Source organism: Kribbella sp. NPDC004536 (genome assembly GCF_042873835.1).
Classification (GTDB): domain Bacteria; phylum Actinomycetota; class Actinomycetes; order Propionibacteriales; family Kribbellaceae; genus Kribbella.
The window spans coordinates 1-55731 of sequence record NZ_JBIALY010000004.1; the positions used below are offsets into that span (position 1 = coordinate 1).

The 55731-nt window shown below is 68.1% G+C and carries 55 protein-coding genes and 1 rRNA gene (1 of these 56 only partly in view); 26 read left to right on the forward strand and 30 right to left on the reverse strand.

Features of this window, described 5'->3' with window-relative positions; genetic code table 11:
• From ACFYRU_RS33210 to ACFYRU_RS33225, 4 genes are all read right to left on the reverse strand, one after another.
• Positions 1-76: ribosomal RNA gene (locus ACFYRU_RS33210) — 16S ribosomal RNA — on the reverse strand; the annotation flags it as partial.
• 1150 nt (positions 77-1226) lie between these two features.
• Positions 1227-1454 carry a hypothetical protein gene (locus ACFYRU_RS33215; RefSeq protein ID WP_387666093.1) on the reverse strand — a complete coding sequence of 76 codons (228 nt, stop codon included), beginning with the start codon at positions 1452-1454 and terminating at the stop codon, positions 1227-1229.
• 70 nt (positions 1455-1524) lie between these two features.
• Positions 1525-1728, reverse strand: a complete 204-nt coding sequence (locus ACFYRU_RS33220) for a KTSC domain-containing protein (protein ID WP_387666095.1) — start codon at positions 1726-1728, stop codon at positions 1525-1527.
• 51 nt (positions 1729-1779) lie between these two features.
• Entirely contained in the window at positions 1780-2133 is a 354-nt protein-coding gene (locus ACFYRU_RS33225) for a multiprotein-bridging factor 1 family protein (protein WP_387666097.1), read from the reverse strand.
• Positions 2134-2273: 140 nt separating this feature from the next.
• On the opposite strand from ACFYRU_RS33225, the gene ACFYRU_RS33230 reads away from it, so the two are divergent.
• Complete coding sequence (locus ACFYRU_RS33230; protein WP_387666100.1) at positions 2274-2567, forward strand: hypothetical protein; 294 nt, start codon at positions 2274-2276, stop codon at positions 2565-2567.
• 77 nt (positions 2568-2644) lie between these two features.
• On the opposite strand, the gene ACFYRU_RS33235 is transcribed toward ACFYRU_RS33230, so the two are convergent.
• Complete coding sequence (locus tag ACFYRU_RS33235) at positions 2645-3649, reverse strand: hypothetical protein (RefSeq protein ID WP_387666103.1); 1005 nt, start codon at positions 3647-3649, stop codon at positions 2645-2647.
• A 189-nt stretch (positions 3650-3838) separates the two neighbouring features.
• On the reverse strand, positions 3839-4468 hold the full coding sequence (locus ACFYRU_RS33240) for a hypothetical protein (protein WP_387666106.1): 630 nt from the start codon (positions 4466-4468) through the stop codon (positions 3839-3841).
• Between the two features lie 190 nt (positions 4469-4658).
• Here ACFYRU_RS33240 and ACFYRU_RS33245 point away from each other — a divergent pair, with 190 nt between their 5' ends.
• Positions 4659-5483, forward strand: coding sequence for an aldo/keto reductase (locus ACFYRU_RS33245; protein ID WP_387666108.1), 825 nt, complete (start codon positions 4659-4661; stop codon positions 5481-5483).
• A gap of 65 nt (positions 5484-5548) precedes the next feature.
• On the opposite strand, the gene ACFYRU_RS33250 is transcribed toward ACFYRU_RS33245, so the two are convergent.
• Both ACFYRU_RS33250 and nrdR read right to left on the reverse strand, forming a co-directional pair.
• On the reverse strand, positions 5549-8458 hold the full coding sequence (locus ACFYRU_RS33250) for a vitamin B12-dependent ribonucleotide reductase (RefSeq protein WP_387666110.1): 2910 nt from the start codon (positions 8456-8458) through the stop codon (positions 5549-5551).
• Between the two features lie 94 nt (positions 8459-8552).
• The gene (gene nrdR, locus ACFYRU_RS33255; RefSeq protein ID WP_387666112.1) at positions 8553-9032 is read right to left on the reverse strand and encodes a transcriptional regulator NrdR; all 480 of its coding nucleotides are present in this window, start codon (positions 9030-9032) and stop codon (positions 8553-8555) included.
• A 343-nt stretch (positions 9033-9375) separates the two neighbouring features.
• On the opposite strand from nrdR, the gene ACFYRU_RS33260 reads away from it, so the two are divergent.
• Together ACFYRU_RS33260 and ACFYRU_RS33265 are read left to right on the forward strand one after the other, a co-directional pair.
• Positions 9376-9690, forward strand: coding sequence for a metal-sensitive transcriptional regulator (locus tag ACFYRU_RS33260; protein ID WP_387666115.1), 315 nt, complete (start codon positions 9376-9378; stop codon positions 9688-9690).
• The gene (locus tag ACFYRU_RS33265) at positions 9687-10640 is read left to right on the forward strand and encodes a nucleoside hydrolase (RefSeq protein WP_387666117.1); all 954 of its coding nucleotides are present in this window, start codon (positions 9687-9689) and stop codon (positions 10638-10640) included. The genes ACFYRU_RS33260 and ACFYRU_RS33265 overlap by 4 nt, the downstream gene beginning before the upstream one ends.
• Here the strand turns inward: ACFYRU_RS33265 and ACFYRU_RS33270 are convergent.
• Positions 10633-11208 (reverse strand): TetR/AcrR family transcriptional regulator, encoded by a 576-nt coding sequence (locus tag ACFYRU_RS33270; RefSeq protein WP_387666120.1) that lies wholly within the window; start codon positions 11206-11208, stop codon positions 10633-10635. The two genes, ACFYRU_RS33265 and ACFYRU_RS33270, sit on opposite strands and share 8 nt — an antisense overlap.
• Positions 11209-11282: 74 nt before the next feature.
• Here ACFYRU_RS33270 and ACFYRU_RS33275 point away from each other — a divergent pair, with 74 nt between their 5' ends.
• A complete protein-coding gene (locus ACFYRU_RS33275; RefSeq protein ID WP_387666123.1) occupies positions 11283-11852 on the forward strand; it encodes a GNAT family N-acetyltransferase in 570 nt (189 codons plus the stop codon).
• 248 nt (positions 11853-12100) lie between these two features.
• Here the strand turns inward: ACFYRU_RS33275 and ACFYRU_RS33280 are convergent, their stop codons facing one another.
• Complete coding sequence (locus tag ACFYRU_RS33280) at positions 12101-12622, reverse strand: LysM peptidoglycan-binding domain-containing protein (RefSeq protein WP_387666126.1); 522 nt, start codon at positions 12620-12622, stop codon at positions 12101-12103.
• A gap of 366 nt (positions 12623-12988) precedes the next feature.
• Between ACFYRU_RS33280 and lexA the strand changes: the two genes are divergently transcribed.
• Together lexA and ACFYRU_RS33290 are read left to right on the forward strand one after the other, a co-directional pair.
• A complete protein-coding gene (gene lexA / locus ACFYRU_RS33285; RefSeq protein WP_387666128.1) occupies positions 12989-13762 on the forward strand; it encodes a transcriptional repressor LexA in 774 nt (257 codons plus the stop codon).
• 48 nt (positions 13763-13810) lie between these two features.
• Positions 13811-14320, forward strand: coding sequence for a glutathione peroxidase (locus ACFYRU_RS33290; protein ID WP_387666131.1), 510 nt, complete (start codon positions 13811-13813; stop codon positions 14318-14320).
• Between the two features lie 108 nt (positions 14321-14428).
• Here the strand turns inward: ACFYRU_RS33290 and ligD are convergent, their stop codons facing one another.
• The 5 genes from ligD to macS form a co-directional block, all read right to left on the reverse strand.
• Positions 14429-15403: a non-homologous end-joining DNA ligase gene (gene ligD, locus ACFYRU_RS33295; protein WP_387666133.1), complete on the reverse strand. Its 975-nt coding sequence runs from the start codon at positions 15401-15403 to the stop codon at positions 14429-14431.
• A 7-nt stretch (positions 15404-15410) separates the two neighbouring features.
• Complete coding sequence (locus ACFYRU_RS33300; RefSeq protein WP_387666135.1) at positions 15411-17408, reverse strand: ATP-dependent DNA helicase; 1998 nt, start codon at positions 17406-17408, stop codon at positions 15411-15413.
• A 55-nt stretch (positions 17409-17463) separates the two neighbouring features.
• Entirely contained in the window at positions 17464-19764 is a 2301-nt protein-coding gene (gene secD / locus ACFYRU_RS33305) for a protein translocase subunit SecD (protein WP_387666137.1), read from the reverse strand.
• 960 nt (positions 19765-20724) lie between these two features.
• Complete coding sequence (locus ACFYRU_RS33310) at positions 20725-21357, reverse strand: response regulator (protein ID WP_387666140.1); 633 nt, start codon at positions 21355-21357, stop codon at positions 20725-20727.
• 28 nt (positions 21358-21385) lie between these two features.
• Positions 21386-22498 (reverse strand): MacS family sensor histidine kinase, encoded by a 1113-nt coding sequence (macS, locus tag ACFYRU_RS33315; protein WP_387666143.1) that lies wholly within the window; start codon positions 22496-22498, stop codon positions 21386-21388.
• Positions 22499-22685: 187 nt separating this feature from the next.
• Between macS and ACFYRU_RS33320 the strand changes: the two genes are divergently transcribed.
• A complete protein-coding gene (locus ACFYRU_RS33320) occupies positions 22686-25052 on the forward strand; it encodes an immune inhibitor A domain-containing protein (protein ID WP_387666145.1) in 2367 nt (788 codons plus the stop codon).
• A gap of 52 nt (positions 25053-25104) precedes the next feature.
• Here ACFYRU_RS33320 and hflX read toward each other — a convergent pair whose 3' ends face one another.
• Both hflX and dapF read right to left on the reverse strand, forming a co-directional pair.
• Positions 25105-26586, reverse strand: a complete 1482-nt coding sequence (gene hflX, locus ACFYRU_RS33325) for a GTPase HflX (RefSeq protein ID WP_387666147.1) — start codon at positions 26584-26586, stop codon at positions 25105-25107.
• Positions 26587-26658: 72 nt separating this feature from the next.
• Positions 26659-27501, reverse strand: a complete 843-nt coding sequence (gene dapF, locus ACFYRU_RS33330) for a diaminopimelate epimerase (RefSeq protein WP_387666150.1) — start codon at positions 27499-27501, stop codon at positions 26659-26661.
• Positions 27502-27637: 136 nt separating this feature from the next.
• Here dapF and ACFYRU_RS33335 point away from each other — a divergent pair, with 136 nt between their 5' ends.
• Positions 27638-27892, forward strand: a complete 255-nt coding sequence (locus tag ACFYRU_RS33335) for a hypothetical protein (protein ID WP_387666153.1) — start codon at positions 27638-27640, stop codon at positions 27890-27892.
• Here the strand turns inward: ACFYRU_RS33335 and ACFYRU_RS33340 are convergent.
• Genes ACFYRU_RS33340 through ACFYRU_RS33355 form a run of 4 tightly spaced genes read right to left on the reverse strand, consistent with a single transcriptional unit; the run spans position 27882 to position 31823 of the window.
• Positions 27882-29420: an amidohydrolase family protein gene (locus ACFYRU_RS33340; RefSeq protein WP_387666155.1), complete on the reverse strand. Its 1539-nt coding sequence runs from the start codon at positions 29418-29420 to the stop codon at positions 27882-27884. The genes ACFYRU_RS33335 and ACFYRU_RS33340 overlap by 11 nt on opposite strands.
• 4 nt (positions 29421-29424) lie before the next feature.
• Positions 29425-30549 (reverse strand): o-succinylbenzoate synthase, encoded by a 1125-nt coding sequence (menC, locus tag ACFYRU_RS33345; protein ID WP_387666158.1) that lies wholly within the window; start codon positions 30547-30549, stop codon positions 29425-29427.
• A complete protein-coding gene (locus ACFYRU_RS33350; RefSeq protein WP_387666160.1) occupies positions 30539-31174 on the reverse strand; it encodes a MurR/RpiR family transcriptional regulator in 636 nt (211 codons plus the stop codon). Before ACFYRU_RS33350 ends, menC begins: the two co-directional genes overlap by 11 nt.
• The gene (locus ACFYRU_RS33355) at positions 31167-31823 is read right to left on the reverse strand and encodes a GNAT family N-acetyltransferase (RefSeq protein WP_387666163.1); all 657 of its coding nucleotides are present in this window, start codon (positions 31821-31823) and stop codon (positions 31167-31169) included. Before ACFYRU_RS33355 ends, ACFYRU_RS33350 begins: the two co-directional genes overlap by 8 nt.
• Positions 31824-31892: 69 nt before the next feature.
• Here ACFYRU_RS33355 and ACFYRU_RS33360 point away from each other — a divergent pair, with 69 nt between their 5' ends.
• Positions 31893-32972: a M20 family metallopeptidase gene (locus tag ACFYRU_RS33360; protein ID WP_387666166.1), complete on the forward strand. Its 1080-nt coding sequence runs from the start codon at positions 31893-31895 to the stop codon at positions 32970-32972.
• On the opposite strand, the gene ggt is transcribed toward ACFYRU_RS33360, so the two are convergent.
• Genes ggt through miaA form a run of 4 tightly spaced genes read right to left on the reverse strand, consistent with a single transcriptional unit; the run spans position 32959 to position 36984 of the window.
• Entirely contained in the window at positions 32959-34764 is a 1806-nt protein-coding gene (gene ggt / locus ACFYRU_RS33365) for a gamma-glutamyltransferase (protein ID WP_387666169.1), read from the reverse strand. The genes ACFYRU_RS33360 and ggt overlap by 14 nt on opposite strands.
• Positions 34765-34809: 45 nt before the next feature.
• The gene (locus ACFYRU_RS33370) at positions 34810-35499 is read right to left on the reverse strand and encodes a hypothetical protein (RefSeq protein WP_387666172.1); all 690 of its coding nucleotides are present in this window, start codon (positions 35497-35499) and stop codon (positions 34810-34812) included.
• Between the two features lie 8 nt (positions 35500-35507).
• Complete coding sequence (locus tag ACFYRU_RS33375) at positions 35508-36014, reverse strand: SigE family RNA polymerase sigma factor (protein ID WP_387666174.1); 507 nt, start codon at positions 36012-36014, stop codon at positions 35508-35510.
• Positions 36001-36984, reverse strand: a complete 984-nt coding sequence (miaA, locus tag ACFYRU_RS33380) for a tRNA (adenosine(37)-N6)-dimethylallyltransferase MiaA (protein WP_387666176.1) — start codon at positions 36982-36984, stop codon at positions 36001-36003. The genes ACFYRU_RS33375 and miaA overlap by 14 nt, the downstream gene beginning before the upstream one ends.
• Positions 36985-37106: 122 nt before the next feature.
• Between miaA and ACFYRU_RS33385 the strand changes: the two genes are divergently transcribed.
• The 6 genes from ACFYRU_RS33385 (at position 37107) to ACFYRU_RS33410 (ending at position 41530) form a co-directional block, all read left to right on the forward strand.
• Positions 37107-37352, forward strand: coding sequence for a hypothetical protein (locus ACFYRU_RS33385; RefSeq protein WP_387666178.1), 246 nt, complete (start codon positions 37107-37109; stop codon positions 37350-37352).
• A gap of 121 nt (positions 37353-37473) precedes the next feature.
• On the forward strand, positions 37474-37713 hold the full coding sequence (locus ACFYRU_RS33390; protein WP_387666181.1) for an antitoxin: 240 nt from the start codon (positions 37474-37476) through the stop codon (positions 37711-37713).
• Positions 37714-37776: 63 nt separating this feature from the next.
• Positions 37777-38514: an MBL fold metallo-hydrolase gene (locus ACFYRU_RS33395; RefSeq protein ID WP_387666184.1), complete on the forward strand. Its 738-nt coding sequence runs from the start codon at positions 37777-37779 to the stop codon at positions 38512-38514.
• A 49-nt stretch (positions 38515-38563) separates the two neighbouring features.
• Positions 38564-39145, forward strand: coding sequence for a GNAT family N-acetyltransferase (locus tag ACFYRU_RS33400; RefSeq protein WP_387666186.1), 582 nt, complete (start codon positions 38564-38566; stop codon positions 39143-39145).
• A 45-nt stretch (positions 39146-39190) separates the two neighbouring features.
• Positions 39191-39643 carry an NUDIX domain-containing protein gene (locus ACFYRU_RS33405; RefSeq protein ID WP_387666188.1) on the forward strand — a complete coding sequence of 151 codons (453 nt, stop codon included), beginning with the start codon at positions 39191-39193 and terminating at the stop codon, positions 39641-39643.
• Between the two features lie 69 nt (positions 39644-39712).
• On the forward strand, positions 39713-41530 hold the full coding sequence (locus ACFYRU_RS33410; RefSeq protein ID WP_387666190.1) for a LamG-like jellyroll fold domain-containing protein: 1818 nt from the start codon (positions 39713-39715) through the stop codon (positions 41528-41530).
• A gap of 109 nt (positions 41531-41639) precedes the next feature.
• Here the strand turns inward: ACFYRU_RS33410 and ACFYRU_RS33415 are convergent, their stop codons facing one another.
• Both ACFYRU_RS33415 and miaB read right to left on the reverse strand, forming a co-directional pair.
• Positions 41640-42317, reverse strand: a complete 678-nt coding sequence (locus ACFYRU_RS33415; RefSeq protein WP_387666193.1) for a phosphotransferase — start codon at positions 42315-42317, stop codon at positions 41640-41642.
• Complete coding sequence (gene miaB / locus ACFYRU_RS33420; RefSeq protein WP_387666195.1) at positions 42314-43786, reverse strand: tRNA (N6-isopentenyl adenosine(37)-C2)-methylthiotransferase MiaB; 1473 nt, start codon at positions 43784-43786, stop codon at positions 42314-42316. The genes ACFYRU_RS33415 and miaB overlap by 4 nt, the downstream gene beginning before the upstream one ends.
• A gap of 101 nt (positions 43787-43887) precedes the next feature.
• Between miaB and ACFYRU_RS33425 the strand changes: the two genes are divergently transcribed.
• The 7 genes from ACFYRU_RS33425 to ACFYRU_RS33455 all read left to right on the forward strand — a co-directional run bounded on the left by ACFYRU_RS33425 (position 43888) and on the right by ACFYRU_RS33455 (position 49956).
• Positions 43888-45408, forward strand: coding sequence for an amidohydrolase family protein (locus ACFYRU_RS33425; protein ID WP_387666198.1), 1521 nt, complete (start codon positions 43888-43890; stop codon positions 45406-45408).
• A gap of 122 nt (positions 45409-45530) precedes the next feature.
• Positions 45531-46292 (forward strand): amino acid ABC transporter ATP-binding protein, encoded by a 762-nt coding sequence (locus ACFYRU_RS33430; RefSeq protein WP_387666200.1) that lies wholly within the window; start codon positions 45531-45533, stop codon positions 46290-46292.
• Between the two features lie 48 nt (positions 46293-46340).
• A complete protein-coding gene (locus ACFYRU_RS33435) occupies positions 46341-47180 on the forward strand; it encodes a glutamate ABC transporter substrate-binding protein (RefSeq protein WP_387666203.1) in 840 nt (279 codons plus the stop codon).
• A 77-nt stretch (positions 47181-47257) separates the two neighbouring features.
• Positions 47258-47947 carry an amino acid ABC transporter permease gene (locus ACFYRU_RS33440; protein ID WP_387666205.1) on the forward strand — a complete coding sequence of 230 codons (690 nt, stop codon included), beginning with the start codon at positions 47258-47260 and terminating at the stop codon, positions 47945-47947.
• Positions 47944-48846, forward strand: a complete 903-nt coding sequence (locus ACFYRU_RS33445; RefSeq protein ID WP_387666208.1) for an amino acid ABC transporter permease — start codon at positions 47944-47946, stop codon at positions 48844-48846. The genes ACFYRU_RS33440 and ACFYRU_RS33445 overlap by 4 nt, the downstream gene beginning before the upstream one ends.
• Positions 48847-49078: 232 nt before the next feature.
• On the forward strand, positions 49079-49507 hold the full coding sequence (locus ACFYRU_RS33450) for a hypothetical protein (RefSeq protein ID WP_387666210.1): 429 nt from the start codon (positions 49079-49081) through the stop codon (positions 49505-49507).
• A gap of 20 nt (positions 49508-49527) precedes the next feature.
• Entirely contained in the window at positions 49528-49956 is a 429-nt protein-coding gene (locus ACFYRU_RS33455; protein ID WP_387666212.1) for a hypothetical protein, read from the forward strand.
• Between the two features lie 49 nt (positions 49957-50005).
• Here the strand turns inward: ACFYRU_RS33455 and ACFYRU_RS33460 are convergent, their stop codons facing one another.
• Entirely contained in the window at positions 50006-51295 is a 1290-nt protein-coding gene (locus ACFYRU_RS33460) for an aspartate aminotransferase family protein (RefSeq protein ID WP_387666215.1), read from the reverse strand.
• On the opposite strand from ACFYRU_RS33460, the gene ACFYRU_RS33465 reads away from it, so the two are divergent.
• Together ACFYRU_RS33465 and ACFYRU_RS33470 are read left to right on the forward strand one after the other, a co-directional pair.
• Positions 51287-52423, forward strand: a complete 1137-nt coding sequence (locus tag ACFYRU_RS33465) for an LOG family protein (protein WP_387666217.1) — start codon at positions 51287-51289, stop codon at positions 52421-52423. The two genes, ACFYRU_RS33460 and ACFYRU_RS33465, sit on opposite strands and share 9 nt — an antisense overlap.
• A 32-nt stretch (positions 52424-52455) precedes the next feature.
• Positions 52456-53130, forward strand: coding sequence for an alpha/beta fold hydrolase (locus ACFYRU_RS33470; RefSeq protein WP_387666220.1), 675 nt, complete (start codon positions 52456-52458; stop codon positions 53128-53130).
• On the opposite strand, the gene pdxY is transcribed toward ACFYRU_RS33470, so the two are convergent.
• The gene (gene pdxY, locus ACFYRU_RS33475) at positions 53127-53978 is read right to left on the reverse strand and encodes a pyridoxal kinase PdxY (RefSeq protein ID WP_387666222.1); all 852 of its coding nucleotides are present in this window, start codon (positions 53976-53978) and stop codon (positions 53127-53129) included. The genes ACFYRU_RS33470 and pdxY overlap by 4 nt on opposite strands.
• Positions 53979-54015: 37 nt before the next feature.
• Here pdxY and ACFYRU_RS33480 point away from each other — a divergent pair, with 37 nt between their 5' ends.
• Positions 54016-54708, forward strand: coding sequence for an alpha/beta fold hydrolase (locus tag ACFYRU_RS33480; RefSeq protein ID WP_387666224.1), 693 nt, complete (start codon positions 54016-54018; stop codon positions 54706-54708).
• 1 nt (position 54709) lies between these two features.
• On the opposite strand, the gene rlmN is transcribed toward ACFYRU_RS33480, so the two are convergent.
• A protein-coding gene (rlmN, locus tag ACFYRU_RS33485; RefSeq protein WP_387666226.1) for a 23S rRNA (adenine(2503)-C(2))-methyltransferase RlmN crosses the window boundary here: on the reverse strand, positions 54710-55731 show its 3' portion. The gene runs 100 nt beyond the window's last position; 1022 of the gene's 1122 nt are visible here — the last part of the coding sequence; the start codon falls outside the window, past its right edge; the stop codon is at positions 54710-54712.

Below are 55731 nucleotides of genomic sequence, written 5' to 3' on the forward strand. Positions count from 1 at the left end.
GGCCTTACCGCTCGACTTGCATGTGTTAAGCACGCCGCCAGCGTTCGTCCTGAGCCAGGATCAAACTCTCCGTTGAAATCTATATGTCAACCACAGCAAAGCTGTGGATAACAGACTACTTTGAGTAGACCCTTTGAACATCAGAAACAAAACCATCACTGGCTTGTCATCCGTATATATTTCAAAGGAATCCGCCATAGACACTGAATGCCTATGGACGGGGTTAATGCATCTTTCGGCATTGACTTTCGGCACGCTGTTGAGTTCTCAAGAATCGGACGCACACCGCGCTTCGCACTTTCGTTTGAAGCTCCGGGGCAACTCGCCCTACTTTACTGTTTCGCTTTCAGCCGGTCAAATCGGCCTTTTCGATCCAGTCTCCCTGCGTGCCTCAGTGTCCGAAACCCGCCGAGGCGTGTTTCGGCTTCCGAGACCTTCAGGGAGTTTGTTGGCGGCCCGGCCGCTTTCGCGTCCTGCGCTTCCGTCCAACAAGAAGAACATTACTGACATTCGTGGTGCGGATGCAAATCGGGGTCCTGGACCGCTGTCCGAGGCTCCCGGCACCCGTCCTCGGCGCCGGTGATCCGGTGCCGAGGGAAGCAGCGCCCGTCCCTCTGGTCACATCACTCACTGGCGTCTCCGCCAGCGACTCTTCCATCATGCCGCACCACACAAGTGGTTTTCGTGCGGCCGGTGGGACGACCAGGTGGGAGCCGGTCGGCCGGCTCCCACCTGTCACGCACCGCACCGTCCAGCAGACGCCTCTCGGCGAGTGGCCGCTCGTAGCGGCTTAGGTTGAGGCCCGGGGTCATGAACCGGACGGCACCAGGTGTAACCGCCCTCCCCCGAGACCTATTCCCGGGTGCACCGGAACTCTCGACCACCCTGCAGCAGGGCCAGTCCCCCATCGCCCACCCGAAGCTCAGCATCGACGCCGGCCGCTGCGAACCGACCCACCGCCAGGGCCTGGAACTGCTGATCGAGGCCACCTGGTACAGGATCGTCGGCCGTGCAGCACAGTGCGGTCCGTCCTAGATGTTGTGGGCGAGAAGCGAGCGCATCCGCTGACGGCCCCACCTGGTACGTAATGCTCAGGGCCCCGACGTTGGCATGCTGCAGGCGCATACCGCCAGGGGTGCGGTCGGCGACTCCCCCGCCCACTACTACACGTCGTGCTAGGCCTCTTCGCAGTCCGTTGGCTGCCCAAGAGGCGCCGGGGGGCGTGGCTACCGCGAGGGTCGCGGGGCCGAGCAGTCGATCTTCGGGTTGGCGCCGACGTAGTTGAGCGGGCCGGCGACGATCGTCACCAGGGTCGTACCGACTCTGGCGCAGGTCGCGCTGGATCCGGCGAAGTAGTTCCGCTGCGCGGCGGCCGCCAAGCCGATGACCAGCCACACGATGACGATGACCGCGATCGCGCGGGACCCGGTCGTTGAAGCTCTACGAGTGCGCATGTCTACCTCCGAGGTCGGCGCACCCCCGTGTGAACGCTCCACCGGTGCCCGCGGCCAGATGCGCGGAAACTCAGCGTTCGCGGAACTCGTAGTACGGCTTGATGTGTTTGTTGACGTAGCCGCCGATGCTCGGTGCGGCCAGCAGTGCCGCATAGGTCGGCTGCGGTACGTCGAAGTACTGGTAGATGTAGCCGTTCACGTACTCGAGTTCCAGCGTGCCGTCGGACCACCCGACCGATCGCACACTCGACGAGTTCACCGGGCGTCGCCTCATCCGCGGCTCCTTCCGCGCTCACGCTGCGCCCCAGTCTGCCTGCCGGGGCGGTCAGGGCGACGAAGATCGTTTCGCGGCCTCGCTCTGCAGGCGTGCCAGAGCGCGGGCCAGATCGCCCAGCGCTGCGTTGAGCTGGCTCAGCACCGTGTGGTCGATCGGCACCCGGCGGTCGTCCAGGCCGAGGTTCGCGGCGAACCGCTCGTGTGCGTCGGGTGGTGCCTGGTTGAGGTAGGTGTCGAGGGCCTCCTGCAGATACGGACTGGGCACGAGCTCGGGTCTCTCCCGCCACTTCGTCAGCGTGCGCGGCGAGATCCCGAGCCGCTCCGCGAACGCCTCGTTCGTCATCCGGAGCGCGGTCCGCAGGGCGTGCGCGTGCCGGCCGGTCCACTCGTCGATCACTGTCATCCGGGTCGCTCCTTTGCGAGTCAGTTACTCCCTGCAATGAGAATATGGCGATTCGGTGACCGCCGGTGGGCAGAATTTGTGCGCTGTGGATACCGGTTGAGTTCCTGGTGAGGGCAGGCCTTCGCGAGTTGACTTGGGCCATGGACGAGATCAGCGGACGAACCGCGACGCTGCTGCACAGCACGCAACGGCGTCACCTACGTATGGTCGCCAGATCCGGGCCGCGCCGTTTCCAGCTGTTCCGCCACGAAGACGTGTCCGGTGTCAGCGGTACGGGTGTCGTCGCGGAGGGAGTCGAGTGGAGCGACGGGACCGTCGCGCTGCGCTGGGGCGGTTGCTTTCCGACCACCACCGTGTGGCAGGACGGCATCGACGCGCTGCTGACCGTCCATGGACACAACGGCCGGACCACGATCCGCTGGCTGGACAAGTAGCCATGCGGATCGGAACGGCTGTGCGTATCGGACCCCGGCGAGGCGGTGCTCCCCTGCAGACAACCCGCCTCGCCGGCCTACTCGGTGAAGAACTGCTCGCGGTATTCCTTGTGCCGCTCCGGATGGCCGTCCTGGCTGTCGGCGCCGGCGTGCCGTGGGACCGGCCGCTGCTCGGAATCCGTCGCCGGGGTGCTCTGGCTCGCCGTGGCGGCCGTCGCGTCCGCCGCGGTCCGAGCCGCCTCGGTGAGTTCTTCGACCGCCGTGCTGAAGGCGAGTTCGGCGCGGGTCGGCCGTTGGCGTTCGATCTCCTCGGCGGCGGTTCGCCGGACCGGGAGATCGTTCGCCGCGGCCGACAGTTCGGCCAACGTGTCGAGAAGGCCGAGCGCGGTCTCGACCTCGCCCGGGTGGTTGACCAGCCACCAGACCGCGGCCGACCCGGGCGTCGCGAACACGTCGTCCTTCAGGTAGGCGCGTTTGTCCTGCTCCATCCGCCGCTCGAGCAGCGTGGTCTGCTCCCGGCGGTGCAGGGCCGCGAGATGCTGGAGATGCTTCTGATCCGGATCGGGCAACCGCAGGCGGATCTCGGTGGCCCAGCTGCGGACCTGCCCTTTCTCGTCCAGCGCAGGCTCACCGAGCAGCGCCGCGAGCCGATGCTGGTTCAGCGACTCCTCCGTCACCTGCTGCCGCGCGGTCAGCGACCGCGCCCGATCCAGCAGCGCGTCGACGGCGACCGCGCCGAGGTCGGCATGACGCGACCCGGACAGAACGGTCGACCACTGCACCACAGCCGAGAAGCTGAACTGGAAGTCCGGCGACGCGGACGGCAACCGCACGTCCGCGACAGTCCTCGACGGCGGTCCGGAGAACACCGGCTCCGGATCCGGCAGTACGACGGAAGGCGCCGGCCGGGCGACGACCGGCCGGGGCTCGTCGGGCTGCTTCCACACCACCGCGAGCAGGACCAGCAGCACCACGATCAGCACCACCGCCGCCCACGCCGGCAGTCCCACGATCAGCGAAACGACGTACAGCACCACGACAATCGCGGCCGCCGTCAGGAGCGTGTTCCGGTGGAGCTTCATGGTGGCGTTCCTTCACCGCGTCGGGCGGAGGTCAACGGGTCGACCAAGGCGCACCCGTCGGCTTCCCCGTCCCCACACCACCCGAGCGACCAGCAACCCAGACCACAGACTGCGCCCCACGACGAGTCCACAAAAAGTCTCCCATCCCTAACCCAAAGTAGCCGTCTCGTGCGTGTCGGCGGCGGAGGGTCAGCCGGTCATGGAGCGGAGGGCTTGGCGGGAGGGGGTCAGGACGACTGGTTTGTAGGGGCAGGGCTTGTCGGTGAGGGTTTCGTAGGCTCGGATGGCTCGGTTGGCGGCGTCCCAGCCCTGCTCGGCGGGGGTGCGGCCGAGGCCGCGGTTGCGGACGAGCGCGCCGTAGAAGGCGGAGCAGAAGACGGTGGCCTCGTACCAGCCGATCACCGTGCTGGTGCCGATGTAGGTGATGTCGTCCTGGATGCAGTCGCGGATGGCGCGTTGCCACTTGCCGATGCCTGTTTTGCAACCGTCGGCGATGACGACGCCGCTGGCGATGCCCCACTGGTGGTCGAGGAACCAGTCGGCCAGGGATTTGAGCGAGACCTGGGTCTCGCCGTCGGTGGAAAGGAAGGACGGTTCCTCGCTGTGGTCACCGTGTGCCATCACGTGCAGCACGGTCGAGGGGGTGGTGAGGGCCGAGAACGCGGTCTCGTGGTCCCGGGTGCGGACGAAGTTCACGTCGAGGTACGGGCGGTCCCAGCCGGCGTTGATGTTGCCGGTGATGCCCTGCACGAAGGTCATCGACGCGTCGAACGAACTGTCCAGACCGAGGTCCACCAGAGTGATCAGCCGGTTCTTCATAAGGCCACCCCTCCAACGCTTTTCAGCAAATCCTCACGACCCGCGGAACCCATCATGAACCACACCTCCGACAGTTCGCGCGGGGGTATCGCGGGGGTGAGACGGCCGTACGGCGTACGGCCGGAAAGGGTGGGTGCGGACCGTGATCGGCCTAGGCTGGCGGGGCAGCGTACGCCGAAGGAGGACACGGATGAGCCAGGTGCCGACAGTCACACTGAGTCACGGATCCGCGATGCCGCGGGTCGGGCTCGGAACCTCGCCGATGAACGACGCGGACGCCGAGCGGGCCGTACGGACGGCGCTCGAGCTCGGGTACCGCCTGATCGACACGGCCGAGAACTACCGCAACGAGGTCGGGGTGGGGCGGGCGCTGAAGGACGTGCCGCGGGACGAGTTGTTCGTGACGTCGAAGTTCAACAAGCGCTGGCACAGCGTCGAGGGGCCGCGGCAGGCGTTCGAGACGAGCGCGGAGCGGCTCGGTGTGGAGTACCTGGATCTGCTGCTCATCCACTGGCCGAATCCGGCGCAGGATCGGTACGTCGACGCGTGGCGTGGGCTGATCGCGCTGCGCGAGGCGGGGTTGGTACGGGCGATCGGTACGTCGAACTTCAAGCCGGCGCACCTGCAACGGCTGATCGACGAGACCGGGGTCGCGCCCGAGGTGAACCAGGTACAGCTCAGCCCGGTGTGGGCGAAGGCGGCCGAACGTGCGTTCCATCGGCAGCACGGGATCGTCACGGAGGCGTGGAGCCCGCTCGGCAAAGGCACGGACCTGTTGCAGCACCCGGCGGTGCAAGACATCGCCAGGGCGCACGGACGCACGCCCGGGCAGGTTGTGCTGCGCTGGGAGACACAGCAGGACGTGGTCCCGATCCCGAAGTCGTCCAACCCACAACGCCTCGCCGAGAACCTCGCGGTGTTCGACTTCGACCTGAGCGACGCGGAGCTGGCCACCCTGGCAGCCCTGGACGGTACGGCGAGGCCGGCCGCGGACTCGGACCGGTCAGGGCACTAGACGCACCGCGGCCCCCGGGGGAAGTGGGAAGTTCCCGGGGGCCGTAGTGCTATCAGCTACTGGTCTCAGCTGCAGCCGGAGGTGCTGCCGCAGCCTTCGCAGACGTAGCAGGAGCCGCTTGGGCGCATCTTGGTGCCGCAGGTGAAGCAGAGCGGGGCGTCGACCGAGGTGCCGGTGATGAGTTCGAGCATCTCGGCGGTGGTGTGGGCCTCGCCCTTGATCGGCTTGGCGGAGACCGCATCGGCCGGCTTCTCGACGGCTTCCACGGTGTCGACGGTGTCAGTGACTGGCTCGACCGACTTCAGCGACTCGGCCTCGGACACCTCGACCGGAGCCGGCTCGTACGACCCGGTGTCGAGCTGCCGGGACCGCTCCTCCGCGGAGTAGATGCCCAGGGCGGCCCGCTCGTCGAACGGCAGGTAGTCCAGGGCCAGGCGGCGGAAGATGTAGTCCATGATCGACTGCGCCATCCGGACGTCCGGGTCGTCGGTCAGACCGGCCGGCTCGAACTTCAGGTTGGTGAACTTCTGGACGTAGGTCTCCAGCGGTACGCCGTGCTGCAGGGCGATCGAGATCGCGATCGAGAACGCGTCCATCACACCGGCGAGCGTCGAACCCTGCTTGCCCATCTTCAGGAAGACCTCGCCCAGACCGTCGTCCGGGTAGGAGCCGGCGGTCATGTAACCCTCGGCGCCACCGACCGTGAACGACGTGGTCCGCGACGGGCGCGACTTCGGCAGGCGCTTGCGGGTCGGCCGGTACTCGATGATCTTCTCGACGATCTTTTCGGCAACGGCAGCCTCGGCCTCGACGGCCTCGGAGGCCTTCTTCGCCTTCGCGTCCGCCAGCGGCTGGCCGACCTTGCAGTTGTCGCGGTACACCGCGAGCGCCTTCAGGCCGAGCTTCCAGCCCTGGAAGTAGACGTCGGCGATCTCCTCGACCGTCGCGGTCTCCGGCAGGTTCACGGTCTTCGAGATCGCGCCGGACAGGAACGGCTGCGCGGCCGCCATCATCCGGACGTGGCCCATCGGCTTGATGGCCCGCTCGCCCATCGCGGTGTCGAAGATCTCGTAGTGCTCCGGCTTCAGGCCCGGGGCGTCGACGACGTGGCCGTTCTCCGAGATGTACTCGACGATCGCCTCGATGGTCTCCTCGGTGTAGCCGTACTGCCGCAGCGCCCGCGGGACCGTGGTGTTGACGATCTGCATCGAGCCGCCGCCGACCAGCTTCTTGAACTTGACCAGCGAGAAGTCCGGCTCGATGCCGGTGGTGTCGCAGTCCATCATGAAGCCGATGGTGCCGGTCGGTGCGAGCACCGAGGCCTGCGCGTTCCGCCAGCCGTTCTTGGTACCGATCTTCAGTACGCCCTCCCACGCCGCGGTGGCGTGCTGCTGGACGTCCTTGTCGATCTCGTGGATGGTCCGGATCGCGTCGTTGGCCGCGGCGTGCTTGCGCATCACCCGGGTGTGCGCGTCCTTGTTCCGCTCGAAGCCGTCGTACGCGCCGACGATGCCGGCCAGCTCCGCGGAGCGCTTGTACGACGTACCGGTCATCAGCGAGGTGATAGCGCCCGCCAGTGCGCGACCACCGTCGGAGTCGTACGCGTGGCCGGTCGCCATCAGCAGTGCGCCGAGGTTCGCGTACCCGATGCCGAGCTGCCGGTACGCCCGCGTGGTGACGCCGATCGCCTCGGTCGGGAAGTCCGCGAAGCAGATCGAGATGTCCATCGCGGTGATGATCAGCTCGACGGCCTTGACGAACTTCTCCGAGTCGAACAAGTCGTCGTCGCGGAGGAACTTCATCAGGTTCAGCGACGCGAGGTTGCAGGACGAGTTGTCCAGGTGCATGTACTCCGAGCACGGGTTGGACGCGGTGATCCGGCCCGTCTCCGGCGTGGTGTGCCAGTCGTTGATGGTGTCGTCGTACTGCAGACCCGGGTCGGCGCAGGCCCATGCGGCGTGGGCGATCTTGTCGAACAGCGTCCGCGCGTCGACGGTCTCGATCACCGAGTTGTCCAGCCGCGCCCGCAGCCCGAACTCGCCCTTCTCCTCGACCGCGCGCATGAACTCGTCGGAGACCCGGACCGAGTTGTTGGCGTTCTGGTACTGCACGGAGGTGATGTCGCGACCGCCGAGGTCCATGTCGAAGCCCGCGTCCCGCAGGACCCGGATCTTCTCCTCCTCGCGCATCTTGGTGTCGACAAACTCCTCGATGTCGGGGTGGTCGACGTCCAGCACGACCATCTTCGCCGCGCGCCGGGTGGCGCCGCCGGACTTGATCGTGCCGGCCGACGCGTCCGCGCCGCGCATGAAGCTGACCGGGCCGGACGCGGTGCCGCCGGAGGACTGGAGCAGTTCCTTCGAGGAGCGGATCCGGGACAGGTTCAGGCCGGCGCCGGAGCCGCCCTTGAAGATCAGGCCCTCTTCCTTGTACCAGTTCAGGATCGACTCCATCGAGTCGTCCACGGCGAGGATGAAGCAGGCCGACACCTGCTGCGGCGAGGACGTACCGACGTTGAACCAGACGGGCGAGTTGAAGCTGAAGTACTGGTGCAGGAGCAGCCAGGTGATCTCCTGCTCGAACACCTCGGCGTCCTGCGGCGAGGTGAAGTAACCGTGCTCCTCGCCGGCCTTGCGGTAGGTCTTCACGACCCGGTCGAGCAGCTGCTTGAGGCTCCACTCACGGTTGTCGTGACCGAGCGCGCCACGGAAGTACTTGGTGGTGACGATCGTGGAGGCGTTCACGCTCCAGAAGTCGGGGAACTCGACCCCGCGCTGCTCGAAGACGGTCTCGCCGGTCTTCCAGTTCTGCTGGACGACGTCGCGACGCTCCCACGTCACCTCGTCGTAGGGGTGCACGCCCTCGGTGCTGAATACGCGCTCGATGGTGAGTCCCGTGGGCGCGTTCTTCCGCCCGCGGAACCCGGCCGTCGACCGCTTGGTCGACCCCGAGTGGCCGGTCACCGTCTCTGTCATGGTTGCTCCTCGCCCTTCGTCTGTACTGCCGCGGTCTGTCGGGACCGCCCCGTTGGAGTACTGCGTCTACTACTGGAACTTCCGTTCCCCCGGTTTATGTCTGTTGGGCCGGTTCGGTACCTTCCGGCTCCTTCTCGGCCCGGAGCAGCGCGATCTCGGTCTCGAAGTCGTCGGCCGACTCGAACTGCCGGTACACGCTCGCGAACCGCAGGTACGCCACCTCGTCCAGCTCCCGCAGCGGCCCGAGGATCGCGAGTCCGACCTCGTGCGCGGGAACCTCCGGCGAGCCGCCGCCCTTCAGCGCGTCCTCGACCTGCTGGCCCAGGCGCGCGAGCTGGTCGGCGTTCACCGGCCGGCCCTTGCAGGCCTTCCCGACCCCGTTGATGACCTTCTCGCGGCTGAACGGCTCGGTCGCGCCGGAGCGCTTCACGACCGTGAGCTGCATCTGCTCGACGGTGGTGAACCGCTTCTCGCAGACCGGGCACTGCCGGCGGCGGCGGATCGCTCCGCCGTCCTCGGCCACCCGGCTGTCGACCACGCGGGAGTCGGCGTGCCGGCAATACGGACAGTGCACGACGAATCACTTCCTCCCGTGACCATCCCTGGGGATGGATTGTGGATCGGCCTGGGGACAACCTGTGTAGAACCTGTGTGCAACCAACCACTACCTGTGGAAAATTACACCCGTGTAACCACTACATCTAGGGATCCTAGATCGCTGCTCCGACAGTTTGCAAGCACGCTCGGCATCGCCCGCGTTGCCCGCGCGTGTCACAGGTTCCAACACCCGCGCGGACCCGTGTACTCCCGCGTGGCGCCGCCGCGACGGCCGTTTCGAGGCGCAAACTACGGCCGGCACAGGCCGCTGCCCGGGCCTCCGGCGGGATAAGGTTCTGCCTGGTTCCTGGGAGGATGTGGTGAGCGTGACCGAACCGGTCGCAGAGCATACGCAGCACGGCTACATCGGCGACAAGGACGCGTATCTGCGGCGGTTGAAGCGGATCGAGGGCCAGGCCCGCGGCCTGCAGCGGATGGTCGAGGACGAGAAGTACTGCATCGACATCCTCACCCAGGTCTCGGCGATGACGAAGGCGCTGGAATCGGTCGCCCTCGGCCTGCTCGAGGACCACTTGGCGCACTGCGTCGTGGACGCCGCGGCGGCCGGTGGACCGGAGGCCGACGCGAAGATCAAGGAGGCCTCCGCCGCGATCGCCCGGCTGGTGCGCTCGTGACCACCCGCAAGCCGGTGGTTCTCGACGTCGACACCGGTCTGGACGACGCGTGCGCGTTGCTGCTCGCGGGCCGGCATGCCGGTCTCGACCTGAAAGCAGTGACCTGCGTCGGCGGGAACGTCGGGATCGACGACGTCGTCCGCAACACGCTGACGGTGCTCGACGCAGCGGGACGTCCCGACGTACCGGTGGCCCGCGGTGCTGCCGTACCGCTGATCCAGCCGGTGCGGCCGGCCCGGCATGTACACGGCGCGGACGGGCTCGGTGACCTCGACTGGCCGCGGTCGACGCGCCCGACGGATCCGCGGCACGCGATCGAGTTGCTCCGGGACGTACTGCGGGACGCTGCCACCACCGGCGAGCTGATCACGCTGATCCCGCTGGCGCCGTTGACGAACATCGCACTGCTGCTGCGTACGTACCCCGAGGCCGCGGCCGGCCTGAAGGAGATCGTCTTCATGGGCGGCTCCGCGGGCAGCGGGAACGCGACCGCGTCCGCTGAGTTCAACATCTGGACCGATCCGGAGGCGGCCGCGATCGTCCTCAAGTCGGCCGACGACCTCGGCATCCCGGTGACGATGTACGGGCTGGACGTCTTCTACGACGTCGTCGTCACGCTGGAGCAGGCCCGCGGGCTGAGCGGTTCGCCGTCGGCGGAGCTGGCGTGCAAGCTGATCGAGAAGCGCAGCGAGCGGTACCAGTCGGACGGCGGGAGCATCGGCGACGGCGGGGCCGTGTGCGCGGTGATCGATCCGTCGGGGCTGACCACGCAGCGGCACCCGGTCCGCGTCGAACTGTCCGGCGGCTGGTCGCGCGGGCGGACAATCGTGGACACCCGGGACGAGGTCGACCAGGCGAACGACATCCAGGGCCGGGCGCCGGTGGTCAGCGTCGCGACGGCGGTGGACGCGAAGCGGTACGCCGACCTGTGGCTGGCGACCGTCAGGTAACCAGCCGCGCGCGGACGCCGTACAGGAAGAGATTGAGGCCCTCCGCGAAGAGGTCGTCGGTCAACTCCGCGACGACAGCCGCGAGCGACCAGCGGGCAGTGACCTCGAAGACGTGCCGCGCGGTTGGTTCCGGTATGCCGATGCGGACGAGGGACTCGATCTGGGCGCGGACCAGTTCGGCGCGCGAACCTTCGCCGCGGTCGCGGTCCGGCGTGGCCTTCGCCTGGATCAGGCCGGCGAGTCCGGGATGCTCGGCGTAGAACCTTCGCAGTTCGAGGGAGCCGGATCTGGTCAGCTCGATCCACTCGTCGACGGTCCGCAGTTGGTCGTACGCCGTGGTATCCGCGGTGAACTGGTCGAACGCGTTCCGGGCGACCAGGTCGAGGAGTTCGGACTTGTTGTGGACGTGGTGGTAAAGCGACGGGGCGCGGACGTGCAGTCGTTCCGCGACGGCGCGCATCGTGAGGCCGTCGACGCCGGCTGTGCGGATGACGGTCAGGGCTGCGTCGGCGATCGCGGTTGTGGTGATGCCAGCCGCTGCGTGGGACGAAGGATCGCGTCTGGTCACGGAATCTCGTTGTCGTCGGTGGACGGTGGAGCTACTGTCTAACAGCATTAGACAATAGCTCGAAGGATGGCACTGTGACTGGATTTCGACCCGCGTACCCGCTGCTGACCGAGCGGCTGGAGCTGCGGCCGCACCGGATGGACGATCTGGACGACTTGTACGCGTTCCATTCGCGGCCGGAGGTGGTGCGGTACACGCCGTGGCCGGTGCGGGATCGCGAGGAGACGCGGGTCGCGCTGGAGCGGAAGCTGCCGCAGGGTGCGCTGACCGAGCCGGGTCAGTGGCTGGTTCTGGCGATCGAGCTGCGGGAGACCGGGACCGTGATCGGCGAGGTACTGCTGAAGTGGGCCAGCGCGGAGGATCGTCAGGGGGAGATCGGGTTCGCGCTGCACACCGACTACCAGGGCAAGGGGCTCGCGGCGGAGGCTGCGCGGGAGATCCTGCGGGTCGGCTTCGAGGAACTCGGGCTGCACCGGATCGTGGCGATCCTCGACGATCGGAACACACCGTCGGCTCAGCTGCTCGAGCGGCTCGGGATGCGACGCGAGGCGCACCACCTGGAAGCACTGCAGTTCAAGGGCGAATGGGCGAACGAGTACGTCTACGCACTGCTCGCGAGCGAGTGGCGCGCGAGGCTCGGCTGACGGAACGTGCTCCGCCGGCGCGGGGACTCGGCTCGCGCGGCGTGCCTCGTCGGCGCGGGGGCTTGGCTCGCGCGGCGTGCCTCGTCGGCGCGGGGGCTTGGCTCGCGCGGCGTGCCTCGTCGGCGCGGGGGCTTGGCTCGCGCAGCGTGCCTCGTCGGCGCGGGGCGCTTGGCTCGCGCGGCGGGCGTAGGTGCGCGGCGGGCATGGCTGGCGCGGCCGGGCTTGGTCGGCGTGGCGGGCTTGGCTGATCAGCCGGCGATGGGGATCTGGAGGGTTTGGCCGGGGGTGATGTCGGCGGGGGTGGCGAGGTTGTTCACCTTGGCGATCTTCTCGACGACGATCGTCGGGTCCTGGCCGGGGTTGGTCGACTCGGCGATCGACCAGAGGGTCTGACCGGGGGCCACCTGGACCGGGACGGTGTGGGTGAAGTGCGGGCCGGGCTCGAGGACGCCGGCAACGCGGAGGCCGAGGACCAGGACCGCGGCACCGAAGACCAGGACCGAGACCGCGGTCAGCAGCATGCGGCCGCGGCGGGTGAGGCGGAGCGTCGGCTCGGGCCGTTCCTCGACGCGGCGGCCGAGCGACTCCCCGGAGCAACCGCGGACCGGCATCCGGTCGGTGGTCACGCCGTCGATCCGCGGCCGCTTCCGGGGCACGGCGACCGGCGCCGCCGTCCGCTCCACGGGAGCCGGGACAAGCCTCAGGTTCGGCTCGGCCTTGTGCGAGCGGCGCGGGGCCAGGGAGTCGGCCGCTACGGCTGCTGTGCTCATCGGATCCTCCAGCTCGGTCAGTGCGCGTTCGTCGGTGTCTGGTCCTGTCTATCGGCCGCCTCCGACAGTTTCTGAAGGAGCAACCTGTTCGACCGGCCCGAACACTTGTTCGATCGAACGTCTGTACGAATGATTAACCGACAACCACCCGTCGCGCAACCACTTCCAACCAGGACACGCCCAGGAAATTCCCTGCCGCCGCAGCTGCCCGCGCACGCCTTATAACCCGACACCCGAACAAACTTGCGAACCGACACGCCTTCGAACAGATGTTTGAAGAATCTCAGAATTCGGTCTACGGTCGACTCAGTCGAGCAAGCAACGGCTGGTGCGTGATCGCCGGCCCGACCCGAGGAGCAACCACCGATGGCCAGGACGCCGAGCGGATCCAGCAAGGACCAGGGCAGCGGAGCCGTGGACAAGGACCGGACCGTCGCCGAGCTGCCGGACGGACCGGCCGACGCGACCGGCCTGACCCCGCGACAGCGCCGCGTGCTGGACGTGATCCGCGACTCGGTCGACAGCCGCGGCTACCCGCCGTCGATGCGCGAGATCGGTGAGCGGGTCGGCCTGACCAGTTCGTCCTCGGTGTCGCACCAGCTCCGCGTGCTCGAGCAGAAGGGCCTGCTCCGCCGCGACCCGAACCGGCCGCGCGCGATCGAGGTCCGCTACCCCGGCGAGGTCGACGCGGCCGCGAAGCGGACGGCCCTCGGTTCGGTCCGGCAGACGACGTACGACGAGACCGGTGCCGGCGACGCGCACCCGGACGCGGCCTACGTGCCGGTGGTCGGCCGGATCGCCGCCGGTGGGCCGATCCTGGCCGAGCAGGAGATCGAAGAGGTCTTCCCGTTGCCGAAGGCAATGGTCGGCGAGGGCACGCTGTTCATGCTGAAGGTCAAGGGTGAGTCGATGATCGAGGCAGCCATCTGCGACGGCGACTGGGTGGTCGTCCGGCAGCAGCCGACCGCGGAGAACGGCGACATCGTGGCCGCGATGATCGACGGCGAGGCGACCGTGAAGACGTTCAAGAAGACCAAGTCCGAGATCCTGCTGCTGCCGCACAACCCGGCGTTCGAGCCGATCGACGGGAAGGACGCGACCATTCTCGGAAAGGTCGTAACAGTTCTGCGCCGTGTCTGACATATCGGACGGCGAGCGAACTCCGGCGTGACGTGTCAGCATTGAGTCATGACGACTGTCTATGACTTCAGCGCGCGGCGGATCGAAGGCAATGAACAGTCTCTTGCCGATTTCCGCGACCAGGTGCTCCTGGTGGTGAACGTCGCATCCCAGTGCGCACAGACCCCGCAGTACACCGGCCTGCAGAAGCTCTACCGGACCTACCGCCGGCAGGGCTTCGCAGTGCTTGGTTTTCCCTGTGACCAGTTCGGTCATCAGGAGCCCGGTGACGAGAACGAGATCGCCAACTTCTGCTCGACGATCTACCACGTCACGTTCCCGATGTTCGCCAAGATCGACGTCAACGGATCGAAGACGATCCCCTTGTACAACTGGCTGAAGCGGGAGCAGGGCGGCCTGCTCGGCGGCCGGATCAAGTGGAACTTCACCAAGTTCCTGGTCGGCCGCGACGGTGGGGTGATCAGCCGCTACGCGCCCACCCACGCGCCGGAGAAGCTGGCCGACAAGATCGAGGCGGCACTGGCCGTTCCGGCACCGTCGCCGAAAACCAACGACTGACAAACTCCCGAAATGCTGCGACAGTTGAACAGAAAGCGTCGCAGCGACCCGCGATATTCACCGCATTTCGAACAATTCGGCCGGCCAGCATGTCGGCGTGAAATGTATTCAGCCGCGGTCGGCGCGGACTGATTCCGGGTCGATGTCGAGGCGCAGACCGCGCCAGACCGGATGCCGCAGCCGGCCGTCACCGGCCCAGCCGGAATAGGTGACCTCGGCGACCAGGACCGGGTCCAGCCAGTGCGCGCGCCGCCGGTCCGTGGCCGGGATGCCGGCCGGATCGAACGCGGGCCGGTCGATCTCGAGCCCGGTCAGCTCGGCGCTCAGCATGTCGAGCGTCGCGAAGTCGAGCCCGGAGCCGACCTTGCCGATCAGCACCAGGTCGTCGCCCTCGTACGCCCCGCAGTAGAACGAACCGATCTTGCCTTCCCGGTTGCCCTCCCCCGGATGCCAACCGCACAACACGACGTCGCGCGTCAGCACCGGTTTGATCTTGATCCAGTCCGAGCTGCGCCGGCCGGGCAGGTACCGCGACTTGCGGCGCTTCGCGACAACCCCCTCGAGCCCTTGTACAGCAGACTGTTCGAGCGCGGCGTCGCCGTCGGCCAACGCGGGCGGCACCTCCCAGAACGGGTCGCCGAGGTCGAGCGAGTCGAGCAGCCCACGCCGTTGGTCGTACGTTGCCTCTAGCAACCACTTGCCGTCGAAGCGGAGCACGTCGAAGAGCCGGACCGAGACCGGTACGTCGGTGATCAGGTGCCGGAGTTGGCGTGGGTCGCGGACGTGCATGCGCCGCTGCAACAGGCCGAACGACGGCGCGCCGTGCTCGTCGAGCGTGACGATCTCGCCGTCCAGTACGGCGGGCAGCCGCAATCCCGGCGCCGCCGACAGGCCGACGAGCTCCGGGTACCCACCGGACACATCGTGGCTGTTCCGCGACCACAGTCGGCAGACACCGTCGTCGACCTCGGCGATGACGCGGATACCGTCCCACTTGAGCTCGTACGACCAGCCGGCGCCGGTGGGCATCTCCCCCAACGCCGCCATCATCGGCAGCACCGGCGGACCGGTCACTGGGCTCATGAAGCCATCATGCCGTCTGCAGCCGCTTCAGGGCGCCAAGCACCTTCTCCCGGTCGGCAGTCGGCCACATCGGCGGCAGCGACGCACGCAGGAATCCGCCGTACCGCTGGGTGACGATGCGGGGGTCGAGGATCGCGACCACGCCGCGGTCCGTGCTGCGGCGGATCAGGCGGCCGGTGCCCTGCGCGAGCAGCAGGCCGGCGTGGGTCGCGGCGACCGCCATGAAGCCGTTGCCACCGGCCTCGTCGACGGCGCGTTGCCGGGCCGCCATCAGCGGCTCGTCGGGGCGCGGGAACGGGATCCGGTCGATGATCACCAGGTTGCAGGTCGAGCCCGGTACGTCGATGCCCTGCCAGAGCGACAGCGTGCCGAACAAGGAGGTTTCCGGGTCCTCGACGAACTCGCGGGACAGCTCGGCGAGCTGCGCATCCCCCTGACAGAGCACTTTGAGGTCGGTTGCCTCGCGGACCGCGGCCGTTGCCGCCTCGGCCGCGCGCCGCGACGAGAACAGGCCGAGCGTCCGCCCACCGGCCGCCGTGATCAGGTCGACGATCTCCTCGAACTGCTTCTTGCCCAGCCCGTCGCGATGCGGCGGCGGCAGGTGCTTGGCGACGTACAGAATCGCCTGCTTCTCGTACTCGAACGGGGAGCCGACGTCGAGGCCGCGCCACGGCAGCGGTCCGCGCTCGTCGGCCTCGTCGAGCTCCGGCATCTCGTCGTCGTCGTCGAGCTTGTCGGACGGCCGAAGACCGACCTGGCGGGCGATCGCGTCGAAGTCCCCGCCGAGTGTCAGCGTCGCGGACGTGAGGATCGCCGTACGATCCCGGAGCACGAGCTCGCGGAGCAGGCCGGCGACGGTCAGCGGGGCGATCCGGAGCTCGCGGCCGAAGCGGTCGCGGTCGACCATCCAGACCACGTCGGCATCGCTCAGCGCGGCGACCCGCTCGGCGACGTCGAAGATCTCCTTCACCGCGCCCTTCGACTGCCGCTTGGCGCCGTCCGGGTCGTCGTCCTTGTCGTCGGACTTCTTGTTCAGGTCGGAGTACATGGCGCGGGCCGCGTCGCGGACCAGTGCGGCCGCCTCGAGGACAGGTCCGTTGGACGGCTCGATCCGGCCCTCCCGGGTGCCGTCGAGCGCGGCGCGGAGGGCGTCCGAGGCATCGATCAGGTCGTCGGCCTTGTCGTCGTCGACGAACCGGCGGCCGCGCTTGGCGGCGCGCTCGACCAGCTGCGGCGAGAGCTCGTCGCCCGCGGCGCCGGTGACGCGCGCGGGCAACTCGTGCGCCTCGTCGACGATCACGACATCGTGCTCGGGCAGGACGATCCGGTTCTCGAAGGCGTCGATCGAGAGCAGCGCATGGTTCGTGATGATGATGTCGGCCTTGCGGGCCTCTTCCTTCGCCTTCTCCGCGAAGCACTCCTCGCCGTACGGGCATTTCTCGGCGCCGAGGCACTCGCGGGCGGCGATGGAGACCTGCTGCCACGCCTGGTACTGGTGGGAGGGTGCGTGGTCGCGGTCGCCGGCCGCGCCGTCGGCGAGCTGCTGCTCGGCCCACTCGCGAAGCTCGACGACCTGGCGGCCGACCTCGCCCGCCGGCGGGATGTCGATCAACATGCCGTCCTCGTCCGGCGCGCCCTCGCGGATCCGGTGCAGGCAGGCGTAGTTGTTCCGCCCCTTCTGGATCGCGTACTTCGGCCGCCGTGGCAGGAGCTTCTCGGTCGCGTCGAGCAGCGCCGGCACGTCGCGGTCGACGAGCTGGGACTGCAGCGCGAGGGTCGCCGTCGAGACGACCACGCGGCGGTCCTCGATCGCGTGCACGAGCGCGGGCACCAAGTACCCCAGGGACTTGCCGGTGCCGGTGCCGGCCTGGACGAGCAGATGCGATCCCTCGTGCATCGCGGTGTCCACGGCTTGCGCCATCTCCACCTGCCCGGGCCGAGTCTGTCCGGCGATCCCGGACACGGCAGCTTCCAGCAGTTCCCGCACATCGACACCCACCGCCACACCCTAGCCCGCGGGACGGACAGATTTCGTCCGGCGGGCGGCGGGGTGTGGATAACTAGACGACCGCCCCGCGGTCGGGCTGGGCGTCGCGGTCGACCTGGACGCGCTTGGGGCGCGGCGGCGGAGCCGGGTAGCGGCGTTCGAGCTCCAGCAGCAGCGGCGCCGCGGTCAAGTTCGAGGAGTACGTACCGACGACGATGCCGAGCAGCAGCGCCAGCGCGAAGTCGGCCAGCGAGTCGCCGCCGAGGAACAGCAGTGCGCTCAGGATGAACAGTGTCGAGATACCGGTGTTGATGGTCCGCGGCAGCACGTTCACGATCGCGGTGTCGATGATGTTGGCGAGGTTGCCGGTGGAGCGGGCGCTGCGGGTCTCGCGGATCCGGTCGAAGACCACCACCGAGTCGTTCACGGTGTAGCCGATGATGGTCAGGATCGCGGCCAGGAAGATGCCGTCGATCGGCTTCCCCGTCCAGGCGAACACGCCGACGACGACCGCGACGTTCTGGATCAGCGCGAGAACGGCGCCGGCCCCGAACGTCCAACGGAACCTGACGGCGAGGTACGCGAGTTGCGCGAGCAGCGCGATGCCGAGCGCGATCAGGCCCTTGTTCCGCAGCTCCTGGCCGAGGGACGGGCCGATGCTCTCGTTCCGGATCACCTGGGCGTCACCCGCGATCCGGCCGATCGACTCGCGGATCTTCTCCGCCTCGTCGTCGCTGATCGTTCCGGTGCGGACGGTGAAGTCGTCGGTACCGGAGGCCTGTACGACGGCGGTCGGGTACCCGGCCTCGCCGACGGCCGCGCGCGCCTGGTCCGGCGTGATGCGTTGCGCCGTACTGACCTCGAGCAGCCGGCCGCCGGTGAACTCGATGCCGAGGTTCAGGCCGCGGACCGCGACACCGGCGACGCTGACGACGATCGCGACGGCGGTGATGACGAGCCAGCGCTTGCTGTGCTTCATCAGCGACGGCTGCCGCGCCTCGAGCCAGGTCCGTACGCGACCGTGGCCGGCGATCCCGCTCAGCGCCGGGCGACGCAGTACGAATCCGCGGGAGACCGCGAACTCGGCGAACACGCGGGTGACGACGAGCGCGGACAGCATCGACGCGATGACACCGATCGAGAGCGTGACGCCGAAGCCGCGGACGGGGCCGGCAGCCAGGAAGAACAGCAGTCCGGCGGCCAGCAGGGTGGTGATGTTGGAGTCGGCGATCGCGGACAGCGCGTTCTGGAAGCCGCTGCGGAGCGACCGTCGCAGGCCGTCCGTGCGGCCCGCTATGTAGTCCTCGCGGGCGCGTTCGAAGACCAGGACGTTCGCGTCGACGGCCATACCGATGGCCAGTACGAAGCCGGCCAGGCCGGGCAGGGTGAGGGTTGCTCCGATCGCGGTCAGGGCGGCGTACGACATCGCGGCGTACCCGAGCAGACCGAGCACCGCCATCAGGCCGACGAGGCGGTAGACCACGACGATGAACAGCGCGGTCAGCGCGAGGCCGATGATCGCGGCGAGCGCGCTGGCCTGGATCGCGTCCTGGCCGAGCGACGGGCCGACTGTGCGCTGGTCGATGACCTCCACCGGTACAGGGAGGGCGCCGCCGGAGATGAGCGCGGCCAGGTCCTTCGCGTCCTCCTCGGTGAACGCGCCGGAGATCGTGGTGGAGCCGCCGGAGATGCCGAGGTTGCAGAGCTGGTTGCCACCGTTCGGGTCGACCTGCGGGGAGCTGATCACCTCGTTGTCCAGGACGATCGCGATCAGGCGCTGCGGCGTACCGACCGGCTCGCAGGCGGCCTTGCCGGTGATGTTCGCCCAGATCTTGCCGCCGTCGCCCTTGAACTTCATCTGTACGAACCAGCCCTGCGCGACCTGCTGCGGATCGAGCAGTCCGTCGGCGCCGCTGACCATTTCACCGGTCATCGCGGGCTTGGCCAGCCGCAGGAACCCCTGGCCGCTCTCGGGTGCGAGGTAGGTCTCCCCCGCGGCGGGCTTGGCCGGTTTGGTCGCGACCTGGTCGAGGACCTCGTGGAAGGTGAGCTGCGCGGTCTTGCCGATCACCTTCGCGGCTTCGCGCGGGTCCTGTACTCCGGGGAGCTCGACGATGATCCGGTTCTCACCCTGGCGGGTCACGTTCGGCTCGCTGACACCGAGCGCATCGATCCGCCGGTGCAGGACCTGGGTCGCCTTGTCGGTGGTCTCCTTGGTCGCCTTCACGGTCGGCGAGTCCTTCGCCTGAAGGACGATCTGCGTCCCACCGCGCAGGTCGAGCCCGAGTTGTGGTTTCGCGGTCAGCGTGACGTATGTCGACGCCGCCAGCACCAGGAACGCGAGGAGTGCACGGACAAGGGACGACCGGTTCACCGAAGCCTCCGGAGGTGGGCACCCGCAGTACAGGTGTCATGACACAGAGCATCCACGCAGCCGTGGAACGCCCAGTGTACGAACCCCCCACAATCACACAAGCGACCGTGTCGCAACCGTAACAGTCCCCCACCGGCACGACTCGCGGCCCGGATGCCCCCCGGCGGCGACGCGTTCCTTCCGTACCCACCCGCCCCGCGTCGTCAACACATACCCGCCCCGCGTCGTCAGCACATACCCGCCCCGCGTCGTCGGCACATACCCGCCTCGGCGGCCCCAGCACACGGCCACCCCGCGGACATCACGGCACGGCCACGCGCGGACATCAGCACGCGGCAGCCTCCGCCGGCATCGACACAGACCCCGTCTCCCGGGCATCAGCGCACGCCCGGTTCCGAGGTCCCACGCACGCTCGCCTCTGCGGACGCCAGCACTCTGCGGCCCCGCGGACATCAGCCCAGGGTCGCCTCGCGGATGTCAGCTCGCGGCTGCCTCCGCTGACGTTGTCCCCAGGACGTCACCCGATGCCCGCGCGGGCATCGGGTGGAGCGGGTTGGGGAGGATGTTCTTCCCGATCCGGGACAGGATCCTCCCCAACCTCGAGGTCCTAGAGGCGTCGAGCCGGAACAGTTCCATACGTCACGTCGGGGCATCGCAGCAGAGCAACCGAGTCGCATGCGATGCGGTCCGCGGGCAATCACAGCCGCCCCATCACCACCACCCGTTTGCCCACGGACCCCAGCCGAGCAGTCACTCGCGAGCGCCAGCTCGCAAGATGCCGGCGCCAGCCGGCAACACCGCGGCGGTAGCCGCGGACCTCCGGCGGTAGCCGGATGTTCCCCGGCGATAGCCGGAAGCAAATGCTTCGGGCGCAAGCCCGAGGGTGGGTGGGAGCGCGTGGAGCAGCTGCGTCTGAGGAGCGCAGCGACGAAGCTAGCGGCTGCGTAGCGCGCGGGGGGTTTACTCGCCTAGGCCGTTTTCCAGGGCGTAGCGGACTAGTTCGGCTCGGTTGTGTAGTTGGAGTTTTCGCAGGGTGTTTTGGACGTGGTTTTCTACTGTGCGGTGGGAGAGGACCAGGCGGGTGGCGATCTGTTTGGCCGTGAGGCCGCGGGCTACCAGGCGGAGGACCTCGGTTTCGCGGTCCGTCAACTGCGGGACCTCGGGGCCGGTGGCGCCTAGGCGGCGGTACTCGCCGAGGAGCAGTCCGGCGAGGCCGGCGGTGAAGACGGCGTCGCCTTCGGCGGTACGGCGTACGGCGTTGTCGAATTCGTCCGGGGACGCGGACTTCACGAGGTAGCCGGAGGCCCCGTTCTTGACGGCGGCCAGTACGTCGTCCTGCTCGGCGCTCGCCGACAACACCAGGACCCGGGTGTCGGGTAGCGCGGTGGTGATCTCGCGGGTGGCATCGACGCCGGATCCGGTGCCGAGCTGGAGGTCCATCACAACAACATCCGGCCGGGTGGCGAGCGCGATCTTCACCGCGGACGCGACGTCCGACGCGGTCGCGCAGACGTCGTACCCGCGGCTGCCGAGGTCGCGGGCGACGCCTTCGCGCCACATCGGGTGGTCGTCGACGATCATCACGCGAGTCATGATCGGCGGTCCCGCGGCATCAGTACGGTCATATCTTCAGCTCCCATTCGGTTCCTTCGCCGGGGGCGGTGCGGACGGTGACGGTGCCGCCGAGGTCGGTGATGCGGCCGCGGATGGACTGGCTGACGCCTAGGTGACCGTCCACGCGGGCCTGTTCGAGGCGGGCCGGCGTCGTACCGATCCCGTCGTCGCGCACCGACACCACGACCTCGTCCCCCAGCTGTTCGACGACGACCCAGGACCGGGCGTCAGGGCCGGCGTGTTTGGTCACGTTGCTCAGAGCTTCCTTGACCGCGGCAACCAGTTCGACGGCCGTTGGCGACGGCAACAACACAGGGCCGGCGGGTACCACCACGTCGACGCGAGTCGTGGCCAACGGCAACAGCAATCCACACAGGTCAACACGATCCCCGTCGGCGACGGCCGGACGCGCGGACATCAAGGTGCGCAGGGCAACCTCTTGTTCGGCGGCCAGCGTGGCCAGTTCGACCGCTTCGCCGCCGATCGCCGTCCCGCGCCGCTGGACCTGGGCCAGCACCTGCAGTACGCCGTCGTGGATCGAGCGACTGAGCCGCAACCGTTCCGCGGTCGCGCTCTCCGCGGCGATCGCGGACCGCAGCCGCTCCCCCGCCCGGCGCATCGTCGAGGCGGCGTACCCGACGACCAGCCCGGCCACGAGCAGCAGCTGTACGTTGCTGAGGATCTTCGAGACGTTGTCGACCCCGCGGAGCGAGAGCAGCGCGAGGCTGATCGTGGCCGCGCCGAGCAGTCCGCCGTCGCGCCCGCGGGAGATCGCGAGCGCGAGCACAGGCCCGGCCGCCCACACTGAGGTCAGTACGGACGCCCCGGCGCGGATGTCGACCAGCGGCTGCGCCCACAGCGTCGCGTACATGCAGCCGACCGTGACGATCAGGTCCGCGAACGCGAGCCGCGTGTTCCGCCGGCCCCAGCGGATGCTGTAGCCGTACGACGAGACAGCCGTCCACACGCCCATCACCGCGAGCTGGAGCACCGCGCCGTACGGATGCACGATCCCGTCCCACCGCGTCCACACGCCGAACCCCGCGAACGCCCAGGTGATCACCCGGAACACGACCAGCGCACGCCACAACGGCTGCAGCAGGTCCACGGATCGCTCCACGCGGACCAGTCTGCCAAGCGCACGCGCCAGATGCGTGAGCCCTTCTACTCAGACATGCAGGTTTCCCCGCACCTTCACAGGTTTTCCTCAGTTTCCACTTCAGCTCCGCGGATTTTCCCCGTATTCTCGCGCAAACACGCTCGGGGGAGCTACGAACACACTGCGTCATCAAAAACGGAGGGGAATCGTGCGCAAGCTACCCGCCGGGCTGTTCAGCCTGGCCCTGGCGGCGACGACCGGGCTCGGCGTCGCCGCCGCCTCGGCCGGCAGTGCCGCCACACCGCCCAAGGCGCCGATCGCCAGTGAAGTCGCCCCGGCGCCGGACGAGCTGTCCAGCCCGCTCGAGGACAAGCGCCGCGAGCTGCGGCAGGAGGCGCTGACCCAGGTCATCAACGGCCAGGCCAGCCCCGAACAGCGCAACGGCAGTACGGTCGTCAACCTCGGCGCCAAGGCCGCCGGCGCGAAGGGCGTGAAGAACGCCAAGGGCAAGGTCGACCAGTACGTCGAGCTGTCCCGGGAGAAGACCGACCGGATCTTCGTCGTGCTCGCGGAGTTCGGCAACGAGCGGCACCCGAACTACCCGGACAAGGACACCTCACCGAACTTCCCGGGCCCGGCGCGCTTCGACGGCCCGCTGCACAACCAGATCCCGGCCCCGGACCGTTCGGTCGACAACTCGACCGTCTGGCAGGCGGACTACAGCCAGCAGCACTTCCAGGACATGTACTTCGGCAAGGGCAACTCGCTGAAGAGCTACTACGAGAAGCAGTCGTCGGGCCGGTACTCCGTCTCCGGTGAGGTCACCGACTGGGTCAAGGTCAAGTACAACGAGGCCCGGTACGGCCGGTCGAACGGGTACCCGTGCAGCGGCAACGTCTGCAACAACACCTGGAACCTGATCCAGGACGCGGTCAACCAGTGGGTCGCGGACCAGGAGGCGAAGGGCCGTACGAAGGCCGAGATCACCGCGGACCTGAAGTCGTTCGACCAGTGGGACCGTTACGACTACGACGGCGACGGCAACTTCAACGAGCCGGACGGGTACATCGACCACTTCCAGATCGTGCACGCCGGCGGCGACCAGGCCGACGGCGACCCGTGGCAGGGCGAGGACGCAATCTGGTCGCACCGCTGGTACGCGAACTTCGCGGGCGGACCGGCGAACAACCCGAACGGCGGCGCGCAGATCGGCGACACCGGCCTGTACGTCGGTGACTACACGATCCAGCCGGAGAACGGCGGGATCAGCGTTTTCGCGCACGAGTACGGCCATGACCTCGGTCTGCCGGACGAGTACGACACCTCGGGCGCGGCGGTCGAGAACGGCGTGAACTGGTGGACGATCATGTCCCAGAGCCGGGTCAGCAAGCCGTCCGACGGTGGCATCGGCGAGCAGGCGGCCGACTTCAACGCGTGGGACAAGCTGCAGCTCGGCTGGCTGGACTACGAGATCGTGAACGCCGGCCAGAACCGGACCGTCGACCTCGGCCCGCACGAGTACAACTCGAAGAAGGCCCAGGGCCTGGTGGTGACGCTGCCGAAGAAGCAGGTGCAGCACCAGCTCGTCCAGCCGACCACCGGGACGAAGGACTGGTGGAGCGGTCAGGGCAACGACTTCACGCACACGATGAGCCGCCAGGTGACGCTGCCGGCCGGTCAGCCCGCAAGCCTCACGTTCCAGGCGAACTGGGACATCGAGGACTGCGGTACGACGGCCTGCGACTACGCGTACGTCGACGTGAACGACGGCACCGGCTTCAAGACGGTCAAGGGCAACATCACCAACGATGCCGAGGGCAACGGGATCGACGGTAGGAGCAACGGCTGGAAGCCGGCCACGTTCGACCTGTCGGCGTACGCCGGCAAGACGATCACGCTGCAGTTCCGGTACGCCACCGACCCGGCGGCCGGTGGGATCGGCTTCTTCGCCGACGACATCAAGGTGACGTCGGGTACGACCACGGTGGTCGACTCGGGCGCGGAGGCCTCGCCGGAGGGCTGGACGCTCAACGGGTTCAGCTCGGTCGGTTCGTCGTACACGAGCCAGCACGACAACTACTACCTCGCGTCGAACATCAACTACGTCGACTACGACAAGCACCTGCAGACCGGGCCGTACAACTTCGGCTGGGCGAGCACGCTGTCCGACAAGGTCGAACACTTCCCGTACCAGGACGGCCTGCTGATCTGGTACTGGGACACCTCGCAGGGCGACAACAACACCAACGTCCACCCGGGCGAGGGCCTGATCCTGCCGATCGACGCGCACCCGACCCCGATCAACCGGCTGGACGGCCTGCTCTGGCGTCCGCGGGTGTCGGCGTACGACGCGCCGTTCGGACTCGAGAAGGCGGACTCGTTCACCCTGCACGTGAACGGCCAGGCCAGCTACATCCGCGGCCAGAACGCCGTCCCGACCTTCAACGACAGCAAGTCGTACTGGTCCGCGGACCTGCCGACGAGCAGCGTCAAGGTCCCGAACAACGGCATCAACATCAAGGTGCTGTCCAAGACCGGCACCTCGATGAAGGTCCAGGTCAGCAAGCGCAAGTGACGTGAAACGGCCCCCCGAGGAGATCCTCGGGGGGCCGTTTGCGCGTTCTGGATCAGACGGTCGCGTACGGCGTCAGGTCGCCGGCCAGCGCCGGATGGACCCGACCGGTGATGTGCGTGCCGTCCGCGGTGTGTTCGAGCTGCTCGACCGAGCCCTCGGAGTGGATCCGGGAGACCAGGTCACCGCGCTCGTACGGCAGCAGGACCTCGACCATGACGTGCGGCTGCGGCAGGGCGCCCTCGATCAGCTCGCGGAGCTTGTCGATGCCTTCACCGGTACGGGCCGAGACGACGATCGCGTTGGGCTCCCGGTGCAGGATCGGGGCCAGCGCCAGCGGATCGGCGGCGTCGGCCTTGTTGATCACCACGATCTCCGGTACGTCGGTCGCGTCGATCTCGGCCAGGACCTCGCGGACGGCCTGGATCTGCGCGATCGGGTCCGGGTGCGAACCGTCGACGACGTGCAGCAGCAGGTCGGCGTCGGTGACCTCCTCCAGCGTCGAGCGGAACGCCTCGACGATGTCGTGCGGCAGGTGCCGGACGAAGCCGACCGTGTCGGTCAGCGTGAACACCCGGCCGTCCGAGGTCGTCGTACGGCGCGTCGTCGGGTCCAGGGTCGCGAACAGCGCGTCCTCGACCAGCACGCCCGCGCCGGTGATCTGGTTCAGCAGCGAGGACTTGCCGGCGTTGGTGTAACCAGCGATCGCGACCGAGGGAACCAGGTTCCGGCGGCGCTCCTGGCGCATCGTCGTGCGGGTGCTCTTCATGTCCTTGAGCTGGCGGCGGAGCTTGGCGATCTTGGTGTTGATCCGGCGCCGGTCGGTCTCGATCTTGGTTTCACCGGGACCACGGCCACCGATGCCGCCACCGGCCGCACCGACGCGTCCACCGGCCTGGCGGGACAGGTTTCCACCCCAACCACGCAGGCGCTGCTTCATGTACTGCAGCTGCGCCAGCTCGACCTGGGCCTTGCCTTCCTTGCTCTTCGCGTGCTGCGCGAAGATGTCCAGGATCAGCGCGGTCCGGTCGACCACCTTGACCTTGAGCTTGTCCTCCAGGTTGCGCAGCTGCGCGGGCGCCAGCTCGCCGTCCGCGATCACCGTGTCGGCGCCGAGCGCCGCGACCAGGTTGCGCAGGTCGGCCACCTTGCCGGAGCCGATGAAGGTCGCCGGGTCCGGCTTCTTCCGGCGCTGGATGACGCCGTCGAGTACCTCGGAACCGGCGGTCTCGGCGAGCAGCTTCAGCTCGGCCAGCGAGTTGTCCGCGTCCTCGGCGCTGCCCTCGGTCCAGACGCCGACCAGCAGCACCCGCTCGAGCAGGAGCTTGCGGTACTCGACCTCGCTGATGTCGGTCAGCTCGGTCGACATGCCGACCACGCGGCGAAGCGCCTGCCGCTCCTCGAGGTCCAGGCCCTCGGTGCTCAGCTCGTGTTCGTAGTCGTCGTGACCCGTCAACGAATCGCCAGAGTCCTCGCCCTCAAGGAGGTCAAGTTCGACGTCGGTGGTCTCGTCGTAAGAATGTGAATGGGTCGTCATATGCCTTCCATGGTGGCACGGGTCACCAAGTACAAGCGACCCGTTTACTACAGTCAACGCCCCACGCGGAAATCAGATTCCCAGCCACGCCCGGTCGAACTCGCCGCGCGCGTGCAGAACGGCCGGTCCGGTCAGCTCCAGGTGGTTGTCGGCACGCCACGTCACGCTCACCTCACCGCCTGGTACGCCGACGCGGTACGTCACCGGGAGCTCGTCGTGGGCCTGGCGTGCCGCAGCCACGGTCACCGCACAGGTACCCGTGCCGCAGGAGCGGGTCTCCCCCGCGCCGCGCTCGTGCACCCGCATCTGTACGTCGTGCGCGTCCCGCCGTACGACGAACTCCACGTTCACGCCCTGCGGGAACGCGGCGGCCGGGGTCCACGTGGGCTGGTCGCACAGGTTGCCCGGCTCGTTCAGGTTGTCGACGAACACGACCGCGTGCGGGTTGCCCATGTCGACATGCAGCGCCGGCCACTGGTGACCGTTGGCCTCGACCACGATTCCGGCCGCGTCGGGAAGCTTCGGCGCGCCCATGTCGACGGTCAGTGTGCCGTCGTCGTTCTGCGCGACCTCCTTGACGCCGGCGCGGGTGCCGACCCGGACCGGTTTGCCGTCGATCAGGCCCGCCTCGGCGAGGTACTTCACGAACACGCGGACACCGTTCCCGCACATCTCCGCGATCGAGCCGTCCGCGTTCCGGTAGTCCATGAACCAGTCGCCGCCGTCCTCGACGTACGACTGCTTGTCGCCCTGGATCACCCGCAGCACACCGTCCGCGCCGAGACCGGCGTGGCGGTCGCAGAGGAACCGCACCACGGCCGCATCCAGCTCACCGTGCACGGAACCGTCCGGGTCGGGCAGGATCACGAAGTCGTTCTCCGTACCGTGCCCTTTCAACCAAGGGAACGTACTCATGCGCACAGCGTACGAGGTGTACCTGCACCACTCAGTATCTGTCCGCCGCGGAGCGGCTCCACGCTCAGCCGCCCTCGTGTTGCGCGCCGCGGGCGCGGTTGGTGAGTGTCGCAGGTCCGGGCCGTACGGTTTGAGCATGATCGCGTGCTTCTGGGAGCGGGACGACGCCGTCGCGGTCGCCGAGCGACTCGGCGGGGTCGTGCGGCGCGGGCGGTTCCACGGCGAGGACGACGACGAGGACCACCCGTGGTCAGTCGTGCTGGCGGAGGTGGATCTCGCCGAACTGGACGAGGTGCTGGCAGAACACGACGGCTGGCTGGAGACCGAGACACACGAGGCTCCTTCAGATCCACCGCCACTACCGACGGAGCCCAAGCGCTTCAAGCGATGACGCGGCCGGGGCGCTCGCCGGTGGGTTTGCCTGCGGCGAGGGCTGGTTCGCCGGCCACCAGGACGTGGTGGACTCCGACGGACAGTTGCCACGGGGCGTCGTACGTCGACTTGTCGGCGATCTGTCGTGGGTCGAGGACGACGAGGTCGGCGACGGCGCCCGGTTTGATCACGCCGCGGTCGGACCAGCCGAGGCGGGATGCCGGGAGGGAGGTCATCCGGCGGACCGCCTCCGCGAGGGTGAACAGCCCACGGTCGCGGGCGTAGTGGCCAAGCACCCGCGGGAACGTGCCGAAGTTGCGCGGATGCGGGTGCCCCGGACCCGTAGGATCCATGATCCAGCCGTCGCTCGCGATCGCTGTTCGCGGATGTTCGAGGACGGTTGTCACGTCCTCCTCACGCATGGCGTGGTTCACCACGCTGACCGCCGCGTCGTGCGACTCGAGGATCCGCAGCACGATCTCGGCTGCGTCCACCCCGTCGAGCCGAGCGATCTCGGACAAGCTCATTCCCCGACAGTCCTCGTACCGCCCTGGTGGAAGAGATGCGATCACCACGGTCTCGGGCGAGAGCAGTACGTCGGCCCGCAGCGCCTGGGCGATCCGGGTGCGTTCACCGGGGTCAGCGAGACGGTCGAGGAGGCTCCCACCGGCCAAGGCCCAGGTGGGGAGGCGGGTGGTGAGGGTGGTGCTGGTGGCGGTGTAGGGGTAGGCGTCCCAGCCGAGGTCGACGTCGGTCACGGCGTCCAGGCGTTCGAGGGCCGCCTCGACGAGTCCGTGGTTGGACGTACCAACGGCCTTCAGGTGAGAGATCTCCAGGCGGGCTCCGCCGGCGCGCGCTGCCGCGATCGCCTCGTCCAGCGCATCCAGCAGGCCGCCACCCTCGTTGCGGATGTGGGTCGAGTAGAGCAGCCCGCAGTCGGCGGCGGTACCCACCAGAGCCGCGACCTCCTCGGGCGACGCGTAGGCGCCCGGCGCGTAGATGAGGCCGGTGGAGAAGCCGACCGCGCCTTGGTCGGCGGCCTGGCGGAGCAGGTCCTGCATCATACGGAGTTCCGCAGCCGACGGAGCACGTCGGGCGCTGCCCATCGCGGCGATTCTGAGCGTGCAGTGGCCTACCTGCAGCGCCAGGTTCACCGCCGGTTCCAACGTTGCAGCAAACCCGCCCGCGTCGGTCCACGACCACCCGTGCTTCGGGCCGAGGAACGCCGTACCCGCCTTGAGCATGTCCAGGTCGGTGATCGGGAACGGCGACCACCCGCAGTTCCCGGCGACCAGCGTGGTGACGCCTTGCGCGAGCTGTGATTCGGCGGCCGGACTTGAGCCGAGACTGAAATCCGCATGTGAGTGCAGATCGACGAACCCCGGTGCGACAATGTTGCCCGTGGCATCGATTACCTCGGCGTCCGCGACCGGCTGGCCGGGCGGCAGTACGGCGCTGATCCGCCCGCCCTCGACGAGTACTGTCCCGGGCCGCGGCGCACTCCCGGTCCCGTCGACGACGAGGCCGCCGGTCAGTGCGAGCACCATCGAGTCACTCCTGTCCTGGGCCGAAAGCCAGTTCTTCGATCGTGTTGGCGGCGACGAACTCCCGGTCGACCGGATGCCCGAGCCCCGGCCCCTCCGGTACCTGGACGACCCCGCCGACGGCGGTCACGGCGGGCTGAACGACGTCCCGGGCGTAGTACTTCTCCGAGGCGGACACGTCCGATGGGAGGGTGAACCCGGGGAGACTGGAGAGTGCGACGTTCGCGAGCCGGCCGACCCCGAACTCGTGCATGCCCCCGCACCAGACGGCGACCCCGGCGTCCTGCGCCCGATCATGCGCCGTCACGGCCGCGGTCAGGCCGCCCATCCGCGACACCTTGATGTTGAGGATCTGCAGCGCTTCTAGCTTCAGCGCGATCTCCAGGTCGGCGACCGTCTCGACACTCTCGTCGAGGCACACCGGCGTCTCGATGCGACGCTGCAGCTCGGCGTGGCTGAGCAGGTCACGCGGGGCGAACGGCTGCTCGATCATGGTCAGCCCGAACTGGTCCAGCTGCAGCAGATGGTCCAGGTCGTCGGCGCTGTAGATCCCGTTCGCGTCCACATGCAGGTCGAGGTGGGGATACGCCGACCGCACCGCGCGCACCGGTTCTACATCCCAGTCCTGGGCGATCTTCAACTTGACCCTCGGGTACCCGGCTTCGACCTGATGTCCGACTTGTACGAGTAGGTCGTCGATCGTCGGCTCGATACCCAGCGAAACACCCGCAACAACCTCGGTGCGCTTCCCACCCAGAACGGTTGCGAGAGGCAGTTGTTGGGTCTCTGCCCAGAGGACCCAGGCGGCCACGTCCACGCCGGCCTTTGCGAACTGGTTGCCTCGGACCTTGCGTACCTCGAGCTGCGAAGGGTGGGTCCAGCGGCGGCCGAGGACGGCGGGCAGGAGGTAGCGGGACGCGATGTGCCAGCAGGTTTCGACGGTTTCGGGGGCGTAGTACGGGTCGGACGACGATGCGATCTCGCCCCAGCCGACGGCACCGGACTCGTCCTCCAGTTCGACCAGGATGTGGTCGAGGTAGGCCTTACGGTGCGAGCTGGTCTGGAAGGCGTGGACGAGCGGCATCCGCACCCGGTGCAACCGCGCCGCGACGACCCTGAGTTCAGTTGACATACAACCCCAGCTCCGTGTTCAGCCGGTCCCGCTCCACCAGCCGCCGGCGCGCGCCCTTCGCGCTGGCGGTGGTGAGCGTCGCGAGGACGTGCAGTACGGAGGCGACCACGGTCGGCGAGTCGACGTACGACGCACTGCCGGTCGCGACGTAGATGCTCTGGTCGGCGATCTTGGCGAGTGGTGCGTCGTCGAAGTCCGTGATCGCGACGAGTTCGCCGCCGGCCTCGACGAACCGCTGCGCGATGTCGACGGTGTCGCGCCGGTACCGGCGGAACGAGAACGCGACCATCAGGTCGTTGGACCGTACGTCGGCCAGCACGTCGACACCACGTACGACAGTGCCGTCGATCAGCGTCACCTGGGACAGCCCGACGCCGAGGTCGAACGCGAGCAGCGACGCGTACGAGTACGACTTCGCGGAGCCGATGATGAAACGCCGGCGGGCAGCGACGATCCGGGCGGCGGCCTGCGCGATCGACTCGTCGGTGAGGATCTGGTCGAGCGCCGCGTCGATCGAGGCGCGTTCCTGCTCGACGACCCGGCGTTGCAGGAGCGTCGACGAGCGTCGTTGCAGGCGCGCGTCGTACCGCTCCTGTGGGCTGGTGAGCTCGCGGTTGTCACGCATCGTCGGCCTGCCCGAAGTAGTAGACGCCGCTGCCGTCCGGACGCCGCCGGCACGAAACCGCGACGAGCCCCTTGCCGAGCAGTTCCTCGAACGAACGCCGAAGGTCAGTCGTTGGTACCACCAATTCAACGACCGGCTCCGGCGTGGCCGGATGCTCGCGGGTCAAGTCCCACTCAACGATGAGCCGATCCGTGCCGGGACCGTACATGTCGGGAGCGAACCAGCGGCCGCGGGCGCCGAGCACGTCGAGGTTGAAGTGCGCGTTGCGGATCTGCGCCGGGTCGTAGGTCCAGCGCATCCGCGACATACCGTGGCTGAGGGCAACCTCTTTCTGCGCGTGCTTGAGCATCCGGCCGAGGCCGCGGCCCTGCTGCGCGGTGGCCACCACGGCGGACTGCGAGTAGTGGTAGAAACCGCGCCGGTCGGTGGCGCAGAACCCGTACGCGAACGCGACCAGCTGATCGTTCTCGTCGAGGATGCCGACCACCGAGCCGCCGTTGCTCGCGAGCGCGCCGAGCAGTCGCGGGTTCAGCCCGTACGACGGGTCGTCGTACCCGAAGACCTCGCGGTACAGCGCCGACGCCTCGGCGAACCGGGACGCCGTGGTGAGCGAGACCGCGCGGAAGCTCACCTCAGAGATACGATTCATATCCTGACCATATCTGCACTTGGAGAACTCTGGCGAGTCGTGGATCAGATGATGATACGTTGACTATCCATGATGATCGAGCGACTCCGGGAGTACGTCGGCGCGGAGACCCCGACGGGTGACGCGGCCGCGCTGAACGCCTTCGCCGACCGGCTGGCCAGGCGCTACGCCGAGCTCGGCGCGACCGTACGTCGCGACCGGCACCCGACCGGCGACCACCTGATCGCCGACTTCCCGGGCCGAGCCGCGGCGCCGCTGCTCTTCCTGACCCATCACGACACCGTCTGGCCGGTCGGCCAGCTCGACGGCGCGATGCCGTGGCGTGAGGCGGACGGGATCATCCACGGCCCGGGCGTCTTCGACATGAAGGGCGGCCTGGTCGTCCTGGAGACCGCGCTCGAACAGGTCGCCGGCCGCGACCATCGGCCGCTGCGGATCGTCGTCGTCGCGGACGAGGAAGTCGGGTCGCCGTCGGCGCGCGAACTGGTGACCGCCGAGGCGAAGGGCGTGTACGCCGCCTTCGGGTTCGAGCCGCCGCATCCGAACGGCGACCTGAAGACGTCGCGCTGGGGCAGTACGCGGGTCCGCATCGAGGTCACCGGCCGCGAGGCGCATGCCGCGCTCGACCCGGACAGCGGCGTCTCCGCGATCGACGAACTGGTCGACCAGCTGATCGCGGTACGACGGGTGGTCGCCGCCCACGACAACGTGCTGTGCAACGTCGGCACGATCGCGGGCGGTGGACGTACGAACGTCGTACCGGGATCGGCGGCGGCCGACATCGGGTTCCGCTTCGTCGATCCGGCCACCGAAGATGCGGTACTCGCGACGGTGCGGGCCTTGGAACCGGTGCGGGACGCGCGGTTGAGTGTGCAGGTGCTGTCGAACCGACCCGCCTGGCAACCCTCGGCCGCAACCGACGAACTACTGGCGAAGGTCGCCGCCGCCGGGCAGTCCGTCGGTCAGCGGATCGGCGGCGCGCCCGCGTCCGGCGCCGCCGACACGAACCTCACCGGATGGTTGGGCGTACCAACATTGGACGGCCTGGGCCCCGTCGGCAAGGGCGCCCACGCCGTCCACGAACAGGTGATCGCGGCGACCCTGGCCGAACGTGCGGCCCTGGTCGCCGCCGTCATCACCGCGCTCTGACGACTCCGGCCGCTCCCCCACCACGCCGGGTCGGCTCGGCTGCTGCGAGGATCGCGCCACCGGGCAGGAACTCGAGTGCCTCGACCGCACCGATCTCGGCCGCCGAACTCCCCGGCGCGCCGGCCGGCGTGAACGTGTGGCCGTACGGCGCCAGCGTGGCACCGTACTGGTCGATGAACGACTGTTCCGCCGTCACCGACGCGGTGTTGCGTTGCGACGCTCGTGGTGCCGCGATCGCCTGCGGCAGCGTCATGCCCCGGTCGAGCCGGTTCGTCAACGTCTGCAGGACGGTCGTGATGATCGTCGAACCACCCGGCGAGCCGAGCGCGATGTACGGCTTGGTGCCGCGCAGCACGATCGTCGGCGACATCGAGGAGCGCGGCCGCTTCCCGCCGATGACGATGTTCGGGTCCTTCGGATCCGGCACGAACGAGAAGTCGGTCAGCTCGTTGTTCAGCAGGAAACCCCGGCCCGGCACGGTGATACCGCTACCGCCGGTCTGCTCGATGGTCAGCGTGTACGAGACGACGTTGCCCCACTTGTCGGCTGCGACCAGGTGCGTCGTCGATCGCCCCTCGGTGTCGGGACGCTGCTCGACCGCGGTGCCCTTGCCGCAACGCGAGTACTGCCCGTCGGGCGATCCGGCCGGCACCGGCTTGGTCGCCGCCTTCTGCGGGTCGATCAGGCAGGACCGCTCGGCCCCGAAGCCCTTCGACAGCAACTGCTTCTGCGGTACGTCGACGTACGCCGGGTCGCCGATGTACGCACCACGGTCCGCGAACGCGAGCGCCGACGCCTCGAGGTAGGTGTGCAACGCCTGCGTCGTCGACATCTGCGCGATGTGCTGCGGTTGCAGGATGTTGAGAGCCTCACCGACAGTGATTCCGCCGGACGACGACGGCGGCATCCCGTAGACGTCCAATCCGTCGTACCGGACCTTGGTCGGCGTCCGGTCGATCGCCTTGTACGACGCGAGATCGCTGGTCTGGAGATAGCCGGGGTAGAACGGGAGCGTCGCGTCCGCGGTCTTCGGCGGGTTCTTCGCGACGGCCGCCATCTCGCCCGACAGTTGGCCGTTGTAGAACACCGACGGGCCTTGCTGACCGATGAGCTTGTACGTCGCGGCGAGCTCGGGGTTCTTGAACAGCGAACCGACCTGCGGCGCGTCACCGTTCGGCAGGAACAGCTTGGCCGTCGGTACGACCTGCGCGAACCGGCTCTTGTTCTCCAGCGTCTGCAGCCGGAACGTCGGGTCGACGACGAAGCCACGCTCGGCCAGCTCGGCGGCCGGCTTCAACGCGTTGCCGAGCGACAACGATCCCCACTGCTTCAGCGCGCTGTTCCAGGTCGCGAGCGTGCCTGGTACGCCGATCGAGACGCCGGACGTCACCGCGTCCCCGAACGCGTACGGCTTGCCGGTCTTCTGGTCGACAAAGGCGTTCGACGGCATCGTCGCCGGCGCGGTCTCGCGGCCGTCGATCGTGTACACCTGATGACGCCTGGCGTTGTAGTAGACGAAGTACCCACCACCGCCGATGCCGGCCGAGTACGGCTCGGTGACGCCGAGCGCGGCGGCCGTCGCGACTGCGGCGTCGACAGCATTGCCACCACGACGCAGTACGTCGAGCCCGATGTTCGTGGCATCCGGATCGACCGACGACACAGCACCGCCGTACCCGACCGCGACCGGCTGCCTCGGCGTGGCTTCGACTTGCGGGGTGGCGGTTGCGGTTGCAGTGAAGGCAGTGAGAACGAGGGTTCCTGCGGACAGAGATGCGACCAGTTTCTTCACGAACTCCCCCACACGGGCTTCGGCGACAGGGACAGCCCCTGCCTATCAGCTGACGGTGCAGGAGTCGAGGAATCGGCGTACCTCGTCGTCGGGCCATTCGACGGTGCCGGTGGGGAGTTCGACCAGGAGCCACTGGTTCGGCAGCTTGACCTGACCGGTCAGACGGCCGTTGACGGTGCCGATGTGGAACGTCTTGCCGCCCGCGTCGCTGACCCGGACGTGGGACAGGCTGCGCGCCTGGTCCGACGCCTGCAGCACGACCTTCGCCGCAGTGTCCGCCGTGCGCATCTCGGGCTGGGACAGGACGACGCGGTTGGCCGCGATCGGGGGCTCGGGCGACCAGCCCTTGGGGGCGAGGCTGCAGGCGATCGTGCTCCACGCCTGCTTGTTCGCGACCAACTCGACGACCGAGGCGCCGAACGCCGACATCGTCTGGTTGGCCTTCGGTGTCGCGGCCGGCAGCGTCGCCGGGCCGGCTGCTGACGCCGCGGTGCCCTGCTCGACCGGATTGCCGGCGACCTCGCTGCCGTTCCCCCACCACTTCACCTGGTTGCCGACGGCGAGCACGAGGGCGGACGCAGCGGCGACGCACAGCACGCCGGTGACCCGGCGCCGGCGCTTGATCCGGCGCAACGCGAGCCGGCCCCGGCTGACGTCCGCGTCGATGTCCGCGTCCGGCAGCCCGTCGGCGGCCCGGTCCGCGAAGCCCTCCAGCAGTTTCTTGACCTCGTCCATCGGCGGTCTCAGCTACTCCCCGTCTCTTCGGTCGTCATCAGTTCCTTGAGGCGCTTGAGCGCCTTCGCCGTCTGGCTCTTCACCGTTCCCTCGGTGCACTCCAGGATCCGCGCGCAGCTCGCGACGTCGAGATCCTGGAAGTACCGCAGTACCAGAACCGCTCGCTGCCGGGGCGCGAGATCCAGCAGGGCGTCCCGGACCGCCAGCGTGTCCGCCTGGTCCGGTACGTCGGTCAACCGGGGCTCGAGCGTGTCGGCGGTCACCACCTCGGGGTGGCGGCCGGCCCGGCGGCGCTCGTCGAGGAAGGCGTTGACCAGGATGCGGTGCGCATACGGGCCCGCGCCTTCGTGCTTGATCCGGTGCCAGTGCACGTACACGCGGGTGCAGGCGGTCTGGACCAGATCTTCGGCGGTGTGCACATCCCCCGCGGTGAGCAGCAACGCCGTTCGCATCAGCCTCGTGCGGTCCGCGATCAGGTACTCGCGGAACTCGGCCTCACGGTCACCCCCTCGCATCGACGGCCCCGTCTGTCGGGCCTTTTGTCACCTCGACTACGCCGGCGGCGCTCGCGAGGTTGCCTCGGGCTATCACTTCCAGTGCCAATTCCGGCAGCTCGGGCGCGTCGTACGGCAGCCACGTGATCCGTTGGTCCTTACGGAACCAGGAATCCTGGCGGCGGGCGAACCGCCGGGTGGCCTGGGCGGTCCGCTCCCGGGCCTGGGCCTCGTCGATCTCACCGTTCAGCAACGCGATCACCTGCGAATATCCGAGTGCGCGGTTGGCGGTCTTCCCCTCAATCAAACCCTTGTCCAGCAGACCTCGCACCTCGGCCACGAATCCGGCGTCGAACATCCGGTCCACCCGGCGGTCGATCCGCTCGTCCAGGACCGGCCGCGGTACGTCGAGCCCGATCTGCACCGCACCCTCGTACACGTAGTGGTGCTCGGGCAGCGTGGCGACGTACGGGCCGCCGGTGATCTCGATGACCTCGAGCGCGCGGACGATCCGCCGGCCGTTGCTGGGCAGGATCTGTTCGGCGGCTTTCGGATCCTTTCGCCGCAGCTGTGCGTGCAGTGCTCCGGAGCCGTTCGCTTCGAGCTCGGCCTCGAGGCGGGCGCGGACCTCCGGGTCGGTACCAGGGAAGGCGAAGTCGTCGAGGATCGCGCGGACGTACAACGCCGAGCCGCCGGCGAGTACCGGTACTGCTTGCCTGTTCAGGCAGTCGTCGATCTCCTTACGGGCGAGTTCCTGGAACTCGGCGACGGTCGCTGTTTCGGTGACGTCCAGAATGTCGAGCAGATGATGCGGTACGCCTTGCCGCTCGGCCACTGTGATCTTGGCCGTACCGATGTCCATGCCGCGATACACCTGCATGGCGTCGGCGTTCACCACCTCACCGCCGAGACGCTGGGACAGGGCAACGGCGAGGTCGGACTTCCCGGCCGCGGTCGGACCCACGACCGCGACGACGAGTGGAGCAGGCATCGCTCCAGTCTGGCAGGCCCGCCGCCAAGAGTTCGCCAAGAGGTCCCGACCGGCCTTGTGGATGACCCGGAAAGTTCGGTAGTAACCATGGGGTTCGTGACATTTCTACGGGAGGAAACCAAGTGACGAATTCGTTCGATGAAGAGTCGGCCAAGGACGCACTCGGGGAGGACGCACTCGGGGAGGACGCGCTCGGGGAGGAGGCCGAGGGTCTGACCGCGGCCAAGCGCAGCGGCGGCGACGTCGAAGCGAAGAAGAGCGGTGGGGACGTCGAGTTCGCGGCCGACACCGAGCCCGGCGACGAGTCCGGTGGCGACGTCGAATCCGGTGGCGGTTCGACCACGGACAGTGGTGGCGACGTAGAGTAGTAGCCGTCCGCATCGTTTTGGGAACGGCGCTCGCGGGATCCCACAGTTCTGGCGTTGCAGGTGCGAAGATCATCGCTAGCTGTCTGTAAGCACTCAACTACGCAGGAATGGGAGCCCCGTGATGGGCATCTTCGACAAGTTCAAGGGCAAGGCCGAGGACCTGAAGGAAAAGGCCACCGACCTGGTCGACGGTCACGGCGACAAGGTCGGCGAAGGCCTGGACAAGGCCGGCGACTTCGTCGACGAGAAGACGGGCGGCAAGTACGGCGACCAGATCGACTCCGGGGTCGAGAAGGCCAAGGACGGTCTGGACAACCTGGACGGTCAGGACGACGACATCCCGAACAACCCGCCCGCCTGAGCCGCTCCGGAAGGGCCGCAAGCACCACGCTTGCGGCCCTTTCGCCTGTCTAGGATCCGGTGCATGGCCGACCTCCAGCTGACGGTGCTCGGGTGCGCGACGCCGTACCCGGCCGTCGACAACCCGTGCTCGGGCTATCTCGTCACGTCCGGGCCGACGCGGATCTGGATGGATGCGGGTACCGGCACGCTCGGGCCGCTGCAGCGGTACACGCGGCTGGACGAACTGGACGCGATCTGGATCTCGCACCTGCACGCGGACCACAGTGCCGACCTGCTGACCGCGTACTACGGCGCGTTGTACGCCGATGTGTCCTTGCCTGCACCGATCCCGCTGTACGGCCCGCCGGGGATCGCGGACCGGCTCGCCGGGTTCCTCACCAACGGGTCCGCGCGCAGTCCTGTCGAGTCGGCGTTCGAGATCATCGAGCTGTACGACGGACAGTCGGCGACCGTCGGCGATGTCGGGCTGACGTCGCGCGCGGTGGAGCACGGGCTGCCGGCGTTCGGCGTACGGCTGGAAGCTTCGGGGCGGTCGCTCGTCTACTCGGGTGACACTGCGCCTTGCCCGGCGTTGACCGAGCTCGCGGACGGTTGCGACGTACTGCTGTGTGAGGCCGACGGACCGGATCCCGCGCATCACACGCCTGAACAGGCAGGCGTCAGTGCGGCTGGGGCTGGGCGGTTGATCGTCACGCATGTCGGTCGGGCAATCGCCCCGGCAGAGGCTGCGGCGCGGGCCTCGACGTCGTACGACGGACCGGTGTCGTACGCCGCTCCGGGTGCGACGTACCAGATTTGACGGATGTATCCGGACGCGGATCGTCCGGATGTCGTCGTACATTCGGCTCATGGTCAAGGTTGCGGTCGATCAGCTGACGGTGCGGGCACTGTCGGCGGAGACGTGGGATGCGTTCGCGGCGCTCGCGGAACGGCACAACGGGGTGTGGGGCGGCTGCTGGTGCACGTGGTTCCACACCATGCACAACGAGAAGACCTTCGATGCCGTCAGCAACCGTGAGGTGAAACACCGGCTGGTGGTCGAAGGTCGCGCGCATGCGGCGCTGGTGTTCGACGGCGAGTTGGCGGTGGGCTGGCTCGAGTACGGGTCACCCGTGGAGCTGCCGAACATCTACCACCGCAAGGAGTACGAGGCCGGACTGGACCGGCTGCCCGACTATCGGCTGACCTGCTTCTTCACCGACCGCAACTACCGCCGCCAGGGCGTCTCCACCGCCGCCCTCCGCGGCGCCCTCTCACTCATCGCCGACGCCGGCGGCGGCCTGGTGGAGGCCTACCCCCAAGACACCGCCGGCAAGAAGATCACCGCCTCCTTCCTCTACAACGGCACCAGCTCCCTCTTCGCCCAAGCAGGCTTCACCTACCAACGCCCCAAAGGCAAAAACCACTGCGTCATGACCAAGACCGTCTAGCGCCTCAGGCCTCGAATTGGGGGTGGGGGTTATTAGGGTTTGGGTATGGATCGGTTTCGGGTGGTGCCGGCGGCTTATGTGGTGGTTCGGCGGGGGGATGAGGTGTTGTTGTTGCTGCGGGCTAATACCGGCTACATGGACGGGTACTGGGCGGTGCCGGCGGGGCATGTGGAGCAGGGGGAGTCGGTGGTGGCGGCTGCCGTACGCGAGTTGAAGGAGGAGGTGGGGATCGACGTGGATCCGGTGGAGCTGGTGCCGTTGACGGCGATGCATCGGACCGGTGGGAACGGGGATCCGATCGACGAGCGGGTGGACTTCTTCTTCGTGACGTCGAAGTGGTCGGGTGAGCCGAGCGTCATGGAGCCCGAGAAGGCGGCCGGGCTCGGGTGGCACTCGTTGGACGACCTCCCGGAGCCGCTCGTACCGCACGAAGCCCGCGTCCTCGGGTCGCTCCGGGCCGAAGCGCTTCCCGCGGTGATCGTCCAGGGTTTCGCCTGAGTTCACCGGCGGGCCGGTTGCCACGCTCTACTGTGCCGACGTTGTCAACGGACATGGGAGCGTGGGGCGATGGACGAGCAGTACGGCGGGACGAGCCGGCGAGGACTGCTGGGGGCGATCGGGGCGGGTGCGGTGCTCGCCTCCGGCACGTTGACCGCGGCGAACGCGACGGCGACACCAACAGCTGCAACAGGACGAACCGGAAGGATCGACACCGAGCATCCGCAGTTCACGCTCGCGGTGGTCCCGGACACGCAGTACCAGTTCGACCAGGACCGGGGTGACGCGGCGCCGCTGACCGCGACGTTCAAGTACCTGATCGACCAGCGCACCGAGCAGAACATCGTGTTCATGGCACACCTCGGTGACGTGGTGGAGAACGCGCAGGCCAGCGAGTTCGCGAAGGCGGACCCGGTCTTCCGGATCCTCGACCGCGCCCGCTTCCCGTACTCGGTACTGGCCGGCAACCACGACATCGACGGATCGAAGGACGACACCCGCGGCCCCTCGCCGTACCTGGACACGTTCGGCCCGCAGCGGTTCCGCTGGATGCCGACGTACGGGGGATCGACCGCGAACGGGTACAACCAGTACCACGTGTTCCGCGCGGGCGGTCGCCAATGGTTGCTGCTGGTAATGGACTGGCGACCGTCGGACGCGAGCTTCGCCTGGGCCCGCGCCGTCATCAAGGCACACCCGAAGCTGCCGGTGATCCTGACCATCCACGAACTGGTGAACGCCGACCACGGCAACCCGGTCGCGTACTTCAGCGACCACGGCAACCGGGTCTGGGAACAGCTCGTCGACGACAGCGACCAGATCTTCCTCACCCTGAACGGGCACTACTGGCCGCCCGGCCGGGTCACCCGGAAGAATGCCGCGGGCAACGACGTGCACCTGCACCTGACGAACTACCAGGACCGGTACTACGGCGGCTCCGGCATGGTCCGGCTGTACCACTTCGACCTGGCCCGGAACACCATCGACGTCGAGACGATCTCGCCGTGGATCATGGCCCAGGACCCGGCCCGCCGCAACGAGCTGGCCGAGGCGGAGATCGAGCTCAGCGACGACACAAACCGCTTCGGCATCCCGATCGACTTCACCCAGCGGTTCGCCAAGTTCGCGCCGGAACCGGTCCGCCCGGCGCGTCCGGCCAAGCAACTCGTCATCCCCGGTACGGCGGCGTACTGGCGCTTCGACGGTCCGGTCGCGGACCAGGTCGTCGACCAGTCCGGGCACGGCAACGACCTGACCCGGGTCCAGCTCAGCAACGACGTACCGACCGCGTCCGCGGAGTACCACCCGGACCAGCCGGGCCACGCGAGCTGGGCCTTCCCCGGCGGCAAGAACCCGGCCCGCGGTGGGTACCTGAAGACCGCGGACAGCGCCCCGCTGAACGCGATGACGTTCCCCAACGGGTACACGATCGAGGCGTTCGTCAAGCTCGCCGACGACGGGCAGGACCACTCCTGGGAGGGCCTGCTCACGCGGCTCGGTACCGGACGCGACGCGGGCAAGACCGGCAGCGACCCGGACGAGCCGGCCGCGAAGCTCGGGTTCTCCGGCGGGCTGCAGGTGCAGTGGGCGGTGTACCCGGCCGACAAGAACGACACGTTCACCAACTGGGGACACGAGCAGCGCGCCGGTGAGTGGTTCCATCTCGCGATCGTGAACGACGGACGGCACAGCGTCGTGTACGTCGACTCGTCCGAGCTGCTGCGTAACCCGGCAACCCCGTCGAACGGTCTCGCGACCGCGGGCAAACCGTGGCTGGTTGCCGCCGGCCACTACGCCAACACGATCGACCAAGGCTTCGCCGGCAACCTCGGCGAACTCCGCATCGTCACCCGCCCCCTCAAGCCGTCGCAGTTCCTGAACGCTTGAGCTGTACCGACGGACGGGTAGTGGTGCCGCTCGGCAATCCGGCGCAGGCTCAGCACCACGACCGATCAGCGCCCGCGGGCCGACCACTACCCGTTCTTCGGTACGCCGATCACAGGTAGGACCGGATCAGCTCGCCCTGCGCAGGTAGCAGGGCGAGCTCGGCCGGGGTCAGCGTCGGGTTGTTGCCGCGGGCCCGCAACGCGGCGGGCAGGCCCGGCGTCGGGTCGATCGAGTGGGCGAGGTACGCGGCGAGCGACTCGCGGAGCAACGACGAGAGCTCGGCCCACTCCGGGTCGAGAACGACCTGAGCCAGGATCACCGCGCTCATCGCGACATCGAACTCGGCCGGGCCCTCCTCAGCGTTTCGCCAGTCGATCACCATCGGTCCGTCCGCGGCCGAGATCACGTTGAACGGATGCAGATCGCCGTGCACGACGACGAGCCCGGGAGCGCCGCTCGGTGCCGGGATCGCGTGCAGTCGCCGGTGCAGGTCGGCCTGCACCGCACCGAGCTCGACCGGGCTGACCTCACCGGCGATCACCGCCTCGCCGAGCGTCGGCCCGGAGATCCGCTGCATGACCATGTCCGCGCCGCTGATCTCACCGACCCTTGGCACCGGATAGTCGTACTTCGCGACGTGCCGCATGTAGTCGGCCTCGTCCCGCACCGGATGCCCGTCGCGGTACCGCCGCAGCACCCAGTCCTCGTCGATCGCGTAGACGTCCGCGTCCCGCCCTGCCGCGAACGGCTCTGCTCCGGCCGGGAGCAGTGCGGACAGCCCTGTCATCCGACCTGACAGCCGCCGACAGCGGCCTCGAAGGGCTTCGCTCCGACTGTCGGCATGCCGAGCATCACGCCCGGAGCCTGGGCCGGCTCGTCCTGCAGACGCTGCCACGCGTCACCGGCGCGCGTACGGCGGACGGCACCGAACACGTCGGCGACCAGGTGGTGCGGGGCGGCGTACGTGATCTCAACCGTCGCCATGTCACCCGGCCTCGGCGCCTCGACACCATCCGGTACGGCGAAGTGGACCAGCCGGTTGTCCGCGCCGCGACCACTCAACCGGTGCGTCGACGCGTCCTTGCGTCCCTCCCCCTCCGCGACGAGCACCTCGACCGACCGCCCGACGAGCTTCTTGTTCTCGTCCCAGGCCAGGTCGTCCTGCAGCGCGACGAGTCGCTCGTACCGCTCCTGGACGACCTCGCGCGGGACCTGGTTGTCCATCGACTCGGCCGGCGTCCCGGGACGCTTCGAGTACTGGAACGTGAACGCGCCCGCGAACCGCGCGTGCCGCACCACGTCGAGCGTGCCCTGGAAGTCCTCCTCGGTCTCCCCCGGGAACCCCACGATGATGTCGGTGGTGATCGCCGCATCCGGCATCGCCGCCCGGACATCCTCGATGATGCGAAGGTAGCGATCGCGGCGGTACGACCGGCGCATCGCCTTCAGCACGGCGTCCGAGCCGGACTGCAGCGGCATGTGCAGCGAGTGCATCACGTTCGGCGTCTCGGCCATCGCCTCGATCACGTCCGCGGTGAAGTCGCGCGGGTGCGGCGAGGTGAACCGGACCCGCTCCAGGCCGTCGATCGTGCCGCACGCGCGGAGCAGCTTCGAGAACGCGTACCGGTCGCCGAACTCCACACCGTACGAGTTCACGTTCTGCCCGAGCAGGGTCACCTCGAGCACGCCCTCGGCGACCAGCGCCTCGACCTCGGCGAGGATCTCGCCCGGCCGGCGGTCCTTCTCGCGGCCGCGCAGCGCCGGCACGATGCAGAACGTGCAGGTGTTGTTGCAGCCGACGCTCACCGACACCCAGGCGCTGTACGGCGACTCGCGCCGGGTCGGCAGCGTGGACGGGAACACCTCGAGCGCCTCGAGGATCTCGACCTGCGACTCCTGCTCGACCCGGGACCGCTCCAGCAGCGCCGGCAGCGAACCGATGTTGTGCGTGCCGAACACCACGTCGACCCACGGGGCCTTCCGGGTGATCGTCGCCTTGTCCTTCTGCGCCAGGCACCCGCCGACGGCGATCTGCATGCCGGGCTTCCGGGCCTTCACAGGCGCCAGGTGCCCGAGGTTGCCGTACAGCTTGTTGTCGGCGTTCTCGCGGACCGCGCAGGTGTTGAAGACGACGACGTCGGCCTCGTCCCCCTCGGGCGCGCGGACATAGCCCGCGTCCTCCAGCAGCCCGCGCAGGCGCTCGGAGTCGTGGACGTTCATCTGGCACCCGTAGGTGCGGACCTCATAAGTACGCATGACAGCCACCAAGAGTACGTGCCGCGGTAGACATTTCCCTACCTGGGCCAACTGCCTGACACCCCTGACCGCGCCAGGTCGGCCGGACAATAGTGAGGGCCATGAACAGTTCTCGCCGTCAGTTCCTCGCCCGTACTGCCGCCGGCGCCGCGGTCCTCGCCGGTGGCACCTTCACTACCGCGAACGCCGTCACCACGTCGACACGGATCACCGCCCTCACCGATCTCACCGTCATCGACGTCACCTCCGGCCGGAAGCGCCCCCACCAGACCGTGCTGCTCAGCGGCGACCGGATCATCGGCGTCGGCCGGATCCCGGTCCCCCGCGGCGCCGTCGAGATCAACCTGGCCGGGAAGTACGTGATCCCCGGTCTCGCCGACATGCACGTCCACAGCCTCGGCGACGAGCGCGTCTCGCCACCTCTCTATCTGGCGAACGGCCTGACCACGGTCCGCGAGATGGCCGGCACGAACCCGATGCTGTACGACTGGCGCGACCGGATCGCCGCCGGCACGTTGCTCGGCCCGCGGATGGTCGTCGCCAGCAACATCATCGACGGCGACCCGACGCTCTGGGACCCGAACCTGATCAAGGTCATCGTGGTCGACGGCGCGGACGATGCGCGGGCCGCCGTCCGCCGGGTCAAGGCCGAGGGCGCCGACTTCGTGAAGGTGTACTCGCGACTGAGCCGGGAGTCCTGGCTCGCGATCGTCGACGAGGCCCGCGAGGTCGGCCTGACCGTCCACGGCCACGGCCCCGACCAGGTCCCGTCGAAGGAGGTCAGCAACGCCGGACAGCGCAGCATCGAGCACATCCACTCGCTGGGCCTGTCGGTGTCGTCCCGGGAGGTCGAGGTACGACGGATGCTCCTCGCGATCAAGGTGGCGAACGGCGACTACAACGCCTGGTTCCGGCAGCTGCACCCGATCGAGTGGATCGCCGCGAACACGTACAGCCCGGGCCGCGCGGCGGACGTGTTCGGCACGCTCCGCCGCAACAACACCCGCGTCACACCGACGCTCACCATGCACAACGTCCTCGACCAGATCGACTACACCGGCCTCGACCCGGCGCTGGCGAAGTACATGAGCGAGGAGTCGATCGGTACGTACGACTACGTCATCCAGAACCTGTACGCCGCCAACCGCACCGCCGAGGAGATCTCCCACCAGCACGAGATGTGGGCGTGGCGGCAGCGGTTCGTAGGCGAACTGTTCGCGCACGACGTACCGATCATGGCCGGCACCGACACCGGTACGCCGTACTCCGTCCCCGGGTTCGCGCTGCACGACGAACTGGAGCACCTGGTCGGCGCAGGCGCCACGCCGCGCCAGGCGCTGTACGCCGCGACCGTCGAACCGGCCAAATTCCTCGGCCTGGGAACCCAACTCGGATCGGTCGAAGCAGGCCGAATTGCGGACCTGGTTGTATTGGACGCCGATCCATTGGCGGACATCCGGAACAGCCGGCGGATCAACACCGTGGTCACCCGAGGCCGCGTGATCTCCCCCGCGGCGCGCCGGCAACTGCTTGCCGGAGTGGAAGCAGCCGTGAAGGAGCCTCCGACCGGCAAATCCCTCGCTGCAGGTGGCTGTTGCGGAACCGGCGCAACCGGACACTGAAGCGCAGACCGGAGCGGACCGTGATCAGCACATCACGGTCCGCTCCCGTTTATTGCAGATCGTTACCACCGTGGAACCACCCGGGCCTGCGACCGCACCCCCCGCTCCGCTAGGTTCTGGCCATGAGCGATTCGGGCACAGCAACGAAAACAGGCCTGGTTGCGCTGACCGGCGTCAACAAGCATTTCGGCGATCTGCACGTCCTGAAGGACATCAACCTGTCCATCGACGAGGGCGAAGTGGTGGTCGTGATCGGGCCGTCCGGGTCCGGCAAGTCGACGTTGTGCCGCGCGATCAACCGGCTGGAGCCGATCGACTCCGGCAGCATCACGCTGGACGGCCAGCCGCTCCCCAGCGAAGGCAAGGCGCTGGCGAAACTGCGCGCCGACGTCGGCATGGTGTTCCAGTCGTTCAACCTGTTCGCCCACAAGACGATCCTCCAGAACGTCACCCTCGGCCCGACCAAGGTCCGGGGCAAGTCCAAGGCGGAGGCCGAGGAGCGGGCCAAGGCTCTGCTCGACCGGGTCGGCGTCGGCGCTCAGGCGGCCAAGTACCCGGCCCAGCTGTCCGGCGGTCAGCAGCAGCGAGTGGCGATCGCCCGCGCGCTGGCCATGGACCCCAAGGTGATGCTGTTCGACGAGCCAACCTCGGCGCTGGACCCGGAGATGATCAAAGAGGTGCTGGACGTCATGGTCGACCTGGCCGGTCAGAGCATGACGATGGTCGTCGTCACCCACGAGATGGGCTTCGCCCGCCGGGCGGCGAACCGGGTCGTGTTCATGGCCGACGGGCAGATCGTCGAGCAGGCGGAGCCGGAGAAGTTCTTCACCGATCCGCAGAGCAAGCGCGCCCAGGACTTCCTGTCAAAGATCCTGACGCACTGACCCCGCGCTAGTCCCCAGCGCAGTACCGAAACACAACGGAGGAAACACATGCGACAGCGGATCATCGCTGCCCTCGGCGTCGCGGCACTCGCGACGGCCGGACTCGCCGCCTGCGGCAACGGTTCGGGATCGGGTTCCGGCGGCAGTGGCGACAAGATCACCATCGGGATCAAGTACGACCAGCCCGGTCTCGGCCTGAAGGAAGGCTCGAACTACACCGGCATGGACGTGGACGTGGCGAAGTACGTCGCCAAGGAGATGGGCTACGACGAGAAGAACATCACGTTCAAGGAATCGCCGTCGGCCCAGCGTGAGACGTTGCTGGAGAACGGCCAGGTCAAGATGATCTTCGCGACCTACTCGATCACCGACAAGCGCAAGGAGAAGGTGTCCTTCGCCGGTCCGTACCTGGTCGCGGGCCAGGACCTGCTGGTCAAGGCCGACAACACCGACATCACCGGGCCGGACTCGCTGAACGGCAAGAAGCTCTGCTCGGTGACCGGCTCGACCTCGGCCCAGAAGGTCAAGGACAAGTTCGCCAAGACCGTGCAGCTGCAGGAGTACGACACGTATTCGAAGTGTGTCGAGGCCCTCGGCGCCGGCGCGATCGACGCACTGACCACGGACAACACCATCCTGGCGGGTTACGCCGCCCAGGCCGCGAACAAGGGCAAGTTCAAGGTGGTCGGCAAGACCTTCTCGACTGAGCGGTACGGCGTCGGCCTCAAGAAGGGCGACACCGACACCTGCAACAAGGTCAACGCCGCGCTGAAGAAGATGGTCGACTCCGGTGAGTGGCAGAAGGCGTTCGACAAGAACCTCGGGGACTCCGGGGTGAAGCTCGACCCGGCGACCAACCCGCCGAAGACCTTCGACGCCTGCGCCTGATCTGACGCGCCGGGGAGGAACCGCGAGCGGTTCCTCCCCGGCGCGCTGGTCTCCACCTCGTTCCCAGCAGGAGAAACATGAACGTGATTTCGGAGTTCTTCTCCCAGTACGACGGCCTGCAGGCCTTCCGCACGACGATCTACCTGACGTTGCTGTCGGCTCTGTTCGCGCTGATCATCGGCACCGTGGTCGCGGTCATGCGGGTGTCGCCGATCCGGGTGCTGCAGATCATCGGCGCCGGCTACGTCAACATCGTCCGGAACACGCCGCTGACCCTGGTGATCGTGTTCTGCAACCTCGGGCTGTTCCTGCAGCTCGGCCTCGCGCTGGCGAACAAGAGCTCGGACACCTTCATCAACGACAACAACTTCCGGTTGGCCGTCCTCGGCCTGTCGGTGTACCACGCGTCGTTCGTCGCCGAGGCGATCCGCAGCGGCGTGAACACGGTGCCGCTCGGCCAGGCCGAGGCGGCCCGCGCCATCGGCCTGCCGTTCCTGAAGACCCTGCGGTACGTCGTGCTCCCGCAGGCGTTCCGTGGCGCCATCGCACCGCTGGGCAACGTACTCATCGCACTGACCAAGAACTCCACCGTTGCGTCGGTGATCGGTGTCACCGAGGCGTCCGCGGTGATGAAGGTGATGATGGAGAACCGGCCGGACGTGATCTTCGTCGTGTTCGGGATCTTCGCGGTCGGGTTCGTGATTCTCACGCTGCCTGTCGGCGTGCTGTTCACTTCCATGTCGAAGCGCCTGGCGGTGAAGCGATGAGCGGCAGCGTTCTTTTCGACGCGCCCGGGCCGCGGTCCAAGCGGATCTACCTCGGCGTCAGCGCGGCGTCGATCGTTGTCATCCTGCTGGCGCTCTGGTTCGTCCTCGCCAAGTTCAACGCCAAGGGACAGCTCGCCGCGGAGAAATGGAAGCCGTTCCTGACCGGCGAGATCTGGACGCAGTACATCCTGCCCGGGCTGGGCGGGACGCTGCTCGCGGCGGCGATCTCGGTCGTGTTGGCGATGATCGTCGGCGTGCTGCTCGGTGTCGGGCGGCTGTCCCACCAGGCGTGGGTGCGCTGGCCCTGCGGCGTGGTCGTCGAGTTCTTCCGCGCCGTACCGGTGCTGTTGATGATGCTGTTCATGTTCGCGCTGTATGCGAAGTACGAGCTGTTCCCCCCGGAGCGGTACGCGTTGGCAGCCGTCGTCACCGCACTGACGCTGTACAACGGCTCGGTTGTGGCGGAGCTCGTCCGGTCCGGTGTGCACGCGCTGCCGAAGGGGCAGAGCGAGGCCGCAATGGCGATCGGGCTGACCACCGGCAAGGCGATGCGGCTCATCCTGTTGCCGCAGGCAATCACCGCGATGTTGCCGGCGATCGTCGGCCAACTGGTGGTGATCCTCAAGGACACTGCGCTCGGCTACATCATCACGTACGAGGAACTGCTCCGGAAGGCGGAGCAGATCGGCAACTACAAGTCGAACCTGCTCGCCGCGTTCATCGTCATCGGCGCGATCTTCGTCGTGATCAACTACCTGCTGACCGTCGCGGCCGGCCGGGTCGAGGCCCTGATGCGCCGCCGCGGCCGCTCCGCCGGCGGCCCACTGACAGCCGACCCGACCGACCAGGCCGGCGCCGTGACCGTGGCAGATGCCTCCACATCGGACACCAGCAACTGAACGGAACTCACGAGTGGCCCGGGACCAGTTCCCGGGCCATTCGTCTGTTACAGCTCGTTCATTGCAGCCGCCCGCCGGAATGATGGAGATAGCGTCTCATTCCCGGCGACTCGGGCCCTGCGCTCTGCCACTTCCTGCAATTACCCGATCCCGCGTGGACAGGGATTGTTGCCGATGGCAAGACTTGAGGAACAGGCCTGGTCCGAACGAGTTCCTCAAGAAAGGACAAGCGATGCGCTCGACCCGCACATTGCCTGCACTTGTCGCGGCAACTCTGTCGCTACTTGCCGTATCCACCGGAACCGCTGCGGCGACCTCCACGGCGGACTACCGCTGCGGCGCGATCTCGATCAGCTACGTCTTCGACAACGATCAGACCGGCGGCTGGTGGACGGTCACCACTTCGATGAATTGTTCGCCGGCAAACCGCTACAAGCGCTATTCGCTGGACATCTACGACCGGCCGCTCACCAAGCAGTTCGTGATGGAGACGACCGGTTACGTCACCGGTGGATACAGCAAGAGCGTCGTCATTCCAGCGACGCCGATCAGCGCGAACAAATCTGCCTGTGTCTCGGCACATTCAGAGGTGTACGACCTCAAGCAGGATGTCAAGGACGAGGAGAGCCGCAACTCCTGCTTCAAGACCGCGATACCTTGACCACAAGAACGGGGAGACAGATGCGCACAACGAAGCGGGTCGCCGTCGCCGCGCTGACCGGGACGACGGGGCTGGCGCTGCTGATGGTCGCACCCGGCACCGCGATGGCCGGCAGCTCTGAGTGGAACTTCTGCGGCTCGACGGGCGCGAATTGGACGACCTCGACAGCAGGTCGCAGCGGAACCGTCGTGGTGACCGGTGATTGCACCGTTTCCAAAGCCAACTGGCGAATGGACGTCTACGTGAACGGGGACTGGTGGGCATCGTCCCAGGGCAGCGTGAAAGCCGGGACGCACACCATCAAGACCTACGCGCAGAAGATGCCGAAGCCGAACGACAAACGGGGCAACTACACCTGGGTGAAGATCACGTACACCTCCGGCGCCAGCTGGACGAACGTGTACGAGGAGGACCTCGGATACCTGCCTTGCAGAGGCTGTACCGACTAGCCAGACGAGTTGGGCCCGTCTCCTGCTGCGGAGACGGGCCCGATCGTCGTCAGTGCAGGGTGCCGAAGGAGTCGCGGATGATTTCCAGGGCCTCGGCGGCTTCTTCCTCGGTGAGGGTCATGGGTGGGGCCATCCGGAGGACGTTGCCGTAGAGGCCGCCCTTGCCGATCAGGAGGCCGCGGTTCTTGGTTTCCTGTTGGAGTTTCGCGGTCGCGGCCGCGTCGGGGGTGTTGTCCTCGGGCTTGACGATCTCGGCGGCGAGCATCAGGCCCTTGCCACGGACATCGCCGAGTTCGGGGAACTCGTCGGAGATCCCGCGCAGGCCGTCGGCCAGTTGTGCGCCGCGCTTGGCCGCGTTCGCCTGCAGGTCCTTGTCCAGCAGGTAGTCGATCGTCGCCTTCGCCGCGGTCGTGGAGATCGGGTTGCCGCCGAACGTCGACAGCGAGTTCGCCTTGATGCTGTCCATCAACTCTGCTTTGGCGACCACGCCGCCGATCGCGAAGCCGTTGCCGAGTCCCTTCGCGAACGTCATCGCATCCGGTACGACGTCGTGCGCCTGGATGCCCCAGAAGTGGTCGCCGGTCCGGCCCCACCCGGTCTGCACCTCGTCGGAGATGAACAGGATCCCGTACTCGTCCAGCACCTCCTTGAACGCGGCGTACAGCCCGTCGGGCGGCGAGGAGAACCCGCCGACGCCCTGGATCGGCTCCGCGATCAGGCAGGCGACGTCGCCCGAGGTCGTGGTCTCGATGACGTTGCGCAGGTCCTCGACGCAGACCTTGACGTACTCCGCGTCCGGCAGATCCCGGAACGGGCTGCGGTACCGGTACGCGCCCTGGACGTACTGCACGTTCACCGGCGACAGACTGCTCGCCGACCAGCCGCGGTTGCCGGTGATCGCGACGGTGCCGAACGCGCGGCCGTGGTACGAGTTCCGCATCGCCAGCACCTGGTTCGAGCGGCGCGCCTGGGTCGCGAGCAGCAGCGCCGTCTCGTTCGCCTCGGTGCCGGAGTTCGCGAAGAACACTTTCGCGTCCGGGATCCCCGACAGCTCGGCGATCTGCTCGGCCAGCTCGATCTGCTTGCGGATCAGGTACACCGTCGAGGTGTGCGCGATGCCGGTGCCGAGCTGTTCGCGGACCGCCTCGGAGATCTCCGCGATGTCGTAGCCGATCGCGTTGGTCAGGATGCCGGCGAAGAAGTCGAGGTACGTGTTGCCCTCACCGTCGGTGACGCGGCGGCCGGACCCCTGCACGATCTCGATCGGCTCCTCGTAGTACAACGCGAGCCATACCGGCATGACGGCCTTGTGACGCTCCCAGAGCTCCGCATGTGTCATGTGCTAAGCATTACCCGATCGACCTCTAAAGTGCACAGCGTGACGTTGCCGAGCATCCCGCATGTGGACATCGAGTCCGTGGAGCACTTCGACCGGCTGCTGGCGGCGGGGGCCAGTGCGATGGCCGGGTGGCGGGTGCAGTCCGTCGACCTGACCGGTCGTACGGCGGAACTCCTCGGGCTGAAGCCGCTGGGGTCGGTGTTCCTGGGCTGCCTGCTCGAGGACCCGGCGGACACGTGGGTGCGCGACGGCGGCGGGCTGGTGTTCCCGGCGATCCCGGAGCTGCCGTTCGACGCGTACCGCGGGCGGCTGTACGACGCGGACGAGCTGTATGCGGGGCTCGAACACGGGTACGAAGCCACTCCCGACGCGCAGATCTACGCCTGGTCCCGGCAGCATGACGAGAAGGGCGACACCAGCCGTACGCTCGCGGCCGCACTGCACGACCACGCGATCGCCGACGCGCTGACGGAACTCCCTGGGGGCAAGCCGTGGGTGGGGGTGATGGGAGGCCATGGCGTACTACGCGGCTCCTCGGACTACCGGTCCGCTGTCCTCCTTGGCCGTACGTTGGCCCGCCGCGGCCACGTGGTCGTCACAGGAGGCGGACCAGGCGCAATGGAGGCCGCGAACCTCGGGGCCTCGCTGGCGTCGTACGACGACTCCACCGTGGACTCTGTGCTCACGAGACTGGCCGCAGTACCGTCCTTCCGCCCGTCGATCGCCGCGTGGGCCACTGCCGGCCTGGATGTACGACGGGAGTTCCCCGGCGACGGTGGTGTCTCCATCCCGACCTGGTTCTACGGCCACGAGCCGCCGAACGTCTTCGCGTCCGCGATCGCCAAGTACTTCTCCAACGCCCAGCGCGAGGACGTCCTCCTCAGCCGCGCCCGCGGCGGCATCATCTACCTCCCAGGCGCCGCCGGCACTGTCCAAGAAGTCTTCCAAGCCGCCACCCCCAACTACTACGGCGACGCCGCCACTCAGATCCCCCTGATCCTCGTAGACATCAACCACTGGACCAACACCCTCCCCGTCTGGCCTCTCCTCCAGTCCCTAGCTACCAACCGCTCCATGTCCATCCACCTGGTCCCCACCATCGAAGAAGCCGCCAAGCTCGTCAGCTAGTTCTGTCGGTGGGGTGGTTTACGGTGCGCGGCATGACGAGTTTTGTGTTGGTGCCGGGGGCTTGGTTGGGTGGTTGGGCTTGGGATGGGGTGGCTCGGGTGTTGCGCGACGCCGGGCACGAGGTTTATCCGGTGACATTGAGCGGGGTGGACGCCGGGCAGCGGGAGCATGTGGACGACATCGTGCGGGTGGTCGAGGAGAACGATCTGCGCGACGTCGTGCTGGTCGGCCACAGCTACGCGGGGGTGCCGGTCGGCCAGGCGGCGGGGCGGATCGGGGAGCGGTTGCGGCGGGTGGTGTACGTCGACTCGAACATCCCGACCGACGGGAAGTCGTTCGTGGACGGGTGGTCCGCGGAGGGGCAGGCGTGGTTGCGGGAGCAGATGGAGAGGTCCGGCGGGTACTGGCCGCCGCTCGAGGCCGAGGACTACGTGGACCAGGACCTGTGCGAGGAGCACATCGCGCTGATCCTGTCCCGCGGTACGCCGCATCCGGGGCGCGCGATCACCGAGCCGGCCGAGCTGGTCCGGCCGATCGGCGAGCTGCCCACGACGTACCTGAAATGCCTGATGGACGGCGCGATGCCGTCCGCCGTGGTGCTCGAACAGCTCACGTCGCCGCAGTGGGAGCTCGCCGAGCTGAACACCGGCCACTGGCCGATGTTCTCCCAGCCCGAAGCGCTCGCGAAGATCCTCGCCGAGGTCTAACCGACCTGCTGCGGCTTGAACTCCAGCTTCGGGTTGGCGTACGCGTCCTGTGACTCGACGAGCTGCAGCTCGCGCTCGCCGGACTCGTGCGTACGCGTCAGCAGGTCGAACACGCTCGACGTCGTCCGCGCGAGCGCCTCGGCGAGATCGCCCGTCCGCCGGTAGTGCGCCGTGAACAGCGCGGCCGTCACGTCACCGGAGCCGTTCGCCTTCATCGGGATGTACGGCGTCTGCACCAGCCACGCGCCGCTGTCGTCGACCGCGAGCATCTCGATCGTGCCGTCCTCACGGTCGGGCCGCTCGACGCTGGTGACGAGTACCGTCCGCGGGCCGGTCGCGCGGACCAGCTCGACCGAGGCCAGCGTCGACTCGAGCGTGTCCGGCTCGGTACCGGTCAGGAAGCCCAGCTCGAACTGGTTCGGCGTGATGATGTCGGCCGCCGGCACCACCCTGTCGCGCAGCAGCACCGGGATCGCGGGGGCCACGAAGCATCCGGACTTCGCGTTCCCCATCACCGGGTCGCACGAGTACACGGCCTGCGGGTTCGCGGCCTTCACCCGCTCGACCGCCTCGAGAATCACATCGGCGATCCCCTCGCCGCCCTGGTACCCGGACAGCACCACGTCGATCTGCGACAGCACGCCCCGCTCCTCGATCCCGAGCAGCACCTCCCGCACGTCGTCCGGGCTGATCATCGGCCCACGCCACGCCCCGTAGCCGGTGTGGTTCGAGAAGTTCACCGTGTACACCGGCAACACCTCGACACCGATCCGCTGCAGCGGAAACACCGCCGCGGAGTTCCCCACATGCCCGAACGCGACCGCAGACTGAATCGAGAGGATCTTCACCGCCCGATCATCGCATTCCTGGTCTACTGTGCGCGGCATGGGTGAGTTCGTACTGGTACCAGGGGCGCGGCTGGGCGGCTGGGCGTGGGACGCCGTCGCGGAGCAACTACGGAGCGCGGGACATGCGGTGTACGCCGTGACGCTGAGCGGCCTCGCGGGCGGCGACGCGGACGTCGTCGGACAACAACAGCACGTCGACGACATCGTCTCGGTGGTCGAGGGCAACGACCTGTACGACGTGGTGCTGGTCGGGCACAGCTACTCGGGGATCCCGGTCGGTCAGGCGGCCGGCCGGATCGGGGACCGCCTGCGGCGCGTCGTGTACGTCGACTCGAGCATCCCGGCCGACGGCCTGTCGTTCGCGGACGCCTGGTCCCCGGAGGATCGGGTGTGGCTGGACGAGCAGCTGGCTGAGGGCGACGGTACGTGGCTACCAGCCGGACCGGAGTATTTCGTCGACCAGGACCTGTCCGCCGAGGCCATCAACCTGCTGGCAACCCGCGGCACACCGCACCCCGGCCTGACCCTGACCCAACCAGCACGATTGGCAAGACCAATCACCGAGCTGCCCACGACATACATCAAATGCCTGATGTCAGGCGACACGCCCACCCCCGACGTACAGCAGGCACTGAACTCGCCGCACTGGGACCTGGTCGAACTACAGACCGGCCACTGGCCGATGCTGTCCCAGCCGGCCGAGCTGGCGAAGCTCCTCGCGGCCAGCTGATTCAGGACTTGCTGGCGGCGGCTAGTTGGCCGCAGGCGCCGTCGATTTCTTGGCCGCGGGTGTCGCGGACGGTTACCGGGATGCCGCCGGCCTCGAGGCGGCGGACGAACTCGCGCTCGTCGGCCGGGTCGGACGCCGTCCACTTCGAGCCGGGAGTCGGGTTCAGCGGGATCAGGTTCACGTGGACCCAGGCCCAGTCACCCCGGGCGCGCAGCTTCTCGGCCAGCAGATCCGCCCGCCAGGCGTGGTCGTTGATGTCGCGGATCATCGCGTACTCGATCGAAACCCGGCGCTTGGTCTGCTGCGCGTACCCCCAGGCGGCGTCCAGGACCTCGTCGACGTTCCAGCGGTTGTTGATCGGTACGAGCTCGTCGCGCAACTCGTCGTCCGGCGCGTGCAGCGACAGCGCCAGCGTCACCGGGATCCCCTCGGTGGCGAGCTGGTTGATCCGCGGCACCAGACCGACCGTCGACACGGTCACCCCGCGCGCCGAGATCCCGAGCCCTTCCGGCGACGGGTCGGTGAAGCGCCGGACGGCGCCGATCACGGCCTTGTAGTTGGCCATCGGCTCGCCCATACCCATGAACACGATGTTGGAGACCCGCCCCGGACCGCCGGCGATCTCACCGCGGGCGAGCGCCCGGGCACCGTCGACGACCTGCTCGACGATCTCCGCGGTCGTCATGTTGCGGGTCAGTCCGCCCTGACCGGTCGCGCAGAACGGGCACGCCATCCCGCAACCGGCCTGCGACGACACGCACATCGTCACGCGACCCGGGTAGCGCATCAGGACCGACTCGACCAGCGACCCGTCGAGCAGCTTCCACAGCGTCTTGCGGGTCTCGCCGTTGTCGCACTCGAGATCGCGGACCCGGGTCAGCAAAGGCGGCATCAGGTCAGCGACCAGCTTGTCCCGGGTCGCGGCCGGCAGGTCGGTCATCTCGGCCGGGTCGGACACCAGCCGGGAGAAGTAGTGGTTCGAGAGCTGCTTGGCCCGGAACGCGGGCTCACCGAGCGCCTCGA

Coding starts and splice junctions, on each gene's coding strand:
- ACFYRU_RS33215 (WP_387666093.1), bottom strand. CDS start 1,454: ATGCGCACTCGTAGAGCTTCAACGACCGGGTCCCGCGCGATCGCGGTC.
- ACFYRU_RS33220 (WP_387666095.1), bottom strand. CDS start 1,728: ATGAGGCGACGCCCGGTGAACTCGTCGAGTGTGCGATCGGTCGGGTGG.
- ACFYRU_RS33225 (WP_387666097.1), bottom strand. CDS start 2,133: ATGACAGTGATCGACGAGTGGACCGGCCGGCACGCGCACGCCCTGCGG.
- ACFYRU_RS33230 (WP_387666100.1), top strand. CDS start 2,274: ATGGACGAGATCAGCGGACGAACCGCGACGCTGCTGCACAGCACGCAA.
- ACFYRU_RS33235 (WP_387666103.1), bottom strand. CDS start 3,649: ATGAAGCTCCACCGGAACACGCTCCTGACGGCGGCCGCGATTGTCGTG.
- ACFYRU_RS33240 (WP_387666106.1), bottom strand. CDS start 4,468: ATGAAGAACCGGCTGATCACTCTGGTGGACCTCGGTCTGGACAGTTCG.
- ACFYRU_RS33245 (WP_387666108.1), top strand. CDS start 4,659: ATGAGCCAGGTGCCGACAGTCACACTGAGTCACGGATCCGCGATGCCG.
- ACFYRU_RS33250 (WP_387666110.1), bottom strand. CDS start 8,458: ATGACAGAGACGGTGACCGGCCACTCGGGGTCGACCAAGCGGTCGACG.
- ACFYRU_RS33280 (WP_387666126.1), bottom strand. CDS start 12,622: ATGAGCACAGCAGCCGTAGCGGCCGACTCCCTGGCCCCGCGCCGCTCG.
- lexA (WP_387666128.1), top strand. CDS start 12,989: ATGGCCAGGACGCCGAGCGGATCCAGCAAGGACCAGGGCAGCGGAGCC.
- ACFYRU_RS33290 (WP_387666131.1), top strand. CDS start 13,811: ATGACGACTGTCTATGACTTCAGCGCGCGGCGGATCGAAGGCAATGAA.
- ligD (WP_387666133.1), bottom strand. CDS start 15,403: ATGAGCCCAGTGACCGGTCCGCCGGTGCTGCCGATGATGGCGGCGTTG.
- ACFYRU_RS33310 (WP_387666140.1), bottom strand. CDS start 21,357: ATGACTCGCGTGATGATCGTCGACGACCACCCGATGTGGCGCGAAGGC.
- hflX (WP_387666147.1), bottom strand. CDS start 26,586: ATGACGACCCATTCACATTCTTACGACGAGACCACCGACGTCGAACTT.
- dapF (WP_387666150.1), bottom strand. CDS start 27,501: ATGAGTACGTTCCCTTGGTTGAAAGGGCACGGTACGGAGAACGACTTC.
- ACFYRU_RS33335 (WP_387666153.1), top strand. CDS start 27,638: ATGATCGCGTGCTTCTGGGAGCGGGACGACGCCGTCGCGGTCGCCGAG.
- ACFYRU_RS33340 (WP_387666155.1), bottom strand. CDS start 29,420: ATGGTGCTCGCACTGACCGGCGGCCTCGTCGTCGACGGGACCGGGAGT.
- menC (WP_387666158.1), bottom strand. CDS start 30,549: ATGTCAACTGAACTCAGGGTCGTCGCGGCGCGGTTGCACCGGGTGCGG.
- ACFYRU_RS33350 (WP_387666160.1), bottom strand. CDS start 31,174: ATGCGTGACAACCGCGAGCTCACCAGCCCACAGGAGCGGTACGACGCG.
- ACFYRU_RS33355 (WP_387666163.1), bottom strand. CDS start 31,823: ATGAATCGTATCTCTGAGGTGAGCTTCCGCGCGGTCTCGCTCACCACG.
- ACFYRU_RS33360 (WP_387666166.1), top strand. CDS start 31,893: ATGATGATCGAGCGACTCCGGGAGTACGTCGGCGCGGAGACCCCGACG.
- ACFYRU_RS33370 (WP_387666172.1), bottom strand. CDS start 35,499: ATGGACGAGGTCAAGAAACTGCTGGAGGGCTTCGCGGACCGGGCCGCC.
- ACFYRU_RS33375 (WP_387666174.1), bottom strand. CDS start 36,014: ATGCGAGGGGGTGACCGTGAGGCCGAGTTCCGCGAGTACCTGATCGCG.
- miaA (WP_387666176.1), bottom strand. CDS start 36,984: ATGCCTGCTCCACTCGTCGTCGCGGTCGTGGGTCCGACCGCGGCCGGG.
- ACFYRU_RS33390 (WP_387666181.1), top strand. CDS start 37,474: ATGGGCATCTTCGACAAGTTCAAGGGCAAGGCCGAGGACCTGAAGGAA.
- ACFYRU_RS33395 (WP_387666184.1), top strand. CDS start 37,777: ATGGCCGACCTCCAGCTGACGGTGCTCGGGTGCGCGACGCCGTACCCG.
- ACFYRU_RS33400 (WP_387666186.1), top strand. CDS start 38,564: ATGGTCAAGGTTGCGGTCGATCAGCTGACGGTGCGGGCACTGTCGGCG.
- ACFYRU_RS33405 (WP_387666188.1), top strand. CDS start 39,191: ATGGATCGGTTTCGGGTGGTGCCGGCGGCTTATGTGGTGGTTCGGCGG.
- ACFYRU_RS33410 (WP_387666190.1), top strand. CDS start 39,713: ATGGACGAGCAGTACGGCGGGACGAGCCGGCGAGGACTGCTGGGGGCG.
- ACFYRU_RS33415 (WP_387666193.1), bottom strand. CDS start 42,317: ATGACAGGGCTGTCCGCACTGCTCCCGGCCGGAGCAGAGCCGTTCGCG.
- miaB (WP_387666195.1), bottom strand. CDS start 43,786: ATGCGTACTTATGAGGTCCGCACCTACGGGTGCCAGATGAACGTCCAC.
- ACFYRU_RS33425 (WP_387666198.1), top strand. CDS start 43,888: ATGAACAGTTCTCGCCGTCAGTTCCTCGCCCGTACTGCCGCCGGCGCC.
- ACFYRU_RS33430 (WP_387666200.1), top strand. CDS start 45,531: ATGAGCGATTCGGGCACAGCAACGAAAACAGGCCTGGTTGCGCTGACC.
- ACFYRU_RS33435 (WP_387666203.1), top strand. CDS start 46,341: ATGCGACAGCGGATCATCGCTGCCCTCGGCGTCGCGGCACTCGCGACG.
- ACFYRU_RS33440 (WP_387666205.1), top strand. CDS start 47,258: ATGAACGTGATTTCGGAGTTCTTCTCCCAGTACGACGGCCTGCAGGCC.
- ACFYRU_RS33445 (WP_387666208.1), top strand. CDS start 47,944: ATGAGCGGCAGCGTTCTTTTCGACGCGCCCGGGCCGCGGTCCAAGCGG.
- ACFYRU_RS33450 (WP_387666210.1), top strand. CDS start 49,079: ATGCGCTCGACCCGCACATTGCCTGCACTTGTCGCGGCAACTCTGTCG.
- ACFYRU_RS33455 (WP_387666212.1), top strand. CDS start 49,528: ATGCGCACAACGAAGCGGGTCGCCGTCGCCGCGCTGACCGGGACGACG.
- ACFYRU_RS33465 (WP_387666217.1), top strand. CDS start 51,287: ATGTGTCATGTGCTAAGCATTACCCGATCGACCTCTAAAGTGCACAGC.
- ACFYRU_RS33460 (WP_387666215.1), bottom strand. CDS start 51,295: ATGACACATGCGGAGCTCTGGGAGCGTCACAAGGCCGTCATGCCGGTA.
- ACFYRU_RS33470 (WP_387666220.1), top strand. CDS start 52,456: ATGACGAGTTTTGTGTTGGTGCCGGGGGCTTGGTTGGGTGGTTGGGCT.
- ACFYRU_RS33480 (WP_387666224.1), top strand. CDS start 54,016: ATGGGTGAGTTCGTACTGGTACCAGGGGCGCGGCTGGGCGGCTGGGCG.